Origin of the sequence: Streptomyces sp. NBC_00009 (assembly GCF_045040855.1) — a bacterium.
GTDB lineage: Bacteria > Actinomycetota > Actinomycetes > Streptomycetales > Streptomycetaceae > Streptomyces > Streptomyces aureus.
Genome location: NZ_CP108312.1, coordinates 629,322 through 686,992, shown reverse-complemented (window position 1 = coordinate 686,992; position 57,671 = coordinate 629,322). Strand labels below are relative to the sequence as shown.

Below are 57,671 nucleotides of genomic sequence, written 5' to 3'. Positions count from 1 at the left end.
TGGTGGACCGGGTCGACCGCGATCCGGGCATCCGTGCCGTCGTCTTGACCGGGGCACATCCCGAGCGGTTCGTCAGCCATGCCGCAGTGCAGTGGCTGCAGGAGGAGGGCGCCGCCAGCCCTACGGTGGGCCGGCGCGCCGCCTCCGCCGTGGTACGCGTGGCCAAGCGCGTAAACCAAGCCCGTGTTCTGGAGCCTGTGGTGAGCAGGACCCCGCTGCGGGGAGCTCTCCAACTCGAGCGTCTGCACGCCACGTTCCTGCGGATGAACGCCAGCGGAGTCATCTTCGTCGCCGCCCTCAACGGTTCCGCTCTCGGCCTCGGCGCGGAATTCGCCTGGGCTTGCGATCTGCGGGTTATGGCCGACGGGGACTTCTTCATCGGCCAGCCGGAGATCCTCCTGGGCATCATTCCGGGCGGTGGCGGTACCCAGCGGCTGACCCGCCTGATCGGCACCCATAGGTCCCTGGTCGCCATCCTTGAGGGCAAGCCATTCACACCCGAGGAGGCTCTCGCCAACGGTGCCGTCGACGAGGTCGTGCCCCAGGACGAGGTTGTCACAAGAGCGACCGCACTCGCGGAACACCTGGGCGCACGATCCAAGGGATCCGTCGCGGCTGCCAAGCGATCGGTGTACTTCGGTGGCTCGTTGTCACTCCAGGACGGGCTGCACATCGAGCGCACCGAGTTCTTCACCAGAGTCATGTCGAAGGAGGGGCAGGAACTCATGCTCGACTACATCGCGACGACCGAGGCCACCGGCGAGCTCCCGCTCTACAACCCGGACACGTACGCACAAGCGCTCGCCTCGGGCAGCGTGCCCAGGCACCGCTCGACGAAGACTGAGCGGCGGTGAGCCGACGATGACCACTTCTCAGCCTTTCACCCGTCACGACATCACGTTCCCCTCCGGCGACAGCACGTGTGCCGGGTGGCTCTACCTCCCCAAGGGCGTCGCCTCCCCGCCCGTCGTCATTCTGGGGCACGGCCTCGGAGCCACTCGCGAGATGCGCCTGGACGCCTTCGCAGAGCGCTTCGCCCAAGCCGGCATTGCTGCCCTGGCCTTCACCTACCGGCACTTCGGCGACAGCGGCGGCCACCCGCGCCAGCTCCTGTCGATCAAGCGTCAACTCGTCGACTGGGATTCCGCGATCGCCTACGTCAAAGCACGCGATGACGTCGACCGCACCCGCCTCGCGGTGTGGGGCAGCTCCTTCGGCGGTGGCCACGCCATCACCGTGGCCTCACGCCATCCCGAACTGCGCGCGGCCGTGGCCCAGTGTCCGTTCACGGACGGTCTCGCCTCCGCGCTCGCACTCGGCCCGGTGGCCTCACTCAGGATGACACCCGTGCTCGCCCGGGACCTGGCTGCCAGGGTGCGCGGCAGGGCGCCCGCGATGGTTCCCATCGCCGCCTCGCCAGGTTCGCCCGCCCTCATGAATGCTCCGGACGCACTGCCCGGATACGAGGCGCTGCAGCCGGCCGGGACGACGTTCCGGAACGAGGTGGCGGCACGGGTCATTCCGACCATCGCCGCCTACCGGCCCGGACGTGCGGCAAGGAAAGTTGCCATCCCCATCCTCTTCTGCGTCAGCAACACCGACACGGTCACGCCTCCCGCCGAGACCCTCCGGTACGCACAGACTGCACCCCAGGGAGAGATCAAGAGGTACGACGCCGGCCACTTCGACTTCTACACCGGCAACACCTTCGAGACCCTGGCGCGCGACCAGATCGAGTTCCTGACCCGACAGCTCGCTCCGGCACCCACCAATTCGACTCCTTGACCGGCTCGCACCAAACCGAGACAGGTACGCTCACCATGAATTTCGCTTCTCTGCCCGACCGCCGCGCCGAACTCGACCCCCTTGGGCCCGCGGTCTCGGACGGGTGCCAGTCCCTCACCAACGCCCAGTTGCTGAACCGCGTCCGAGCGGCATCGCACCACCTCCAGGACCTCGGGATCGGTCCCGGTGACGTCGTCGCCCTCAAACTGACGAACCGCGTCGAGTTCGTACTGCTGCTGTTCGCGGCCTGGCGGCTCGGCGCCACCATCACACCGGTCAACCCGAGCATGACCGACATCGAGGTCGCTCGACAGCTGGCCGACTCCGGCGCACGCCTGCTGGTGGTCGAGGACGGCGCGGCAGCCGCGGTCGGCCTCGCCACACTTGCCGTCAGTGATCTGCGCGAAGCGGCCCCGGGCTGGGACCAAGCACCGAATCCGGACCCGTCCGCGCTGGCCCTCCTCATCTACACCAGCGGTACGACCGGGGTGCCCAAGGGCGTGATGCTCGACCACGCCAACATCGACGCCATGGTGGAGATGGGACGCCTGGCCCTCGAGTTGGGGTCGAGTGACCGCTGCCTGCTGATCTTGCCGCTCTTCCATGTCAACGGCATCGTCGTCAGCATTCTGACGCCCCTTCTCGCCGGCGCCAGTGTCGTCATAGCCGGCCGCCGGTTCGATCCCCGCACTTTCTTCGACCTCGTCGAACAGGAGCGCCCCACCTTCTTCAGCGCCGTGCCGACGATCTACAGCATGCTCGCAGCGCTCCCGGACGACGTTCGGCCCGACACGTCGTCTCTGCGGTTCGGAGTCTGCGGCGCCGCACCTGCCTCCGTCGAGTTGCTGGCGCGGTTCGAGTCTCGGTACGGGTTTCCCCTCGTCGAGGGGTACGGGCTTTCCGAAGGGACCTGCGGCTCCACGATCAACCCCGTCGCGGGACCTCGACGTCCCGGAACCGTGGGACTTCCCTTTCCGGGACAGGAGATCCGGATCGTCGACGCGACCGGTACCGAGGTGGCGCCCGGCCTGGACGGCGAGGTCATCGTGCGCGGCCCCAATGTCATGCGGGGCTACCTCGGCCGTCCGGAGGAAACAGCCCGGGTCATCGTCGACGGCTGGCTGCACACGGGGGACGTCGGCCACCTCGACGCGGAAGGCTATCTGACCCTGGTCGGACGGTCGAAGGACATGATCATCCGGGGCGGGGAGAACATCTACCCCAAGGAGATCGAGGACGTGCTGGCGGGCGACCCGTCCGTCCTGGAGGCTGCCGTGATCGGCGTGCCGGACGAGAAGTGGGGCGAAGTGGTCGTCGCCTACGTCCAGCCACGACCGGGCGTCACGGTGGATCCGGCAACGCTCAAAGCACTCTGCACGCGCCGTCTCAGCGGCTTCAAGCGCCCCACCTCGTACGTCGTGGTGGAATCCATCGCCAAGAACGCTCTCGGCAAGATCGACAAGGCCTCGCTGCGAGCAACCACCGCTGCCTCTGCTGGGGCGTGACGACCCGGGAGCGGCGTGGACTGGCTGACCTCGGGTGGCGCCTGTGGGTGCCCGAAACTCGCCCGCCCTATGCGACCTGCGTGTATTCGTGGATCACCCCACCGAGTAGATCACGACGGATGACCTTGCCGTCCGGGTCTACTGGATCGGGGAGCGGTCGCAGCGGTGCTGCTTGGTGGAGGGCACGGTGCGGGCGATGGGTATTGAAGTGCTTCTCGTACGCGGCCAGAACGTGTCGCAGGTGTCGTTCGTTGATGATCAGCGTGCGGTCGAGGAGTTCCCGCCGGCATCCGCCGATCCAGCGCTCGATGACTGCATTCGCCCGTGGCGCCCGGACCGGAGTGAGCAGCACTTGGATGGCCTCGGACGTGAAGACGGCGTCGAAGGCATCAGTGAACTTCGCGTCCCTGTCCCGGATCAGGAACTTCACCTGGCCAACGCGGTCGTCCAACGCCATGAGGAGGTCGCGGGCCTGCTGGACCGCCCAGCTGCCGGTCGGGTGGGCGGTGACGCCAAGGAGGTGTACTCGGCGGGTGGAGATCTCGATCGCGACCATGCAGTACAGGCGTTTCAACAGCACGGTATCGACGTGGAAGAGGTCCACAGCGAGGATCCCGGAAGCTTGACTGTGGAGGAACTCTGCCCAGGTCGGGCCCGAGCGGCGTGGGGCCGGGTCGATCCCGGCCTTCTTCAGGATCGCCCATACCGTGGAGGCGCCGACCGGGCGGCCCAGGCTGGTCAGTTCACCGGCGATTCTGCGGTATCCCCAGTGCGGGTTCTCCGCGGCCATGTGCAGAACCAGCTTCCGTAGGCTGGGCCGGGTCGGCGGACGGCCTGGCCTTCGTTGCTTGTAGGTCCAGCGGCGCTTGACCAGGTCGGAGTGCCAGCGCAGCAGCGTGCCCGGGGTGACGAACACGTGCTCTCGCAGGGCCTTGGGCAGCAGTCGAGCCAGTCCCGCGATCACCGCCCGGTCCGCCCACGAGACCTTGGGCCGGGCGGCCTGACGGCGCAGCACTGCGAGTTGGTGTCGCAGCACGAGAATCTCCGCGTTCTTTGAAGCCTCCGATCGCGTCAGCAGCGCTATCCATCCCAGGGCCTTCAGGAAGGTCAGGTACAGCAGTCGCAGAGCCATGCGACAGGATCTCGCCCTGCCTGGCCTCGACCGCAAGGCCCAGGTCAGTAGCGGTGGCCGAGTTTCCGGCACCCACACGCAGGAGCGCGAAGGTGTTGGTCGCGGCGAGGTAGGCCAGGCGCAGAAGCATGGCAGATCATGATGCCGCCCATCTGCCATCGGCGTGAACAGCGCAGCGAGAGCTGCGTGGCCGCGGAGGCCTATGATCGACGATCAAGCCCGTGAGCTGGGCGGATGGCTTTTCGGCACCCGCAACGTTGTGAACCAATGGGCCCGCGGCCAGTTGCCGCCTTTACGAGTGGTGCGGCGTGCCCGCGCGGGAGTGCGGTCGTTCGTCTCCGGCAAGCACTTTCGCGATCAACACGGAGGCACTTATGCGTGCACCTATCCACGCCCTGACGCGCCTTGCTTTGGGTGCGGCAGGAGCGGTCGTCCTGGCTCTACCCGTCGGTGCTGCGGCACCGGCGATGGCCGACGACGGCCCGTCTGGGATTTCCATTGTCATCCCGCCGGCAGCGGAACGTAATCCGGACGAATGCGAGGACTACGAGACGAGCCTGTGCCGCTCGAAAATACGATTGAGGCTGTGACCTGTGCTGATCTCGTTGGGTCAGGCGGCCTGGTGGCGATCTTTTCGACGGGCGCGGTGTTCGGCTGACGCCAAGCTTGCTGGTTCCTTCGCCGTTTTCCTCGCCTGCACCGCGTCGCCTTGCCGGTCTAGGGGACGCACAGACCCTCACCTCCACACCCCCGTTCAGTCGGCTATGTCAACTCCGTATCCGCGTGCGAGGGTGTCGAGACCGTGGTCGTAGCCTTGGCCGACGCTGCGCAGACGCCAGACAGGCCCTCTGCGGTAGATCTCCGCCAGCAGCATGGTGCGTTCGGTTGTGGCGGCGTCCAGGGTCGCCCGGACGACGGGTGTTCCACTGTCACCAGGGGCCGCACCGATCTGGATCGCACCGACTGTCCCGAAGGTGGCGGCACCGTCGATGGCCGCGGCAACGACGACCTTGCGGGTCGAAGGCGGCAGGGACACGAGATCGACGGCAATGGTCTGTTCGGCAGGGCCGCCGGTGAGGAGCCGCACGGTGCCCGCGGGGCTCTCCGGGGCACCGTAGAAGATGAACTCCTCGTCAAAAGTGACCTGTTCATCCTCGTCAAGGAGGAACGCGACGACATCGATTTCGCAGCTGGCCTGCGGGGCCCAGCTGGCCGTAACGTACCAGTCAGGCGATGGTGCGCCCTGCGGCATGAGCAGGTCGATGACACCACCCCTGGGCATCACCTGTGGTTGTTGTGCGCGGACAGCCTCTGTGCTCTGGTTGGTGGCTGTCGGTGCGGTGAGCCAACGCTCGTCGTGCACGGGGAGTTCAAGGGCAGTGATGCGGTTCATGCGGCGGTCCTTCGAGCCGCCGGCGAGAAGGACAACGTCGGTGACGCTGGCCGACAGGTTGACGGCCGCGGAGCCACCCAGCTCGACGACGCGCGTACGGGCCGCTGAGGCAACGGCATGGGTTCCGCCGAGCACCAGTATCCGGTGGCCCATCAGTGGCTTGACCAAGGTGTTGGCCGAGCCGCCGGGTTGACGCGGAGCGGGGACGGATACGCTCGGGGAGGGCGGCGGCAAGACAGGCATGTCTGGGGCAGGTGGTGGGGTGGATTGGGACTCGGCGGCCTGGACTTGTGCCGTCGTCGGTGCCGACACTTGGGCGTTCACGTCGGAAGCGACCGTCGCCTCGTGCGTTGTTCCGGTGCGTACGTCGGCCAGCAGCCGCAGGAAGGCCTGCTCGTCGATGACGGGTACTCCTTCGGCGACTGCACGTCGGGCCTTCGCCGAATCGGACGCTGGCTCATTGGTGACCAGCACGCTCGTGTGCCGACTCACGGAGGTCATCATGTTCAGCCCGGCAGCAACCGCCCGCCCGACCAACTCCGCCCGAGCGTGTGCGGTCTCACCGGTTATCGCGACCTTCATCCCCTGCTGAAGCAGCCCGCCGGGAGCCAGCCGGCCCGGGTTCCGGTACGCGCAGGGAGTCTTGGGCGGCTGCGGTGTGAACTGGGACTCTGCCCGCGGCGGGCAAGCCACAAGAGGCAACGGCAGACCGAGGCGCGCCGCCTCGAGTAGCGACGCCCGTAGGATTCCCGCCAGCACCCGGGTGTCGTCCAGCGCATCATGCGCCTGCACCTGCGGTACGCCGTAATGAGCCGCGAGGGTGCCCAACTTCATGTTGTCCGTTGGCGGATCCACCTGACGATTTAGAGCCAGGGTGCACAACCGCTGCGACACTGGGAGCCACATCCGCGCGCGGGCAAACTCATGGGCCAGGAAGTCGTAATCGAACTGGGCGTTGTGGGCGACCAGGACCCGGTTCTGAAGCATCACCCCAATCCGACCGGCGACTTGGGCGAACGTTGGCGAACCCTGCAGCCGCTCGGTGGTCAGACCGTGCACCTCCACCGGCCCCGGATCGCAGCCTGGATTGAGGAGCGTCGAGAACTCCCCGGTCTGCTCGCCGTCCGGACCGATCGTCACCACCGCGACCGAAAGGACCCGGTCCCGCCGGGCTATGAGCCCTGAGGTTTCCACGTCGACCAAGGCCCAGTCGTGGGCGTAGTCGCCCGTAGCAGGCACGTTGAATGAGGCTGAGGCGAGACTCATGGTGCCAAGGATGATCGGCTATTCACCGCTCCTTCAACCCGTATGCCGCTTTGCCCCCATTTGGGGAGCTGTCGCCGGGCCGTCGAGTTGTGTTGTCGACCGAAAAGCGACCACGCCAAACTTCGGGATGTCTTCGGGAAGAACGTCCGCCAGAGCCTTGTGGAGCCGCCCTCGGAGCGTCCGTTCTTGGCCAAACTGTCCCATGTGGGGTTTTCGAGACAGCGGCACTGCCCACGCTTCTGTGCTCGCCAGCATGGTGCGGACACCGAGGTCGTAGAAGTGGCGTACCCGGTCCAGTTGGCCTTTGAGCGGCCCTGAATCCTTCAGATGGATCACGGCTGCCCGTGCCGTCGTCCTGCCTCACCTGCGCAGCTTCACCAACGGCCTGGAAAAGGAGGTCGGCGGCAGAAGGTAGCTCGCACAGCCATCGGTGGACTCATGGAGTGCAGTTGCCTGCCCCGATGAACTGACGTGTGTCGGTGTACGCGTCGTAGACGGCGACGGCCCAGCGGGTGTAATTCCAACTCTTGTTGCTGTTGAATTCGACCGTGAGCTTGCGGCAGACGGCCGCTTCAACAGCGCCTCTGAGGTTGGACTGGGATGCGCGGTTGGCGAATCGGCTGTTGGGGTCGTCGGTCCAAACGTAAGCGGCGTTTTCGACGGGATCGAAGCCGAGGCTGATGCCGTCGTTGAGAGTGAGGGCGTCCTCGTTCGTTTCGGTGGTGTTGGTGTTCCAGGTGGCAACGATGGTCTTGACCGTGGCGTCGGCGACGCGGATCTCCGTCTTGTTGCTGCTGGGTATCTCAGCCGTGGCCATGCCGGATTCGTCTCCGTGCCACTGGCCGGCTGTTTCTGAGAGGCAGCCGTCTGTCGCCTCTCCGTACCCGAGGGCCGCTGCATCGGGATCATCGTCGGACGTCTTCCAGTGGATGGAAAAGCGGCCGTAGGGCCAGGTGGTCGGGTCGTTCTTAAGACGGTGCGCGAGGGTGGAGCAGGCTGCCATCTCACCGGTCCTGCGGAACACCTCCTGGTAGTTCTCGGGCAACTGCGGAACTGGCCCACCGGTGACCATCACAGTCTGGGCCCGCTGGTTGAACGTGATCGTGGGTTTCATGAAGTCCATGTCCTTGGTGGCCAGCATGGACATCATCCGCTCACGGATCGCCTTCTCCGTGTCCCGTTCCTCGGGGCTGCTGGCGATGGTGCTCGATCTCCACTCGTCGGAATGTGGCTGAGTCTCTTCACCGGCACGGGTGTAGGCAGGGTTGGCCACCCCGGCGAGGGGATCCTTTGGGATCCTGATCGTGCGCGGATCGACTGCGGGAACGGTGGTGGGTTCGGCATGTGTTCCGGAAGCCGTGGTGGCGGAGGCGGTGATCGGGGCGGCTTCTCCGGTGGGGCGTGCCGAAGTGGCGGTGCGTTGGGACGTGAGGTTCACGTCCGCACGGTCGCCACTGCTGTAGAAGGTGAAGATGCCGCCCGAGATAGCAGCGCCGGCGATCGCCGTGACGACGGCCGTGATGACAGTGCGCTTACGCCTCGGGGAAGCGGGGAGGCTCCAAGCAGGGTCCTCCATGCTGGGCAGGTCCCACTCGGCGGTGAGGGAGTTGCTGCTGCCCGTCGGCGCCGGCCCGGCGTCGGCGCCAAGGACCTGCGTCGCCTGGCGGGCCAGGAGCTGCTCGCATTCCCGGGCTGCCGCGTCAGCGCTGATTCTCTCGGCAGGATTTTTCGCGAGTGCCTTCATCAACGGCTCGCGCAGTTCGTCGGGGAGGCCGACGAGATCGGGTTCCTCAGACATGACACGGTAGGCGACGACGTCCGGAGCTCCAGTCCCGAAGGGCAAGCGCCCTGTGGCGGCATAGGCGACAAGCGTTCCCCAGGCAAACATGTCGCCCTCGGGGCCCGCGGTACCGGTGCGGTAGTGCTCGGGGCTGATCCAACCGGGGGTGCCGGTCATGACACCGGTCCGGGTCACGGAGGTGCCGTCAGCGGCATGAGCGATACCGAAGTCCAGGACCCGGGGGCCGGCCTGGGTGAGGATGACATTCTGCGGCTTTACATCCCGATGGATGACGCCAGCGGCGTGGATGGCGGCGAGAGCCTGGGCGGTGCCGGTGGCGAAGGCGTACAGGGTGCCGCCGGTGAGCGCTCCGTGTGCGGTGAGATGTTGGTCGAGGGTGAGCCCGGGGGCGTAGGCGGTGGCCAGCCAGGGGTTTTCGGCATCCGGGTCTGCTGCGAGGAGGGGTATGAGGCACGGCCCTTGTACGCGGGAAGACAGCTGGACCTCTCGGCGAAAGCGGGCCAGGAAATCAGGGTCCTCGGCTTGCGCGGGGTGGATTACCTTCACCGCGACACGGAGACCGGTTGGACCGAGACCGGCGTGAACGGTACCCATGCCGCCCGAGCCGAGACGGCCGATGATCCGATAGGGACCGACCTGATTCGGGTCGCCAGAGCGGTGTCCTTGCCGAAAATGTCATCCGTGCACGTCATGCGGCATGTTCGTACTCGTGGAGGATGCCGCCGAGACGCTTGCGTCGTCGTATGTCGAGGCGGGTGATCTGCCCCGGATCGTTGATCGTTTGGGGGAGTGGGCGCATCGGGCGGGCATTGGCGATGCCCTGATGCGGCCTGTGCCCGTTGTAGAACTGTTCGAACTCCCGTAGGGCATAGGAGAGATGGCGTTGGTTCCAGATCAGCGTGCGGTCCAGCAGTTCGCGCCAGCAGGTCTGCACCCACCTCTCCATGATGGAGTTCATTCTCGGCATCTGAATGCCGCTGAGTACGACCTCGATGCCGGCGTCGTGGAGGATGGCGTCGAACAGGGCGGGGAACTTCCCGTCACGGTCCCGGAGTAGGAACCGAGCCCGGCAGCCGGCGTCTTCGAGGTCCATGACGAGATTCTTCGCCGTCTGTGTCACCCAGGATGCCGTCGGGTGGGCGGTGGCTCCCAGGATCCGGATACGCCGGTTGGCGTGCTCGATCACCGCGAACACGTACATCCGCGTCCCCGACAACGTGACGGTTTCCAAGAAGTCGCAGGCCAGCAGCGCGTCGGCCTGGGAGCGCAGGAAGTTCGGCCACGTGCTGGAGCCGCGCTCGGGTGCAGGGTCGATCCTGGCGTCCTTCAAGATCTCCCACACCGTGGACGCAGCTACCTTCACGCCCAGGACGAGCAGCTCGCCGTGAATCCTGCGATACCCCCAGCAGGGGTTCTCCCTCGCCAAGCGCACCACCAGCGCCCGAACGGAGTGGACCGTCCGTGGGCGCCCCGGGCGTTTCGGCCGGGAGGCGACAGCATGGCGGCGAGCGACCAGATCGCGGTGCCAGCGCAGCACCGTGTCCGGTCGCACCAGCAGCCGCAGACTGCGCAGCACGTCGAAGGGCAGACGGTGCAGCAGTGAAGCCAGGAACGCCCTGTCGCTCGCAGTGAACCGCGCTCTGTTGTTGCCGAGTTGACGTTCCAGCACAGTGATCTGATGGCGCAGGGCGAGGATCTCCGCGTCTTTGTCCCGATCGCTCATCGGCAGCAGGCGCAGTACCGCGAACGCGTTCGTCACACCCAGGTAAGCCAGTCGAAGCAGCACGGTTGATCATCATGCCGCGGCGACCTCCAACTGCGCGAGAGTGCCGACTCGAGCAACCGAGGTCGACATCGGCGAAACCGGGCACACTCGCTCTCACCAGGGCGGATGAGATATTCGGCAAGCGCAAGGTTCAAATCCTGTCGTCCCGACGGGAGCTTGCTCCATCGTCGCAGGTCAGGGCCTTGTTTCACGAGAGTGGAGCGGGGCCCTCGATCTTTTTCCGGGCTTGCCTCTCACAACTTCTCACAGTCGTGATGATCATGGTTGGCCGAGAAGTTCGCCGAGCTTCTGCGAGCCGGCTTTGAGGCTCTGTGGATCGGGGTGTACGTAGACCCGTTTGGTGAAGCTGAGGTCGGAATGGCCGGCCCAGGCGGAGACCACGGTGTCGGGGACCCCGTCGTTGGCCGTCCAGGAGAGTGCGCGGCGGTGTTCGTACAGCAGCCAGGCAACATGCTCGACGAGCTCGTGCGGGACATCGAGCATGGCAGGATACGGAACCGACAGGGCCCCTCTGGTCGCCGGTGTGCTGAGTGGAATCACCACGCCAACGACGAGGGGCCCTGTCTCGTCACCAGACCCGCTGACCAGCTCATTTCACCCGCCAGCACAGGATGAAAGAGGCTCACTGTCAGATATCTGATCAGGGACCGCGACAGCACGTACACCCGGGCGTTCGATGCCGTCTTCGAGGCCGAGGGCATCGAGGTCGTCACCACCCTGGCACCCGGCGCTGTAGTGCGCCCGGCCCCTGCCGAAAACCTCATCCACAAGCCTGTTGTACGGACCGCATCACCGAACGCTCAGGGGCGTGGCGTGGATGTTCTGCTGAATCGCGTTGTAGAGGAACACTGCGTCAAAGGTGACGGATCCGGTAGGAGGAGGAAACGACATCTTGCCGACAGCCGGAGCCCCCACGCCGAATCGGGTCGGTGCGCCACTACCGGAAGGCGGGATCCCACAGACGAAGTCCGCACCGCTGCCGCTCGCCCGGAGGTGATGGAGCGAAGTCCGTCCGTTGAAGGCGCAGTGCCGGATGATGTACGACCGGCCACCGAGCTCGAGGAGGGACAAGTGCGTGAGGTTGGTGACCCAGAAGTTGAGTTTCGAGGCGAACGTCATAGTGAACCCCGGTGGCGTGATGCGCCGGATCATCACCTCTCCGGTCGCGATGCGGTAGGTGAGCACGAAGGGCTCGCCATCGATCGGTACGGAGACCACGGATGTGTGTCCTCGTCCCCACTGCATGGTCGTGACGGGCGTCGGATCACTGCTGTCGCTATCTATGCGGAACAGTGACGCATCCCCGGTGAACCTGTTGTAGCCGATAAAGTGTGCGGCCCCGTCGATCGTGAGCGTCACGACATGGGTGTGAAAGACGTTTCCGGAAGGCGAAGCGAATGTCGGGATGAGTGTGTTGGCGAACTCGTTCGTCTTGAACATTCCCAAGCGACCCGAGTCGAATTGGTGCACCAAATGATGCAATGTCCCGTTCAGGGTGAACGGGACGAGCCAGGTCCAGCCCTGACCGATCGAACCCGTACCGAGATCTGGATTTGTCCGAGATAGAGGCGGTGTTCCGTCCGGTCGACGCTCAGACCCGAAGTAGCCATGTGTGTGGGAGATCGCGTACGCACCGGTATCAGAGTTGTAAGACAGCATGCGACTGTTGTCCTCCAAAAAACTCTGCACGTGTGTCCAAGCGCCGGCCGCCATCGCGCTTTCGTCCGACGGAGTGACCATATAGTGCCCAATATTAATTCGGCCAACTGCCTCGCACACCCGGCAGAAGTGTTTCCGGTCCTCTCGCATTTTGCAATTCAGTGCGGGCCGGTAGAGGCCACAGTCGAAGTGGGCGGCTCCCTCGTAGGCTCCGATTTCCTCTTCCCCTATCGGCTGAATCGAGGGCTTGACCGGGTGATTGCGGACGCAGGGAGATGTCTGCACCGTCGTGGGAACGAACGACGGATGCAGAGTGACGAGGCTTGCCCATTTGAGCTTGGCAAGGTCACCCGCCTTGGCGACGTTGGGGGCGGTGCTGTCCGAAGTGTCAGCAGGGAATGTCCGTATAGGATCGTTGTCGCTTTCCCCGGAATAGGGGTATTCATCGTCCAGGTTGAATGCATGATGCCCGATCTCATGGACGGCCGTATCCGTCCATGTGGTCGCGGGATTTTTGCTGGTCCAAGCGACGCTACCCCCCGATGCGCCATAAATCTTGGTGTTGTTGACGATGACCAGGAAGTAATTTACGGCAGCCAGACCGGGTTGTCGCCGCACGAATTCCTGCACCTTGCGGTTGTCGCCGTACAAGAGGCGTCTGATTTGCACGCCCTCGGGGGTCTTTTTGCGCCCGAACATCGCGCCGAACGCTGTATGGAATGGCGACTCCTCGGGTGGTGGATTGCGCAGTTCGATCTCATTGCCCGAATTCTGCGATTTCTCGGAAACTTTGATCACATTAATCAAAGGGAGAATGTCGGGGTGGTTGAACGGCGGGGTGGCGAGTAGCTTTGCGACAAAGAGGGACACATCTTTGGCGAACAGTCCTCTGTTCAGATCACGTTCTGTATACCCTTCCGAAACAACGGCCAGAGTCCAGCCCGTGGCGACTCTCGAGGGATCGCCGACGAGGAAGTCGACAACGTTCACAGCGGACCTCCGGAAAGCTGGCTGAGAGTGAAGGATGCGACGGGGGCGGCTGGCTCGCCTTGCCGTTCGGGATCCAACGGACTGCTGAACAGGACCAACCTCTGCGCACGCGCGAGGATCGGTACGAGGAGTTCGAACGTGCCTTTCGGAGAGTCGACCGGAAAGCTGCCCGGGCTCCCGTCCTGCTTGTCGGAAGGGACCTCCGCCGCGAGGGTGATCGGCATGTGCCGGCCACGCCGGTACAGTGCCTGCTCCTGTGCGTCCTGGACCTCGTACCAGAAGCCGGCCAGCCCCGTGGTGGGGGTCTCGAGGTCGTCGCAGAGCGGGGCGGTCATGGCGATGTCCTCCCGGGATACGAGCCGTACGGCCGGCCCGTTGGCTGCCCAGTCCTCGCTGTCGTAGGAGAAGGTCAGGCGCATCGTTTCGGAGGGGACATCCTGGGCCGGCAGCGCGGACAGAGCCGCCCAGGTCTCCGCCGTCGTCTTGCCCGTGGGAGCGATGCCGTGCCTCGTCTGGAAGGCGCGGAGCCCAGAGTCGGTGGCAGGACCGAACCGAGCGTCGACGTCGAGCTGGGGCACAGCGCCGGCCAGGTTGAGCAGGCGCTGGAGGGTTGCCACTGGCGGACCGGCCATCGGTGGAGTGCGGGGTCCGGGCTCCAGTACCGGGAAGGGGCGGGCGAACGCCAGGGTGAACCAGGTGTCGCTGTCGATCACGGCTGTAGCGGGGAGGTGCTGGCTCGTCTGGAAGTCTCGGACAGCCGTTTCAGTGAGCGGGCCGAAGTTGCCGTCAATGGTCAACCGAGGTCCGGCATCGGATGTGTTCAGCAGTGCCTGGGCCAGCTTGACGAATCCGTCTACCGCGTGCGGATCGTCCATCAGCTTCAACGGAGGCAGCTTGTCCCACGCATCCGTGTCCGAAAGGGCTGGGTCGGGGACAGGCTCTTCCCCCGGCCCCGCCTGGTTGCGCGTAACAGCGGCAGCCTGTTGCTCAAATTTTTGCAAGACCGGGGGCTCGAAGCGGCTTGGATCGACGTCAGCCAGGCCTTGGTAGACCTGCACTGCTTCCAGAGCGGGTTGCACGGCTTCGTCGCCGCGGCCGGCCTGGATCAAGCGGAGCGCCCACGTGAATGCCGCCAACGCCAACGACAACACGTAGTGGGCCAGGTCGTTGTCCTCTGGCTCCAAGCCGTGTAGGACAGCCACCCCTGCCTGTGCTGCAGTGACCGCGTTGGCGGCCAACCCGATCCCGGACACATCGCCGGACAAGGTAATCAGGCCATCGGCCACGTTTAGGGCCGAGGTGGCGGGAGAAACCTTGGCGGCCTCTTCGTAGATCGCTACCGCTTCCTCGGCGAAGGGCGCCACTTCATCGTCCCGTTTGGCGTTCAGCAGTCGTCTCACCATGTTGTGCAACGCGGACGCCAGCAAGTTCAGATACTCGGCTCTTCGCCCGGGCGGTGGATCGAAGGCATGCAGGACATCCACCGCTGACTGCGCCGGGGCCACCGCGGCGGCCAATTGCCCATCGCCGGCCAGCCGTTCGGACAGTGCCAGAAGATTCCGAGCTGTTGACAGGGCGTCACCCTTCTCCCCGGCGGGTTCGACGCGATGGCGCACGGAGACGGAGCTGGGCTCGAAGCTCTCGTTGCCCAGGTAGTTGACGGCGATTTCGTGCTCGCCGGCGGGCAGGGCCACGGTCCGCAGCGTCGCCCGGCCGCCGGGGTCGAGCGGCACGCTGCCCAGCAGCTCACCTTCCTGGGTGAACGTCACATTTCCCTGCGGCGTGCCCTGTCCCGGCGATTCGGCCCGTACGGAGAAGCGGAACGTCACTTCCTGCCCGGGCTGCGAGGAGGTGGGCGCCGAGGAGGCCGCCACCGCGTAGAAGCCGTGCGTGGCGGGATCGGTCCTGAAGGAGGGCGTCCCGTCCTTCTCCACGTTGAACGGCGTCCTGAGAGTGCCGTTCGCGGTCCGAGGGATGTAGTTCTCGGCGGGTATCACCAGAGCGAAGAGCTCGCGCGCCGTCTGCGCGGGGGCGCCGATGGTAACGATGTCCACCAGGTCGCTGTCCGCCTGGGTGGCGTCAACGACCAGCGGGCAGCCGCGCACGACCAGGGTGCGGGTGCCCCGACCGGCCAGGAAGCCGTCGCAGTCCTCCGGGAAGTCGACGCCGCCGTCCAGGCCGACGCCGTACTGCCAGTGCGCCACGGCTGTCCCGGCCTGGAAGGAGTAGTTCGGGGAGGGGATGAGGGTGAGCGGGTTGGTTCGGGTGCGGGGCAGCAGGATGTTCATGGGGATGGCCCGCAGGTCGCCGGACAGTGCAGTGCCGTCAATGGTGATCTCGTAGCCGTGGATGGTGAGGGTGCTGTCGCGGGCGGTGGCGAAGCCGTTCTGTTCGGGGTCGAGGACGGAATGACCTTGCAGGAGGCCGACCTTGCCGTCCAGGCCCACTTCGTACTGCCAGCTCGCCACCGCCGTCCCGAGCTGGAAGAAGTACCACTGTGCGGGCATCATCCTGAGCCGGTGCACCTCAGCGTGGGAAAGTACGACATTTTGTTGCGCGGCCAGCAGGTCGCCGGACAGTGCAGTGCCGTCGATGGTGATCTCGTAGCCGTGGATGGTGAGGGTGCTGTCGCGGGCGGTGGCGAAGCCGTTCTGTTCGGGGTCGAGGACGGAATGACCTTGCAGGAGGCCGACCTTGCCGTCCAGGCCCACTTCGTACTGCCAGCTCGCCACCGCCGTCCCGAGCTGGAAGAAGTACCACTGTGCGGGCATCATCCTGAGCCGGTGCACCTCAGCGTGGGAAAGTACGACATTTTGTTGCGCGGCCAGCAGGTCGCCGGACAGTGCAGTGCCGTCGATGGTGATCTCGTAGCCGTGGATGGTCAGCCTGCCGCCGTTAGCGGTTGCGAAACTCTCCAAACCCGGGTCGAGCAGGATCTCGCCGGCTGGTCCAACTCCGAAGGTCCACCGGGCCACCGCCGATCCCGCTTGGAAGGCGAAGTTCGTGCCCGGGATCACGGTGAGCTGGTGTTCCTCACCCCGGGACAGCTCGGCGCCGGAAGGGGCGAACAGCAGATCGTGCGCCAGCCCGGTGCCGTCGATGGTGATGTCGAAGCCGCGCACGGTCAGGGTGTGGCCTGTGGCTGTCACAAAGCCGGCGGCGACGGGATCGAGGCCGATGCCACCGTCCGGCGTGAGGTCGAATGTGAAGTGCCCGACCATCGATTGCCCGTCGACGCGGTACTGCGGTGAGGGCAGCAGGGACAGCTGGTGCGGCCGGTCGGGGGCCAACACCATGCCGGTGGGTTGCAGTTTGAGCGGGTGGTCGAGCGCGGTGGCGTCCAGTGTCACGGGCAGGCCGCGTACGGTCAGCCGCCGCTCGCCGCGCCCGCTCAGGAAGGCGTCGAGGCTCGGGTCGAAGTCAACGGTGCCGTCCGCCTTCACCGCGAACACGAAATCCGAGAGGGGTTGCGTCCCCTGTTCGAGGTGGTAGCTGTCCCCGACTGGCAATGAGACGGTCGGGGGCGGCGACACGGAGCCGTCCAGTACCCCGGTCCCGGCCTCAGGGACGGCGAAGCCGGGGAAGGTCAGCTGCGAGGTGTCGATCTCGATGTCGGGCATGGCTGCTCCCCGGTCAGAAGGGGGTCGTCCCGTGGATCTCGAGTCGGGGGGTGACGTCGACCGTCGTGCCGGCCCGCCCGACCTGGTGCTCGACCTGCCCCCGGCTCGGTCCGGCCGTGTTGTCGCCGCGGTACGAGCCGGTGATGCGGTGCGAGCCGACCGGCAGGTCAGAGAGTGACAGTGCGGCCACGCCGTCGACCACCGGTGCCTCTCCCAGTCGACGGGTGCCCTCGGTGAAGGTGACTCGGCCGGTGGGCTGCGCGGTGCCGGGTCCGGTGACGGTGGCGGTGACCGTCACACTCTGACCGAACACGGACGGGCTCGGTTTGGTGGTGAGCACGGTGTCCGAGCCCAACTTGGCAGTGCCGAACGAATCGAGCTCAACCGTATCGGCGTACAGCAGCCGAGGTGGCTGCTCGGGGTCGTCAGCCAGAAGTGTGTCCCACTCTTCGACCACGATGCGGAGCCCGGTAATGGGACGGTCCTCGGGTAGGTTGACATCACCGCGCCAAAGGACCGCGGCCGACACTTCCGCGGGGGACTCCTCGGGTTGTACCGTCACGTCCGTGGCCGGCACCCAGCCAAGTTCTCCCTCAAGTCCTGGCTCGCGCTCTTGGACGGACACTTCGATCTTGCTGGGGCCCATACTCTCCAGAGTCCGCTCGTAGCTGTCGCCGGACACCGCTACCTGAAGGTGCGCCGGGCGGTAGGGGTCATAGGTCACCAGCATCGTGCGGTTCTCGTGGAGTTGGGCGAAGTCGCAGTTCACCACGCGCGACAGCGTGACGTCGCGTAGCTTCTCCGGTTGGGCGGGGTCGAACTCGACGACCGAGTGCGGCTGGTAGCGGGCGAGGGCCAGGCGTATGAAGGGCTCGAATGCGGAGGGCCCGAAGACGCCGCTGGCGCGTTCGGTTTCGATGTCGCAATACCAAAGTCTTCGGTCGGCATCGAAGGCGACCTCGTGGCCGAACACGGCCACACGATTGTCGGGGGTGGGCTCCAGCTCGTCGAGGGTGAACCCGTGGCCTCGCGGGCCGGAGTCTCTCTTCCCGTGAGGGAAGCTCCAGGGGAGAGAACCGGCAGACCGGAGGGGGTCGGCCGCGGTCCGTGTGACGTATCGCGCCAGCTCTCCTTGAGGCTCCACGAACCGATCATTGGGTACGACGACCCCAAGTTCCTCGCCCTCGCCCGAGGAGAACCACGGCCCGTCAAGATAGACCCGAAGCCAGTTCCCATGGCGGTGGCTGGCCAGCAGATTGGTATGGGTCTGGCGGCGCCATTCGAAGAGGGGCACGACATAGAGCACCTGGGGTGCAGCGGGGCGAGCCGAGCTCGGGACATGGACGATGGCCTCGTCGCTCTCGCGGCTCACCGGTGGCAGGAACTGCACACGCACGGTTTCCCCGTCTTGGACGGCGCCGGTGGCGGAGCGGGAGATCGTACCGGTCTGGTGGTTCACCTCGTAGTCTCCGGTGTCTCCCTCGGCGAGGGTGAACGTCCGGGAGCCGTCGGTGCTTGTGACGGACTCGGAGTGCGGAGCGATGCCGGCAGGATCGAGGACTGCCGGTGCGGTTCCGCGGAGCGTCACCTCGACGTTGCGGAGGAAGTACTCCGAGAAACGGCTGGCCGCGACGGCGCGGTAGCGCACCACCCGGTGCTTGGTGTCCCCGAACTCGTGCCGGGGATGGATCGAGCGATTCATCAGGATGGTGGAGGTCGTGGGGTCGTACTCGGCGATGTCCTGACCGCCGAACGTGATGGTTCCCGGCTGCTTGTCGTGGTGCAGGTGCAACTCGGCGGCGGAATCCTCGACCGGCCGCAGAACAGTCGGCTCGGGCCCTGAACCCGGTATCTCGTCCCAGCGCGCCACCAGGTCGATCTTGCCCGTGCTCGAAGGGTGAACCCGGATGGTGCCCTGAAGACGCGCGTTTGTGGATCCGAAGTCGCGGTCGGCCAGCAGACCGTCAATGACCGGCGCACCCAGCGGCTGTTGCACCGCGTGCGCGAGTACCAACGTCCGGGCGGGTGTGAGGGCCCAGTGCCCCCCTTCCAAAGTTCGCTGGGTCAGAGGGAGGACGGCGTCGCCCAGACGTTCCAGAGCTGCGGGATCCTTGGCGCTGGCGTACCGGGCTTCGATCTCCCGGCGTATCCAGTCCCAGACTCCCAGGAGTTCGAGATCGGCTCGGTGGAAGTAGCAGCTGAGGTCCACCTCCGCCACCTCACCTTTGGGCAGAGCGATGGTGAGGACTCGCTTCCTCGCGTCCCAGGTGGGTCGGTCGGACCCTTCCTGCAGTACGAGGCGGAACGGTTGCATGGCGGGCCACTCCGAGGCGGGTCCGAAGCCGACTTGTGTGACTGAGCTGGGCTGAAGCAGCTCCATCGGCCGGTAGATGAGCTGACCCTCGTCGGTCACCGTCCCGATCGTCCCTTCCGGCACGCCGGGCAGTCCACGCAGGGCAGCCCCGCGAGCCAGGACGTCCGGGAGGTAGGGCACCATCAGCTGCTCGTCCGGCTCGGCGGGCACTTCGCCGTCTTGGTTGAGCTGGGCGGCGTCGCGTTCCCGGATCATCCGGTACGTCGCCGCGTCGCCCCGGACGTGCCCGGTCTCGTCGTCGAACCCTCCGTGGGCCTCGGCCAGCGCTGGGGTGGTCCGCGGTGGGGCGACGTGGCGATCGGCCGTGTCGACGCTTGGAACATCGTCTTGGCCTTTGTCTGCGTTGGCGGTGCGGATGACGACACGGTCGAGCGACTCGCCTGGAGCTGCATCTCGATCGAGGGGCTTCCGCAGCACGACGACGGGTGAGGGCACGGGCTCGTAGCGCAGGTACACATGCCCAGGCGCGGCCGGCGGCAGAGCGGGGGCATCGGCTGCCTCCCCCAGAGTCCGACTGTTGCCGGCCAGGTCGACCACGCGGGCTCGCAGCCGGTATCCCACCCCGAACCGGAGCGTGGGGAGCGACCCGCGAGCCGGATCGAACGTGGTCCGCAGGCCGAACGACGTGACACCAGCGTTGTCCGGCTGCTGTGGTGCCGCGTTGGGGTCGCCGTTCGACGAGATGGCAAGACCGGGCCTGGGCGCCACCAGACTCCAGCCGTTCCAGCGGAACATGGACTCGTGCAGGTAGAGCTCGGGTGCCGGAGATGGTTGGCCGGGCTCGGTGGGTACTCCCGCAGCTGCCAGCTGCACGAAACCCTCGTCGGCAATTGTGCGTTTCGTGCTGGTGCGCTCGAAGCGATATGTGCCGACCCGCTCGCACAGCGAGTGCCAGGTCTGCGTGTCAGAGTCCCAGATGTCCACCCGATAGCCGCGTACGAGCTGCTCGGCGTCGAAGACGGCGGTCTCCGGGCTGGGCCCCTCGATCACGGCATTCTGGGTGCTCATCCGTGCGAGGTGTCTGCTGAGTGCCTGCGCCCGGGCATCACGGATCAGCGAGAGTCCGGCAGAATGCAGGGCGGGGAGAGCCGCCGTTTGCGGGCGGTCGACGGCTCGGCGCGACGTGATGTCGCGCAGATTCATGGCGAGGTTGGCGACTTTGTGAACGGCACCGTCGATGTCGGTGTCGACCAGGTCGAAGACGCCTTCATCAAGGCTCAGGAGGCCCTGCTGGATGTCCGTTTCGGAAGAGACGGCAGCGAAGGTGGTCCCGTCCCAGAGAGCTCTGGTGGCGGGAGAGATGTCGGGGATCGGGCTGCCGGGATCGACGGGCAACCAGTGGGGCAGCACCTGCAGCGAGCGGGGGTCGGCAGCAGCGGGCACAGCGTCGGCCAGGACCTCGAGGTCGAAAACCAGCCCCAACGGACGCAACAACGCGGGGTAGTCGTTGAGACATGCCACGGCCTGGTGGAAGTCGAGCAGCCGGTCAAGCTGCTCCGCAGTCCGCGGCAGCGGGGCATTGGGCCGCGCCGGACGGTCGTGGAATCGCAGGAAGGCGGCAACAGCGTCGGTCTCCGGTCCAGAGGCCCCGGGTTGGAAGTCCTGCAGGGTGAAGAACAGGCCGCTGACCGGTTCGGTCTGAAAAATGACTGGAGGTTCGAGCACCGCGTCGGTGGCGACGCTCCCGTAGAGCCGCTGGATCTGGTCCCGTAGGTGCCGGACAGGGTACGAGTGCAGCTGATGCTGTGAGTAGTCGCGGAACGCATAGGAGCGCACCGGCGTCTGGTCGGTGAAGAGCGCGTCCCACAGCGCAGGTTCGAGTGCGTTTCGGGGCTGGAGTCCGTCAGCCACCGTCGCACCGCCGAACCCCACAGCGAACCGCGTCGCTGTCATGGTGGATGTCCAGTGGTGAAGATCGGGGAACGCGGAGAGAACGCCGTCGCCTCCGTCGGATGTCGTCAGTCGTGGGGAAACCATCACCGAGAGGCGGAGCCGGCGGTCGCCGCCCGAGCCCACGAGGCCGTTCGGCAGTGCGGTCCAGATCATCTGCTCGGGCATGTCTCACCTCTCAAGCGAAGGCGTCGGCGTACTTCGACCAGTCCTTTTCGGTCATGACGTCACCCAAGGTGGGGTCGCCGCCCCCCTTGTCGAAGGAACGCTTGACGGTGAGCTCGACCGACTCGCTGAACAAAGTGAGATCGATCTTGACCACGAGCGTTGCAACGCCCTCGAGCCGCTCAGGCCCTGTCTCGTAGGTGAGGCCCATGAAGAGTTCGACCGACACGCTGACAAGACCGAGGACCTCGACCACGCCGTTCAGTCGGACGTAGCCGGTGAGTGTGGTCTTTTCCTTCACCGGTACGGCGCCGGCGTCGAGCGTTTCGTGGCGGAAGTAGACGCCCGCCATGATCGATACCGAGCCGCTTGCCACACCGAAGTCCATCGACACGCTCGCCCCGAACTCGAGAGCCGCCTCGATCATCTCGATGCCGTCGAGTCCCAGGGCCATGGTGAAGAAGCCGCCCCCGCCGAGGCCCTGGACGGTGAGGAGGAACTCATCATGGCGCTCGGCGAAGTTGAAGCGCAGGCTCACCCGGCCGTCGGTAAACGGAATGTGCAGACTGGCTCCCAGCTTCACGTTCTGAAGCGCGAACACCCCCACCGCCACCGGTGGCAGGGCCAGCGAGTACCCAACCTTCATGCCGGAGGGACTGACGTCCAGCGCCAGTGGGCCACTGAATCCGTCGGCGGGAATGAAACTGCGCAGGGTGTTGAGGAACGACAGCGGCGGTTGGAAGACCACGCCCTCCGCTGCCAACTCGGCACTGATGTCGGGCTTGCCGCTGCCTTCCGACCGGAAGGACAGGGCATCGAAGTGGACGTCGAGCACGTGGGGGAACGAGAAGGTGAAGTTCCTCAGGCTCGTTGTGATCGACGAGCGGGTTGGGCTGCCGTCCAGCGGCCGTTCCATCCGGGCGTGAAGCGAGAAGGAGACGCCCGGATCGCGCGACCGAAGGGGCCGGATCGCCTCCGCATCATTCGTCACCTCCGGCTCCCAGTCCAAAGTGGTGACCACCGACGTGGCCGTCGTGCGGCTGAACATCTTTGGGAACTGCTCGGAGCCGAAGTCCGCGGACACGAGAACGCTCAGGGGGACGGCGCCCAACAACTTGGCGCTGTCGGCGAAGAAGGCCTTGGGGTCGAACACTCCCGCGGTGAGCTGGGCGAGGTCGCCACCCACCGGCCCGAGGGTCCGGGAAAGGCCCTGCACCGCCAGGTTCGGCTTGGCCAGCGCGCCGCCCCGCTCGGCAGGCAGGTCCACGTCGAGCGCCGACGCGGTAACTTCAGCGAACAGTTGGGCGCGGTTGCCAGGAGCGTCGACCCCTGCGTTGAGAAACACCTGCGACAGGGCGATCAGTACAGGCTCGGAGCCGCCGACGATCTGCTCCACTGCTGGAAGGCGGACTTGCGCCCCGTCGAGGGAAGGCTGGAACGGAAACCTGCCATCGGTGGCGCGCGGATCGCTGTCGATGTGCACGTCGAAGGTCAGCGCTTCGGTGATCAGCGTGGTCTCGCCCGGCGTGGCAGGATCGGTCGGCGGGGCGAACGCCACTCGCGCACCCGCGACCGGGATGCGGCGCCGCTGGCCCGAAGGACCGTCGTCGGGTCCCTGGTACGCCCTCCTGATCATGCTCAGGAAAATTTCCCGGATCTCAGGAGGGTGCTCGATGACGCTCCTGGGAACGAAGATCAGTGCTGCATGGAGGTCGGTGCCCTCGCCGACGACGTCTGTCCCGACGAGGTGGAACGGGACCGGGGCCGACTGCGACGGAGGCTCCTTCATGATCCAGAAGGCGCCGCGGCTGTCGAGGATCTCCTCCGGTGCTGTAGGGGTGGACAGGGTCGTGATGCGCAGGCTCCTCGAGAACGGCATCTCCCGTCCCTCATGTGGGAACCCCGCGGCCTCGTAGGTCTTCACGGGCTCGCGCACGACGACGAAGTGGCGCTTCCGCAACACCGCGACCCGTTTCCCAAAGCTCTCCTCAATCACCCGTTCGGTGACCGTGATGTGCGCGGCGCGGTGACCGAAGGGGAACAGGAACCCCTCATGGACGGTCCGCACGAACTGGTCCCGGCCCTGGGTGGCCACGTGATGCCACTGGCTCAGGTCGAAGGAGGGTGGCCCGTCCCACTCGCCACACGCCCGGAGCCAGCCTCCCCGGGAGGAAAGCATCAGCCGGTCGATCTCTACGGGGTCGGGGCGGTACGCCGTGCCGTCCTTCTTGCGGAGCGTGAAATCGGCCGAGAGGTGGACGATGTCGCTGCGATCCTTAGGATCGAGCGACGTGGTGATGCCGGGCGGGGAGGCCAGGTCTGGGGAGAAGACCGCTCGGACATGACGGCTCACCATCTCGTCCTCGCCGACGAAACTCGTGCCGTCCGCCCTGGTTTGCCGAACCCCGAGGCGTGTGTGCCACAGCTCCGTCCTGCCCTCGTGGGTGACCGGCTCTCCGGAATGTGCCCAGTCGCTGCCGGGATGCGGCGAGAGGACGAGGCGGTATGGAAGCTCGATGCTCGTCTCGGTGACCGTTGGGTCCCGGAGCTGCGGCGCCTGCGCGGGGTCTTCGAAGGCAGAACCCTTCGGTGATTGGGCGACAGGCACGAGGCTGGGGTCCAGGGACGACCAGTCGAGCAAGGCATCCAGCGTGAATGGGATCCGGTCCGTGCCCCGAGGAAGTTGGAAAGCGAGGCGGCTGGGACCGGCGACGCGCCCAAGCTGAGGGACAGTGGGAAAGTCATCTCCTGTGACCACGGACTCGCCAGCGTGCTGGGGCGGGAAGTGCACCACGATGAACGAGTCCTCCCCCGCTTGTTCCCGCACAAGCTGGCCGGCGGAAGGCCCCTCAGCCATCAGGATGAGGTTGAAGAACTCAAACCGGAGGGCCAGCAAGTCCAGAGGCCGCACCACGCTTCTGGAAAAGGACGCCATGTGCCTCAACCCCACAGGAATGTGAACGAAGGCAGGGTCAAGAGGCGCTCAAGGGCGGCCGATGGAGCCTGCCAACAAGGACACTGTTTCGGATGGCCTGGGATCCAGGTAGTCGCCTCCGCCCCCTCCCAGCATGCTCCCTCACCCGTTAGGCCGCATCTTTGAGTTGTCCCGGGTTTCGTGGAGTCCGATCTTGATTGATTCAGCCCGGATCCACCTGCGGTGAGCGTGGGGTTATGTGACGCCCGTCGGGCTGCTGGAGTGGCTGCGCGTGCTGTACTTCTCCATCCGCCTGGTGTGGGCGGACGGCAGCCATGCCGGGCGGCTGGTCCACTGGGCGGCCGAGAAGCTCCACCCTGCGGTGGAGATCGTCAGACTTGCCGATGGCACCACGGGGTTCGTGGTGCTACCGCGCAGATCGAGTGCGCCTGAGGTACCGGGCAATCGCGGTGGACGGTATGTGCCGCTGCGGCGCACGACGTCCCGACCGGCAGACAGGTGTTCGTGCTCTCCGTCGTCTGCCATGGCGACGGCCTCACCCTCCCCTAACGTGAGCGAGGATGGTGCTGAGGCTCATTGCCTCTCACGCGCTTCTCACGGACTGTGTGTCATGAGGCGGCATCAGGCGTCATGCGGGGCGGACATGCGAAGCCCTGACCTGCTGGATTCGGATCGGGGAACACCTGTCGGACCCCCGTTCGAACACTGGGGGTCAAGGGGTCGCAGGTTCAAATCCTGTCGTCCCGACGGTTCGAACGTATCGAACGTCGCAGGTGAAGGGCCGTTTTCATAACGGCCCTTTTTCTGTTTCCGGGCTCGCTCCCTGGGAGCGATGGGAGGGAGCGCGCTTCCTCGCAGTCCCCTTAACGGATTGCTCCCACTCGGGCCGATGGCCATATATTCGATTTCTTGCCCGCGCGTTCACATCCGTGTCCGTTTTGTGACTGCTGGCTCCCCTTCGTTCGGGGGTCTTATGGGTATGGGCTTGCGCTCTTCGCGCAGGTCACGCTCGCTCCCAGTGGGAGCGGGGCTGGGAGCGGCGTCCCCATAACGGGAACCGACGGTATGGGGCCGTGCGAATTCTTGGCCCCATGTCCGATTTTCAGGACCCCATATGCCCGATTCTTGTCCGGGCTGTTGTGTGCGGCATCGAGAAGTTGAACGCGGTTGGGAGACGCCACCAAGGTGGGAAGGGCGCGGCGCGGCAGCAAGTAGGCAGGGTTTCGGTGGCTTTCCGGGGACCAATTCCTCGATAGCGGTCGAACGCCGCCCCGACCCGTGGGCGGGGCGGCGTTCGACGCGGGCGGGACTCAGACGATCGGCAGGCTCCAACTCGGCCCGGAAGGCGTTGTGGGTGCCGAAAAGGTCATCCGAGCGGGTCAGGCTGCATGGTGGTATTCGTGGAGCATTCCGCTGAGGCGGTCGCGTCTGCGTATGTTCAGGTGGGCGATCTGGCCCGGATTGGTGACCGGCTCGGGGTGTGAGCGTAGAGGTGATGCTTGGCCGAGTGCACGATGCGGGCGGTGGTTGTTGTAGTGGTCTTCGAACTCTCGGAGGGCGCGGAGGAGATGGTGTGGGTTCCAGATCAGTGTGCGGTCGAGTAGTTCGCGGCGGCAGGTGCGTACCCAACGTTCCATGATCGCGTTCATCCGGGGCATGCGGATGCCGGTGAGCACCACTTTGATTCCGGTATCCGCGAGGATCGCGTCGAACAGTTGGGGATACTTGCCGTCCCGGTCCCGGATCAGGAATCGCGCATGATGACCGGCGTCCTCCAGGTCTATGACGAGGTTTCGTGCGGCTTGCGTGACCCAGGCGGCGGTCGGGTGCGCGGTGGCGCCCAGGATCCGGATCCGACGACTGGCGTGCTCGATCACCGCGAGCACATGCAGCCGGGTACCGGTAAGCGTGACGGTCTCGAAGAAGTCGCACGCGAGGAGAGCATCCGCCTGTGCGTGCAGGAAGTCAGCCCAGGTTGTGGTGGGGCGCTGCGGAGCCGGATCGATTCCGGCGGCGCGTAGGATCTCCCAGACGGTGGAAGCCGCGATCTTGATGCCGAGCATGGCGAGTTCGCCGTGGATCCGTCGGTAACCCCAGTTCGGGTTCTCTTTCGCGAAGCGCAATACCAGTTGCCGGATGGAGCGCACGGTCCTTGGCCGGCCGGTGCGCTTAGGGCGTGAGCGGGCTGCGTGCCGACACCTTGTCAGGTCGCGGTGCCAGCGCAGCACCGTGTCCGGCCGAACCAGCAGCCGCAGCCTGCTCAGGGCATGTCTGGGCAGACGATGGAGCAGGGCGGCGAGGAACGCACGGTCCTCGGGATCGAAGTTCGGTCGGGCTGTACCGAGCTGCCGTTCAAGGACTGCGAGCTGGTGCCGCAGAGCGAGGATCTCCACGTCCTTGTCTCGATCGCTCAACGGCAATAGCCGCAGCGCGGCGAAAGCGTTCGTGACGGCCAGATAGGCCAGGCGTAGTAACACGATCGAACATCATGCCGGAGCTGAGCTGGCGGGAGCGGTCGATCAGCCCTCCGGGACCCGATTGTCCAGCCAGGCCCTTTCGCCAGCGCGGATGGACTTGTCGGCACGCACAACGTCGACTCGTACTCCGTCATCGACCTGGAGTCGGAGAGGCCGACGATTGAGCAGCGCATACAGGGAGTCGACCTGAAGCCCCGGGAGGTCGTCTACCTCCAGCAGCCGGTCCCTGGCGCAAACGCTCAGCGGACGCAGCAGGAGTTGATCGGAGCCGCCGTCAGACAACTTGGTCTGCCCGAGCTGCCGATGAAGGTGTACATCGCGACCGAGGTGCAGGCGCATGAAGCCTATTTACGCCACTGCGTCGAGAACGGCATCGATTCGCTGGTGGAGAAGCCGGTCCTGGCTCCGCTGGTGGACGGCCGGTTCGCGCCGTCGCGTATCACCGAGGTCATGCAGGACCTCATCGCTCAGGCTGATCGCACCGGCGCTAAGCATTCCGTGATGACGCTGAGCCGGTATCACCGAATCTACAACGGGGAAGTGATCCGATCGCTCGAAGAGAGAGTGCGGGACTGGCAAGCCCCCGTCACGTCGCTCCACCTGCGAGCCGCCGGCGGTGTGTGGAACCTTCAGCGCGAGTACGAGTCGCGGGATGACCACCCCTACCGGCATGGCTACGGGATGATGATGCACGGCGCCTACCACTACGTTGATCTCGCTGTGCAGTGCCTGTCCCTCAATAAACTCGTGTTCCCTCATCGCCGCTTCAGGCTCGAAGTCAGCTCGTTCGGTGCCTTCCCGGCCGATCAGCACCTGCGAATACCAAATCCGACCGCCAGGCGGTTCAAGGACGGGCAACCGCGCTGGCCGCACGCCGAGAACCTGGCGCATTCCTTCGGCGAGACGGACATCACCGCTACGTTCCGTCTGGTCGACGTCGCTTCGGAGCGGACCCTGACCGTCGGGACGCTTTCCTTCGAGCAGACGACGCCCTCCATACGCAACTGGCAGGATCTCCCGGACGACGTATACAACAAGAACGGCCGCACTTCCAGTGTCGACCTCGAAGCACAGCTGTCCACGCTGTATTCGACACACGTCCATTGCTACGACGTGCCCCGCGGGCAGAACACGGACAGGATCGACGCCTTCGCTCGGCTGACCACGAGGGCGAACGCCGCTCTGCTCCGGCAAGAGACATACACGTCGGTCAAGACGTTCGACGGGCTGTTCCACAGCGACAGCAACCGGGAGCTCATGGAGAACTGGCTGCGGGGGACCGAGAGCAGGAGCACGCTGTCGGCCCACCTGCTGCCGATGAAGGTCACTGAAGCGCTGGCCTCCTCCCTGGGCACGCCCGGCCGGACCGTCGAGATCGCCGAGTTCTAGATGAACCCCCATCGCTCGTCCCTCTAGCCCCAGGTGGTTGCGCTTGCCGGAAACCTCATCCATCGAGGTCAGGCGGCGTGGTGGTACTCGTGGAGGATGCCGCCCAGGCGATCGCGTCTTCGTATGTCGAGGCGATTGAGCTCCTCCGGATCGGCGACCGTCACGGGCAGGGGACGTAGCGGGCGGGCGTTCGCAATGCCCTGATGAGGCCGATGGGAGTTGTAGAACTGTTCGAACTCGCGCAAGGCGTGGAGCAGATGCCGCTGATTCCAGATCAACGTGCGGTCCAGCAGCTCGCGCCGGCAGGTCTGCACCCATCTCTCCATGACCGAGTTCATCCGCGGCATCCGGACGCCGCTGAGGATGCTCTCGATCCCCGCATCTCGCAGGACGGCGTCGAACAGCTCGGGGAACTTGCCGTCCCGGTCTCGGATCAGGAACTTGGCCTTGGATCTGGCGTCTTCGAGGTCCATGACCAGGTTCTTTGCGGCCTGCGTCACCCAGAGAGGGGTCGGGTGTGCAGTCGCGCCCAGGATCCGGATCCGTCGGGTGCTGTGCTCGATCACCGCGAACACGTACATCCGCGCCCCGGACAGGGGGACCGTCTCGAAGAAGTCGCACGCCAGCACGGCCTCGGTCTGGGAGTGTAGGAAGTCTGCCCAGGTACTGGAGTTCTGTTCGGGCGCTGGGTTGATTCCGGCCTCCTTGAGGATCTCTCATACGGTGGAGGCAGCCACCTTCATGCCGAGGATGAGCAGTTCGCCGTGGAGGCGCCGGTAGCCCCGGTTGGGATTCTCCCGGGCCAGGCGCAGGACCAGAGCGCGGATGGAGTGCACGGTGCGAGGCCGGCCTGGTCGCTTCGGGCGCGACGCGGCAGCGAGGCGGCGTGTGGCCAGGTCGCGGTGCCAGCGCAGCAGCGTGTCCGGCCGGACCAGCAGTCGCAGCCTGTGTAGCACATCCCGCGGCAGCCTGTGCAGCAGTGCCGCCAGAAACGCCCGGTCACTCGGGCTGAATCGCACCCCTTCCTTGCCGAGTTGGCGCTTCAGCACCGTGATCTGATGGCGCAGGGCGAGGATCTCGACGACCTTGTCTCGGTCGCTCTTCGGCAACAGGCGCAGCATCGCGAACGCGCTAGTCACACCCAGATAGGCAAGTCGCAGCAGCACGGCGGACCATCATGCCGTGTTGATCACCAACTTCACCAGCACGTCATCCCGCCCGACCGCGATCAACTCGTGCACCCCCTCCCACCAGGGCGGATGAGTTTTCGGCACGGGCAGGGTTGTGAGGCGCTGGCTGTCCTGACAGCCGACGACACGGTGACCGCCGGCCTGCCGGCCGAGGTCGCGGAGGAGATCGGGGGCGACCTCCGCCCGCCCGGTGAACGAACCTGGCCTGAGGCTGAGTTCCCTGGATGAATAAGTCCGATGTCTGATCTGGTGGTTCTTGAACTTGCTGTGCGGCGGTCTGTGATCCTGGAGGGACTACGACGGAGGGAACTGCGCGTATGTCGTCCGGGTATGGCTTTCACCCGTTGTCTCTCGGTGTGAGGTTCGTATTGGAGCTGGTGGCTCTGGTGTGCTTCGGGCTCTGGGCATGGGCTGTGGTGCCTGGTTTCCTGCGGTATGTCTGCGTGGTTGCCGTTCCCCTGATCGTGGCCGTGCTGTGGGGAGTCTTCGCCACCCCAGACGATGCATCCCGGTCCGGGGGGACGGTGATTGCGACACCTGGTCCGCTGCGGTTCCTGCTGGAGCTGGCTGTGTTCTTCGGCGGTGCGGCGGCGTTGTACGCGGCGGGATCCCGCAGTCTCGCCGTGGTGCTCGCCGGCGTGCTGGTCGTGTACCACCTTCTGTCGTGGGACCGGGTCTTGTGGCTGGTCAGGCATTGAGTCCGCCCCAGCCCACCCTCGCGGTCGCGCAGGCGCTGCTCGGCGTGCATTCCGAGGCGCGCTGGTTGCGGTACGCGCACACGCACTTGGCCGCGATGTTCCCGTACCTGCCGCAGCAGTCCGGGTACAACAAGCGCCTCAAGGCGGCATTGCCGGGCACAACCCCCAGGGAGGACCTTGCTACCGGCCCTCGGCCGCCACGCGGAAGCCGATGTTAGCCGTCGAGCTGTCGGGGGTGTTACGGCTGCGGGCCGCGACGCGGTAGCGGTTGCAGTACGAGTCGTGGCACAGGTAGGAGCCGCCGCGCATGACGCGGGAGATGTCCGGGACGAACCAGTCGGCCGTCCACTCCCAGACGTTTCCCACGGTGTTGTAGAGGCCGTAGCCGTTGGGGCGGTAGGACTTCGCGGGTACGGTGCCTGGTCCGCCGGGACCCGTGTAACGGGCGGGGAAGTCGCCCTGCCAGATGTTGAGCATCATCCGCCCGCGCGGGGCCAGTTCGTCACCCCACGGGAAACGGCGCCGGTTGAGTCCGCCGCGGGCCGCGTACTCCCACTCGGCCTCGGTGGGCAGGCGTGTGCCGGACCACTCGCAGAAGGCCTGGGCGTCGTTCCAGGAGATGTGGACGACGGGGTGATTCTGGCGCGATTCGATGGATGACCCCGGGCCTTCGGGATGCCGCCAGGTCGCGCCGGCCACCGCCCGCCACCACGGCACTTCGGCAACGGGCTCCGCCGTGTCCGCGAGTTCCTCGGGGAGGAGGCCGTAGAAGACGAAGGAGGAGTTGAAGCTCTCGGCCTCAGTGACGTAGCCGGTCGCCTTGACGAAGCTCGCGAACTGGGCGTTGGTCACGGTCGTGGGGGCGATCCGGAAGGGGACGACCTCGACCTCGCGGACCGGGCCCTCGTGGTCGGCCGCGATGCCGTCGGGGTCGTCACCGCCCATGAGGAACCGACCGCCGGGCAGGCCGATCAGCTGCTTGGCGATCCGGAGTGCCGTCTCGGAGCGGGGCGGTGCGGTGGACGCGGCTGGCGCGATCGTGAGAGTGGCCCGGCCGGGTGTGCAGCAGGAGGAGGACATGACATCTCCGAGGTTCGATGATGAGGTCGGCCGGGTGCCCGTGAGAGACGGGCACCCGGCCGGATGGTGCGGACCGGCCGGCGCGGCCAGTACGGCTAGCTCACGCGGTCGGCGGCGAGCTGGTCCCTCAGGGCCGGGATGCCCAGAGCTTGCTCGTCCGCGGAGGTCGCCCCGTAGAGCTTGTTGGTGAGTTGGTACGGGTCGTTCGTGAGGTCGTAGTGCTCGCGGAACGCCACCTCACCGGTGCCGACCACATTGCCGTTGGTGTCGGTGTGGAGCTTGTAGTACTCCGTGTACTGCTTGTCCTTGGCGACGTACGAGGACCACGTGTGCGGGCTCCCCGTCTGGTGGACGCCCTGCTCCCACCACTCGACCAGCAGGTGGTCACGGCTGTAGGTGCCGAGCAGCGACTTGCCGTCCTGCGGGGTGTTCGCGGTGATCCCGGCCGCGTCGAGGATGGTGGGCGCGATGTCGATGTTGGCGACGATGCGGTTGTCCGTGGTCCCGGCGCCCAGGCCGCCAGCCGGCCAGGACAGGTAGAACGGCACCTCGTGAGACGGGGAGTAGGGCACCGACTTCTTGGACCATCCGTGGTCGGCCCAGGTGTAGCCGTTGTCGCTGATGTAGATGACGAGGGTGTTGTTGAGCTGGCCCAGGGACACCAGCTTGTCCTTGAACGCCTGCACCGCGTCGTCGACAGACAGCAGGGTGCGCAGCTGCCGCTGCCGCAGCGCCTGGCCGTCGGCGAGGGTCTGGTTGGCGTTCTGGATGTAGTCGGGCTTGTCGCTCTTGTCGGTCTCGAAGACGGACGGGCGGCCGTTCCAGTCCGGCACCACGGTGTTGGCGTACTGCGTCTCCGGGGTGTTGGGCTCGTGCGAGGCCTTGGGGGTGACGACCGCGAACCAGGGCCGGGTGTCGGTCGCGGCCTTGTCCAGGAAGGCCAGGGTCTTGTTCTTGATGATCGTGGTGCTGTAGCCGGCGATCGTGTGGACGGTCCCGTTGTCGTTGTACGTGCCGTCGTTGTAGACGACCGGGTCCTCAAGCACCCACTCCTCGAAGTGCGGTGGGTTGTCGCTGACGTTCCAGGCGTTGAGGTACTTGCCGAACAGGCCGGTGCGGTAGCCGGCCTGCTTCAGGTAGCGCTGCACCGTGGTGTCCTGGTCGAGCTTGTACGGGTGGCCGTTGTCGAGCACGCCGTGGTTGTGGGCGTAGCGGCCGGAGAAGACGGAGGAGCGGGAGGGGGCGCACAGCGGCGTGGCGACGTGGCCGTCGGTGAACTTCACGCCCTGACCGACGAGCCAGTTGATGGTCTTCGAGGTCGCCCAGTCGGTGTGCTTGGGCTGGTCGTCAGTGATGATCAGCAGGATGTTCGGGCGGGTGGCCGCCGCGGCCGGAGTGCCGGTGGCCAGCTGGGCGGCCGCGGGGACGGTGACCGCCGCGGCAACCGCGGCCGAGCTCGCGAGGAAGCCGCGTCTGCTTACCTTCGACTGCTCGTGCTCACTCATTTAGTTTTCCCTTTTCTTTTTTGAGCGGGGTGAATTCAACTCGCAAGTGAATGAAAAAGGCGCGCAGAATTCCCGGAGTCCTCGTTTGGGATGTACGGGGATTTGCGAATGAGGAACGGGAGGCGGGAAACTGTGGCCCAGTCGAGGCGCGATCGGCCGCGGCTGGTCGGAGCCCGATGTCCCGTTGAATGATGAGGCGTTGACCGGCTGCTCAGGGCCCGGACGAGCGGCGCCCGAGCCCGGCGGTCACGCCGCGGCGGCCTTACAGAGCGTACTCGCCAGCCGTCCGAAGTCGACGTGCCGACGAGCAGCGAGAATCACTGCTGCCATGGCTGTGAGAGTAAAGGGGCGAGTGAGGTCTGGGCAATGGGGTCAGGATGAATATTTTAGAACCCGGCCCTATTGTTGCGGGGATATTGCTGGTGCAGACCTGAGCGTTGTCCCCTAATCGCTGGTCATGCGTCGCCAAACATCCTCATGCCGGCTTGGAAGCATCAGGTCGTCACTGAGGTTTTCTCTATGAAGATCACTTCCAACGCTGGTTGAGGACGAGTGCGGCGCGGGTGATGTCGCCGATGCGGCAGGGGCTGAGTGTGACGCGCGTGAGCGCACGCCAGCGTTCCTTGAGCTCGGCGGCGGCACGTTCCCCCAGGGCTCGGACGTTGCGGGTGCCGAAAAATCATCCGGCCTGGTCAAGCGGCATGTCGGTACTCGCGGAGGGTTCCGCCGAGTCGGTCTCGTCGGCGGACCTTCAGGTCCCCGAGCTGCGGTGGGCCGTTGACCGGTTGGGGGAGCGGGCGGAGTGGTGCGGCTTGCTTGAGGGTCCGTGGGGTCGGTGCTCGTTGTAATGGGTCTCGAACTCACGTAATGCGTAGAGGAGGTGGCTCTGGTTCCAGATCAAGGTGCGGTCCAGGAGCTCGCGTCGGCAGGTCTGTATCCAGCGCTCCATGAGGGAGTTCATCCGGGGCATCTGGATGCCTGTGATGATCACCTTCTGGCCGGCGTCGGCCACAAGGGCGTCGAAGGCGGTCGTGGACTTCGAGTCGCGGTCGCGGATCAGGAATCTGGCCTTGCTGCTGGCGTCATCGAGGTCCATGAGGAGGTTACGCCCGAGCTGCACGATCCACTGCGCGGTCGGGTGCGCGGTGGCGCCCAGGACCCGGATGCGCCTTGTCGAGTGCTCGATGACGGCGAAGACGTACAGCCGCGCCCGAGCCAGGGTGCGGACCTCGAAGAGATCGCAGGCGAGCAGTGCGTCGGCCTGGCTGCGCATAAAGTCCGCCCAGGTCGCGCTCTGCCGTTCGGGCGCGGGCGGGATGCCGTGCTCCTAGAGGATCGGCGACCTTGATGCCCAGCGCCGCAAGCTGTTGTCATGTGCCAGGCGCGGCACCAGGGCGCGAATCGAGCGGACGGTCGGCGGGCGCCCGCGACGTTTCGGCGCGCAGGTCGCGGCATGGCTCCGCGTGAGCAGGTCGCGGTGCCAGCGCAAGATCGTCTCTGGGCGGACCAGCAGTAGGAGATGCCGCAGCTTCTCTCTTGGCAGGCGGCGGAGCAGACCGGCCAGGAACACTCGGTCGGTGTCGGTGAACGTCGGCTTGCCGACCTGGCGTTGCAGGACCAGCAGCTGGTGCCGCAGGGCGAGGGTCTCGATGTCCTTGTCCCGGTCGCTCATTGGCAGCAGACGTAGCAAGGCGAAGGCGTTGGTGGCGGCGAGGTAGGCCAGGCGCAGCAGCACGAGAGATCATGATGCCGTCCGCATTGGTCCGCGGGAAAACAATCAAAGGTCGGTGTGCGCGGCTCGCCGATAGGTACTCAAGGCCGTGACCTGCGCGGATGATTTATCGGCACCCGCAGTCTTGTGGGGGAGGTCCACCTGTCGGCGATCAGCTCGCGATGCCGGCGCAGCAGCGTCGCCGGGGTGACGAAGAAGCTGCTCCAGCGTTCCCTGGGCAGCAGCCGTGAGAGGGCAGCCAGCAGTACACGGTCTCCCGGCTCGGGCTTCGGTCGACCGACTTGGCGCTGCAGGACGGCGATCTGGTGCCGTAGCACCAGCAGTTCGACGTCCTTGGCCGTGTTGCCCAGCAGCCGCAGGCCTGCCAGCTCCAACGACCTCCGTGCCAGGAGATAGATCCACGACCACCGCATGGACTCCGATCATCCTCGTGTCGGCTCCACCCTCGCAGGGAAACGGCCCAGACCAGCCGACCGAACCGGGATTTTCACGCGGGACAGGCTCAGCGCCAGTCGACTCCGCCCGCGCCCATGCCCTGCGCCAGTCTTACCTCGATCTCCTCGCGCGCCTTCTGCATCACGGTCACAATCCGCCGTTCGCGCGCCTCGGTGAGCCGCGCCACTGGCACCGAGCAGCTGATGGCGTCCTGCGCCGGCGCTTCGCCGTTCACGCGCAGCGCGAAGCCGAACCCGACGATGCCGGTGACACCCTCCTCGCGGTCGATCGAGTAGCCGCGCGCCCGCACCTGCGCGAGGTCGGCAACGAGCGCGGCCCTGGTGGTGTGGGTGCGTGGGGTCAGTGCCTCGTACGGTGCGTCCGGCAGTTCCGCGTCCGGGTGTTCGGCCAGCAGCGCCTTGCCGAGTGCGCCCGCGTGGGCGGGCAGCCAGCGCCCCACCCGGCTGATGGTGCGCAGATACTCGTGCGACTCGCGGGTCGCGAGGTAGGCGATGTCCAGACCGTCGAGGCGGGCCAGATGGATGGTCTCGCCGAGTTGCTCCGAGGCATCGTCCAGGTACGGGCGCACCACGCGGACCACGGGGTCGGTGTCCAGATAGGTGGTGCCGGTGAGCAGCGTGCGCAGGCCGATTCCGTACAGCGAGGCGGTGGCGTCGGTGCGCACCCAGCCACGTGCGATCAGGGTCTGCAGCAGCGCGTACATGGAGCTGCGCGGCACGCCCAGCTCGTCGGCGAGTTCCTGCAGTCGGGCGGGCCGGTCGCCGCGGGCGGCGAGGAGTTCGAGCAGGTCGACCGTGCGAGCGGCCGACTTCACCTCGCGCACGCCGGACTCGGGCGGCCGCACGACAGGCTCAACAGATTCGGACATGAGTCGATCGTACGTACCGTCCCGACCTGCGTGTCCGCGCCTGCACTTGATGCCGAATCGCTTGCTCGAAACCCATTGACGGGGTGGATTCCCGAGCCTACTGTCCATCCCCATGTGCGAACGTCATCTACATACGGAGACAGCATGGTGACTCGGACCCCCCTGCCCGGCACTGCGGCGCGGCTGCGCGACGGCATGGCGCAGGGCGTGCTGTCGTTCCCGCTCACCAGCTTCTACGCCGACGGCTCGCTCGACCTCGACGGCTTCCGCAGCTATCTGGCCGGGCAGCTGGAGACGAACCCCGGTGCAGTCTTTCCGGCCTGCGGCACGGGGGAGTTCAGCGCCCTTGACGAGGACGAGTACGGTCAAGTCGTTGCCGCCGCCGTGGAGGTGACGGCGGGCCGCGTCCCGGTCGTGGCCGGTACCGGCTACGGCTACGCCCAGGCGCTGCGCTTCGCCCGTATCGCCGAAGAGGCTGGAGTCGACGCGCTCCTCGTCCTGCCGCACTACCTCAACAAGGCCCCGCAGGACGGCCTGGTCGAGCAGCTCCGCCGGATCGCCGACGGCACCCGGCTGCCGCTCATCGCCTATCAGCGCGACCACGTGACGTACGACGGGGAGACCGTTCGCCAGATCGCCGCGATCCCCGGCGTCATCGGCCTCAAGGACGGCCACAGCGACCTCGACCGGCTCCAGCGCAGCACCCTCGCCGCCCCCGACGGCTTCCTCTTCTTCAACGGCGCCCCGACAGCCGAGCTCCAGGCCCGCGCCTATGCGACGGTCGGCATCCCGGCCTACTCCTCGGCCGTCCACGCCTTCGCCCCGGAGATCGCCAACGCCTTCTTCCATGCCCTGTCAGCAGGCGACGACAGCCGCGTCGACAAGCTGCTCGCCGACTTCTACGTCCCCTTCGTCGAGCTGCGCGACCGACGCCCCGGCTATGCGGTGTCCCTGGTCAAGGCAGCGGCACGGCTGCGCGGCCGCCCCGTCGGACCGGTCCGCGCACCCCTCACCGACCCGACCCCCGCAGATCTCACAGACCTCGAAGCACTGCTCACCGCCGGTCTGAACCTCGTTGGAGCCACCCGATGAACGACCTGACGATCACCGACGTCCGGCTGACCCCGATCCTCGTCGCCGACCCGCCGCTGCTCAACGCCCAGGGGGTGCACCAGCCGTATACCCCCCGCCTGATCATCGAGGTCACCACCGCGGACGGGATCACCGGCCTCGGTGAGACCTACGGCGACACCAAGTACCTGGAGCTGGCCCGCCCGTACGCCGAGAAGCTGGTCGGGCGGTCCGTCGCCGACCTCAACGGCCTGTTCACCCTCGCGGACGAGGTCGCGGTAGCCGAGGAGCGGGTGACGAACCAGGTGGACGTGGGCGGCCTGCGAGGCGTTCAGACCGCCGACAAGCTGCGGCTGTCCGTCGTCTGCGGCTTCGAGGTCGCCTGCCTGGACGCGCTCGGCAAGGCACAGGGCCTGCCGGTCCACGCCCTGCTCGGCGGCAAGGTGCGCGACGCCGTCGAGTACAGCGGCTACCTCTTCTACAAGTGGGGCGAGCACCCGAAGGGCGTCGACTCCGAGGTGGACGACTGGGGCGAGGCCGTCGACCCGGCCGGCATCGTCGACCAGGCACGCAAGTTCACCGAGCGCTACGGCTTCCGCTCTTTCAAGCTCAAGGGGGGCGTCTTCGAGCCCGAGCAGGAGATCGCGGCGATACGCGCTCTCGCCGAGGCGTTCCCCGGAAGCCCGCTGCGACTCGATCCCAACGGCGCCTGGTCCGTCGAGACCTCCATCAAGGTCATCGAGGCACTTCAGGACGTCCTGGAGTACCTGGAGGACCCCACTCTCGGTACGCCCAACATGGCCGCCGTCGCCGCCCGTACCGACGTGCCGCTCGCCACCAACATGTGTGTGACGACCTTCGACGAGGTCAAGGAGGCGTTCATTCGCGACGCCGTCCAGGTCGTCCTGTCCGACCACCACTACTGGGGCGGCCTGCGCAACACCCGCGAACTCGCCGCCATATGCCGCACGTTCGGCGTCGGAGTGTCGATGCACTCCAACACCCACCTGGGCATCTCGCTCGCCGCGATGACACACGTGGCGTCCACAGTCCCGAACCTGCACCACGCCTGCGACTCGCACTACCCCTGGCAGTCCGAGGACGTGCTGAACGAGCGGATCGCCTTCACGGACGGCAAGGTGACCGTCTCCGACGCCCCGGGCCTCGGCGTCACCCTCGACCGTGACAGGCTCGCCGTCCTGCACCAGCGCTGGCTGGACGACGACGGGACGATGCGCGAGCGCGACGACGCGGCCGCGATGCGCGTCGCCGACCCGGCCTGGGAAAGCCCGGACTTCCCCCGCTGGTGACACCAACTGTCTGACGGGAGCCGGGAGTTCGTACGTCCCGGCTCCCGGCTCTGGTTGCGCGAGTTCTCCGCCGGGAGTCCCCTTCCCGGCCCCGGCGACTCCCGCCCCTGCCGTACCCCGCATTCACGATCGGAGCCGCTCGTGTCCGCAGTACCCCAGAGCGCCGTCAACGGCGCCGTGCAGCACCCCCCGGCCGTCGAGTCCGCCATCAAGAAGATCTTCAAGCGCGTCATACCGCTGTTCTTCATCATGTTCGTCGTGAACTACATGGACCGGGTCAACATCGGCTTCGCCAAGGGCGAACTGAGCGCCGACACCGGGCTGTCGGCCGCCGCGTTCGGTGTCGGTGCGGGCATCTTCTTCATCGCTTACGCGATCTTCGAAGTGCCCTCCAACATCCTCATGGAGCGATTCGGCGCACGGATCTGGCTCACCCGGATCATGATCAGCTGGGGGGTCGTGGCCACTGCCATGGCCTTCGTGAACAGCGCCGAGATGTTCTACGTGCTGCGCTTCCTCCTCGGCGTCGCGGAAGCGGGCTTCTTCCCCGCGGTCATCTACTACTTCTCGCGCTGGCTCCCCGACTCCCACCGCGGACGCGCCACCTCCATCTTCCTGATGGGCTCCGGCACGGCGACCGTCATCGTCGGCCCGATCTCCGGCGCGCTCATGGAGATGCACGGCCTCCTCGGTCACGCCGGCTGGCAGTGGATGTTCTTCATCGAGGGCCTCTTCTCGGTCGTCCTCGGCTTCGTCGTCTACCGCTTCCTGGACAACAGCATCGACAGCGCCGACTGGCTCACCGACGAGGAGAAGCAGGGCCTCGTAGCCACGATCGACGCCGAACAGGCCGCCCGAGAAAGCAAGCGCGGCACCGCGAAGGTCTCCCGCTGGAAGCTGCTCGCCGACCCCCAGATGCTGCTCTTCCTCTGGATCTACTTCGCGATCAACGTCGCCCTGTACGCGGTGACGTTCTGGCTCCCCTCGATCGTCGACGACATGGGCGACCTCTCGGAATTCCAGGTCGGTCTCCTCACCTCCATCCCCTGGCTGTTCGCAATCGCCGCCGTCTGGGTCTCCGGCCGGATCTCCGACCGCATGGGCAAGCGCCGCCCCCTGCTGGTGACGCTGCTGCTCATCGGCAGCCTCGGCACACTCCTCGCCGTCTACGTCTCGCCGTGGCTCGGCCTCGGCGCCCTGTGCATCGCCGCGGTCGGCTTCAAGCCGGCTTCCCCCATTTTCTGGACCATTCCGCAGAACTACCTGGACGCGCGCGCCGCCGCCCCCGGCATCGCACTCATCAACTCCATCGGCAACCTGGGCGGCTTCGTCGCCCCGACCGCCTTCGGCATCCTGGAGACCACGACCGGTTCTACCAAGGGTGGTCTGGTCGGCCTGACAGTGATCGGCATTCTGGCCGCACTCAGCGTCCTTCTCGTACGGGGAGGCGGCCGGAACGACAGCGTGGGAGGTGCGACCGAAGCCCCAGCAGCGGCCGATGCCAGACCCGCTACCGCCTGACAGCGACGATTGCCTACGGACCACGGCATCGCCCGGAAGCCCGACTCTCACCCTGACCGACGCTTCGGCTGTCCTCGGTGGGAAGGGCGATGCCGCCTGGGGCGTTGTGGGTGCCTGAAAGTAGGTCCATGCAGGTCATGCAGCATGTCGGTGCTCGTGGAGGACGCTGCCGAGGCGGTTGTGTCGGTGTATGTGGAGGCTGGTGATTCGCTCGGGTTCGAGGGGTTGGGGGAGAGGGTGGAGTGGAGCGGTGGTCTGGAGCGATGGGTGGGTGCGGTGCTCGTTTGTGATGGAGCTCGTAGGCGCGTAGGGCGTGGCGTAGGTGCTGCTCGTTCCAGATGAGGGTGCGGTCGAGGAGTTCGCGGCGGAGGGTGCGTACCCAGCGTTCCGTGATCGAGTTCATGCGGGGCATGCGTGCGCCGGTGAGGGTTGCGGATGTCGGTGTCGGCGAGGGTCTCGTCGGTGAGGGTGGGGTACTTGGCATCGTGGTCGTGGATGAGGAACTTCGCGCGGATGCCTATGTTCTGGACTTCCATCAGGAGGTTCCTGATCGTCTGGGTGGCTCAGTCGGTTGTGGGGTGCGTCGTGGTGCCGAGGGTCCGGATCCGGCGCGTGGTGTGTTCGATGGTGGCGAGGGTGTGCTGCCGCTGGCCGGTCAGCGTGATGGTCTCGATGAAGTCCATGGCGAGGAGTGCGTCGGTCCGGGAGCGGAGGAAGGCGGCCCGGTTGACGGTGGTCCGCTGTGGTGCCGGGTCGGTGCCCTCGTGGTGGAGGATCTCCCGGACGGTGGAGGCGGCGGTCTTGATGCCGAGGGTGGCGAGTTCGCCGTGGATGCGCCGGTTGCCCCGGGTGCTGTTCTCGAGGGCCAGGCGCAGGACGAGGGCTCGGATGGAGCGGACGGTGCGGGGGCGGCCGGGCTGCTTGTTGTAGGAGGCTCTCGCGTGGCGCCGCCGGAGCAGGTTGCGATGCCGTCGCAAAGTGGTGTCCGGACGGACGAGCAGCCGCAGCCGGCGCAGCAGCGCACGGGGCAGCGGGGCCAGGAGCGCGGCGAGGACGACCCGGTCTGCGGGGCTGAACTTCACTTTCGACGAGCCGAGTTGGCGCCCGAGAACAGCGAGCGGGTGGCGTAGGGCGAGGATTTCGGCGACCTTGGCGTGGTCACTCGTGCGCAGCAGGCGCAGGGCGGTGAAGAGGTGAGCGCGGTCAGATAGGTGAGACGGAGCAGCACGAGTGACCATCCTGCCGCGCCGTGCGATCGACGCCATGACTGCGGTGACCTGCTCGGACGTAATTATCGGCACACACAGTGACGGACGTGCAGGCGGAGCCTGGTGAGGATGCGCCAGTTCTTCAGGTGCGCGAAGGCGTGCTCGCAAACCGCGCGGACAGACGCGATCAGCTTATTGACCTGCTTCTTCGCAGGGGTGAGTGGCTTGGTGCGGGCGGCTTTGTAGCCGGTGATGACCACGGGGTTGTCCGGGTCGTCGTCCAGGCCGACGAAGCCGAGGTCACCGATTGCACCCAGCTCGACGGTCCGCAGGCGCTCGACGAGCTTGTTGTAACGGGCGGTGGTGATCTCCGAGGAGCTTCCCGGGCGGGCCGCGGACAGCCACAGCAGCCGGCCCTTGTCGTCGGTGAGGGCGAGGAAGAGCAGGCCGTGGGCCTTGTGTTTCCCGCTGTAGTTGCGGCGGTTGTCCGCTCCTGTGCGGCGCCGGGTGCGGATCAGAGTGCCGTCGATCAGGACGACGCGGCCACCCGTTCGGATGACTTTCTTCAGCGCGCGCTCCAGGCGCTGGGCCCGCGCGGCAAGCAGCTCGATCACCTCCAGGACCCAACGACGCACCGTCGTGGCGGAAATGTGGTTGCCGCCCGCCATGTCGGCAAGCCGCTGGTCATGGCGGAGAACTGCGAGGACGATCGTGGCGATCTTACCGGCCGGCAGCTTCCGCCACCGGGAGCGGATCTTCTTCAGACGGCCGCGCAGCAGGTCGCGGAGGAAGGTCAGGGTGGTCGTGGACAGCTGCAGACTGGACTGGTAGACAACCGTCTCAGTGCCCCCGGCGGGGCTGGTTTTCTTTGACATGATCTATCAACTGCCGCCGGGGGCATGGGCGTTACGGCCCGGGCTGCATGCCGTTGCTGGACCACACTCACAGCGTGGTGGTGAACTTCCCGTCGGCCAGCTTGCGCAGCCAGCCCCGCTCGGCCAGCCGGTTCAGCTTCGAGCGCATCGCCTCCGAGCGGGCCGGCTCTTTGGACATCCCCAGCTCACCGCAGACCTCCTTGACCATGACCGGCGTATCCGCCCGTCGCACCACGTCCATGATCCGCTGGTAGTCCACAGGCAGTACGGTCTCGTCGGTGCCGCGCTCGCGCTGCGGCACCAGCAGCACCGCGCGGCCCGCGACCTGGCCGGCACCTCCAGGCGTCGTCCTCGTTTCGGCATGCAGCTGCTCGGCCAGTCGACGCGCGACCCGCTCGGCGACGGTGAGTTCCTCGAGCTCGTCGCGCACCTCTTGAAGCTGCTGGCTCAACTTCTCTGCCTGCAGCTCCAGTTCGGCCCTGCGTGCCGTGATCAGTCCATGAAGGTCCGGTTCCGCATCCCTGGTCACCTGACGCACCTTCCGCCCGGATCGTACGGACAGGTACCTCGCTCACGCCGGGAGATCCGCGGATCCCTGATCACCGAAACGGCAGACGACGCGGGAGCTCTGCGCGGCGTCCGCCGGACTTGATCAGCGGTTGGAAGACTGGGCGTACCGGAGGGCCAGAGGTTCCTGATCAGCCCGGACGGCGAGTACGACGTCCTGTTGAGACGTGGGCGGGCCGGCCCGGAGCATCTGCTCCGGGCCGGCCGCCCACGCAATATCAGCTGGCGGCGGGAGCCGGGGCGCGGGTTGGTTCGGGCATCGCCTCGGGCGCGGGCGTCTGCTTCGGATCGGGCTCGGCTGTCACCGCGGAGGGAGCGGGGGTGGGGGCGTAGGGGATCTCTCCGCGCAGGACGGCCTTGGCGCGGTCCTCGTCCAGCTCGCCCTCCCACCGGGCGACGGCCAGGGTGGCGACGCCGTTGCCGACCAGGCTGGTCAGGGCGCGGGCTTCGGACATGAACCGGTCGATGCCGAAGATCAGCGCGAGGGCGGCGACGGGGACGTGCGGGACGGCGCTGAGGGTGGCGGCCAGGGCGATGAAGCCGGAGCCGGTGACGCCTGCGGCGCCCTTGGAGGTGAGCAGCATGACGGCGAGCATGGCCAGCTGCTGGGTGAGGCTGAGGTCGATGCCGAGGGCCTGGGCGAGGAAGACCGAGCCCATGGTCAGGTAGATGGCGGTGCCGTCGAGGTTGAAGGAGTACCCGGCGGGCAGCGTGATGCCGACGACCGGTTTCGAGGCGCCCACGTGCTGAAGCTTGGCCATCATGCGCGGTAGGACGGGCTCGGTGGAGGAGGTGCCCAGGACGATCAGCAGCTCTTCCTTGATGTAGCGCAAGAAGGGCAGCAGCCGCAGTCCGTTCAGGCGCATCACGGTCCCGAGGACGACCAGGACGAAGAAGAGCGCCGTCAGCCAGAACGAGCCGACCAGCAGGGCCAGGTGGCGCAGGGTGCCCAGACCGTAGTTGCCGATGGTGAAGGCCATCGAGCCGAACGCGCCGATGGGAGCCAGCCGCATGATCCAGCGGATGAGCGTGAACAGAACCGTGGAGAACTTCTCGACGCCCCGGGCGATGCTCAGGCCAGCCTCTCCGCTGGCGTGCAGGCCGAAGCCGAACAGCACCGACACCAGCAGCACCGGCAGGATCTCGTTGCCGGTCAGGGCGCTGACCAGGGTGGCCGGGATGGTGGCGAGGAGGAACTCGGCGAAGCCCTCGTGGGCCGTGGTCGCCTCCGGCGGCAGGCCCTTGGTGGACAGGGTCGAGAGGTCGATGTGCAGACCGCTGCCCGGCTTGACGACGTTGACGACGACCAGGCCGATCACCATGGCCACGGTGGTCAGCACCTCGAAGTAGACCAGAGCCTTCAGGCTCACGCGGCCGACCGCGCGGGCATTGCCCATGGAGGCGATGCCGTGGACGACCGTGCAGAAGATGATCGGCGCGATGAACATCTTCACCAGCGCGATGAAGCCGTCGCCGAGCGGCTTGAGATCAGCGCCGACGGACGGCCACAGCCCGCCCACGGCGGCGCCGAGCAGGACGCCGATCAGGCACTGGATGTAGAGGTGGGACAGCATCCGGCGGATGCGGCCGGGCGGTGCGGTGGCGGTACCCGGGGCGGCGTCGTTGCGGCTCATGCGGGGCGTCCTTCCAGGACGGGAACGAGGAGTTCGGCTCGGGCGATACGCCGGGCGGCGCGGTGCAGGAGCACCGTGGGGGACGCGCCGTCCGGTGCGGGAACGGCTTGGGTGACGATCACGCCGGCGGGGGTGCCCAGGCGCAGCGTGCCGTCGGCGCTCTGCCGGGCGACGCGGTGGGCGAGGGTGCCGGGGATGGCGGCGGCCGCGGTCAGGGCCACGGCAGAGGTCAGGCCGATCGCCGGGTGCGGGGCGTGCATGGAGACCATGCGCACGGCCAGGTCGTACTCGTCCTGGTCGACGAGTATGCCCTGTGTGGTGCGATAGGGGGCAGGCCGGGCGACGATGCCCACCTTCGGTACCGCGTGGCTGACCGGACCGCCCTCGCGGGCCAGGCCCATGGCTAGCGCTGCCTGGCGGCGCAGCAGGGTCAGCGCGGGCACTGCGGTGGCGAACGCGGTGAGGGATTCCGTGCCGTCGAGACCGAACGCCTTGGCCTCGAAGAGCGCGGCCGGCGCGCCGGCGTCCACCAGGGATGCCTCGACGGGACCGTCCGGGCCGGTCAGCTCGTCCAGCGTCCGGCCGGTCGGCAGAGCGCGGCCGGTCGTCGAGCCCGCCGGGTCCTGAAACCCGAGCAGGACCGGCACTCCCGGCGTCGAGGTACCCGGCACCACGGCCATGCCCTCCTCCGGGGCCACGCCCTCAGGCGTGGGGATCGTGCCAGTGAGGCGGGCCCCGGTGTTCACGTTGAGCATGCGGACGGTGGTGGTTTCCGATGTGATCGGCACGAGCTTGTGGTGGACGGCGTACAGGGCCACGGCGGTGGCGCAGTTGCCGCAGTTGCTGGCCCACTCCACGCGCTCGTCGCCGATACCGACCTGTGCGAAGGCGTACTCGACATCCACGCCGTGTTCGGCCGACGCCTGTACGACGGCGGCCTTGGAGGTGGTGGAGGAAGCGCCGCCCACGCCGTCGATCTGACGGGGGTCGGCGGCGTTGAAGGCGGCGAGCAGCAGGGCATCGACATCCACGCCCGTGGCGACCACGTCGCGGTGGTCGAAGATCCAGCACTTGCTGGTTCCTCCGCGGATCATCTCGCCCTGCAGACGCAGCACAACTGACTCCTCACAAACATGGAAGGGGAAGCCCAACGACGGTCTCGCCGTGCGTGGTGTCCTCCACGGTGGGTGACAGCAGCGTGAAGTACAATCTCGGAAATCTGCATGGCTATTAAGGTGAAGTGAACGCTGGAGGTGGCGGCATGCTCGACGTCCGGCGCATCCTGTTGTTCACCGAGGTCGCCCGGCGCGGCTCGGTGACTGCGACAGCCCGCGCCCTCAACTACACCCCGTCAGCGGTATCGCAGCAGATCAGCCGCCTGGAAGCGGAGGCAGGCCAGCCCTTGCTGGAACGCCACGCCCGGGGCGTGACCCTCACCGACGCCGGACGGGCGCTGGCCGAACGAGGGCAACGGATCGAACGCGAACTGCAGGCCGCGGAAAACGAACTCGCCGACTACGCCGGCCTGCGCGCGGGCACACTGCGCATCGGCACCTTCCCCACGGTCGGCGCCTCGCTCCTCCCGCAGGCGGTGATCGCCTTCCGAGACGCCCACCCCGACGTACGGCTGACCGTCCGCAGCGCCCGCATCGCCGGACTCTGGACGATGCTGGAGAACCGGGAGATCGAAATGTCGCTGATGTGGGACTACGACTGGAGCCGAATCGACCGGGAGGACATTGTCATCACCCCACTCCTCGATGACCCGCCGGCCCTTCTCGTCAGCGACCACCATCCACTCGCCGACCGTAACGCCGCCTCACTCGCCGACTTCGCACACGACCCCTGGATCACCCGCGCCGAACATCACCCGGTGGCCGAAGCCCTCGTCCGCGGCTGCCGCGCCGTCGGCTTCGAGCCCCACATCGCCTACGAGGCCCACGACTACCAGGAAGCCCAGGCCATGGTCGCCGCCGGTATCGGCGTCGCCCTCGCCCCGACCCTGGCCCTGGAGGGCATCCGACCCGGCGTCAACGTCCTGCCTCTCCAGTCGCCGGCCCCCATCCGCCGCATCCTCCTGGTTCGCATGGCCGACCACTCACTCACCCCCGCCGCCCTGACCTTCGCCGGACTCCTCCGCGACGCCGCCGCGGCCCGAACACACTGACGCTGACACCGAACCACACCGGACCGGGCTGCCGGTCTACTTCGCCGACCCGCGCAGCCCATGGCAGCGCGGTACCAACGAGAACACCTATTGGTGCAGCCTTGCCGGGCCGGGCTTCTTCGACGGGAGAGGCTCGGCGGGGCCGCCGGGTGACTCGGAGAACACGTGCCGAAAGGCTTTCCGTTGAGATGTCTACGGCGGTCCACAGGGCGAGAGCCCTGGCCGGGAGTGACTTGATAGAAGCCTGCTGAGCCGTCAACTCGCAATAGGTCTGTCCCCTGGCCAGGGCCCTCGCATCTGTCCCGTCATCCGCGACAGCAGACAAGAGGACAACTCGATGGTGACAGTGGGGATCGACCCGCACAAGCACGTACACGTCGCAGTGGCCGTCGACGCTGACGGCAAGCGGCTGACCAGGCCGTTGACCGTCAAGAACGACGCGAACCTGATCGGCGTCCTGCTCAAGTGGATCCGCACGATCGCCGACGGCACCCCCATCACCTGGGCAATCGAGGACGGTCGCGGCTTCGCCCGCCGTCTGGCTGACGGCCTGCTGCTGACCGGCCACGAGGTGGTCTGGGTCCCCACCCGGCTGATGGCCGCCCACCGCAAACTGCACGCCGCCACTGGCTCGAAGTCCGACCCCGTCGACGCTGCCGCGGTCGCCCACGCCGCGATCGCCACCCCCGGCCTGGACCGTCACCGCATCGACGACCGCGTGCGCGAGCTGCGCGTTCTGGTCGACTCACGGGCCGACCTCGTCCGACGCCGCACCATGGTGATCAACCAGATCAAGGCATACACGCACCTCTGGCTCGACCACACCCCCGGCGACCTCACCCGCCGGCCCGGCATGACCTCGCTGACGGTGCTGGTGGACACCACGGACATGAGCGATCACGTCCGCCGGGTGCTGATCGAGATGATCACGGAGATAGACGGGCTGAACAAACGTGTCCGCGGACTCGAAACCACGATCCGGGAGCTGGTCACCCCGCTGGCACCCGCGCTCCTGGAGATCACAGGGATCAGCCACGTCTCCGCGGCGGTCCTCCTCGCCGAGATCGGTGACATCACCCGTTTCGCCAGCTCAGCAAAGCTCGCCCGCTACACCGGGACCGCACCGATCCCGGTCTACTCCTCCGACAAGGAACGCTACCGACTGCACCGAGGCGGCAACCGGCGGCTCAACAGCGTGCTCTACACGACGTCCATCGTCCAGCAACGATTCCATGCGGGCGCGCGAGCACTCCTGGCCCGCCACGAGCCGACCAAGGGAGCCCGCGGAGCCCGACGCATCCTCAAACGCCACCTGATCGACGTCATCCACCGCGCCATGACCCAAGACCGAGCTACCTGGCAGCACCACATCACTCAACATCAGCTCGCCGCTTGACATAGAAGCGTCAACGGCCTGCTGCGGCAGTACTTCCGACTTGTATCGGGGTAGCGGTGTTCGTGATCGGGTTGGCCGCCCGTAACGTGCCGCAGGACGCCGGGCAGGCTGACTCGAGTACTTCCTGCCGCTCGCGAGGGCTGGCTCTCTTTGGGTGTGTCGACCTGCCCGGTGTCCGTTCGCGGCTTGACTCAACAGAGGCATGAGCATCGGCCACCCCACGTTTCTCGAAGTCGGGATGTCAGCTGCGGATTCCACTGACCCGACGTCCGAGAAAGAGGAACGCCATGATGCTGATCGGCATCGATCCGCACAAGTCGACCCACACGGCCACGGCCGTCGATCCCGAGACCAACCGTGATCTCGCATCGATCCGCATCGACGTGACGCTCCAGGAGTACCAGCGCATGCTGGACTGGGCCTGCCAGTGGCCTGAACTCCAGGCCTCGAAAGACACTCGACTGGAAGACACCCGCCGAAGCGTTCAACGAGCACCTACAGTTGCTCCAACAAGACGGTGTTGCATCGACCAGTTGAATCTGAGCAGTACACATCGTTCGCACTCGCCGAGCACCTCGACCGAGCAGGCATCGCCGCGTCGATCGGCTCAGTCGGCGACGCCTACGACAACTCCCTGATGGTGTCCACGATCGGCCTGTTCAAAACCGAGCTGATCAAGCCCCGCCGCCCCTGGAAGACACTCTCCGAGGTCGAGCTGGCCACCGCCGAGTGGGTCGACTGGTACTGCCACCGCCGACTCCACGGTGAAATCGGGCACATCCCACCCGTCGAATACGAGAACAACTACTACCGAGCAACCACGAAACCCCAGGTCACAGTCAAGATCTACAGTCTCGATCGAACCCGGAACGGTTCAAGACGCACGCCCCCTACGACACACCAGTGGGGCCAAGAGAACTTGGAACCCTGGTCCCCAAACAAGTGCGTATAGAAAATCACTCGCATCCTCATGCCGCTGTGGTGGTCGCGCCGGATGATGGTGTCCCACGAAGTGGTGTAGTCACGGGCTGAGTCGATCCGGTTCTGCATGCCCGGGGATTTGCTGCTGGCGATCGGGCTGTTCCTTCTTGAAGAGCTCGGTCACGGACTCTTCGGAGAGGTAACGGCGGCGAAGACCTGCCACTCGTCAGCAGTTGTTGATCTGCCGGTGCCGGGATGTTCGCGAGTTGTGGCCGCACCGGGCGTGTCGATGGGCCTCGCGACCACCGTTCAGCGTGTCGAGCTATGCGTCTGGTCGAGAGGGAACTTGCTGGGCAGGACTGGACGAGTTTCGCCGGCCCACCGTGAACCCTGCACCAACTACCGATGAACGCCGTACAACCAGCCGCGCCTTTCGGCGGTCACACCAGATGTCCCGTACCCCTGTCGACCGAGTGGGAGCTTCCGTGCCACACAGCCGCCGCATCCTGACGTACGCCATCGCAGCCGCCGCTGCGGCGACCGCCGGGTTCGTGTTCCCGCCCGGGGCCACCGCTGCCGCACCCCGTACCGCCACGAGCGACTTCAACGGCGACGGCTACGCGGACCTCGCCGTCGGCGTCCCGGACGGGACCGTGGCCGGCGAGGCCAAGGCCGGGTACGTGAACGTGGTCTGGGGCGGCCCGAGGGGCATCGGCGCCCACGGAAGCATCCGTGTCACCCAGGCCACTCCCGAGGTTCCCGGCACCCCGGAGGCGGGCGACCGCTTCGGCGCGTCCGTGGCCCTGGCGGACCTCAACGGCGACGGCATCGCGGAACTGCTCGCCGGTGTCCCCGGCGAGGACGTCACCGACCGCGGTACGGACGCGGGCATGGTCATTGGCGTGGGCGGCGCGAAGAGTGGTACGCGCCCAGGGTCCAGCGTTCTCACCGGCCCGGCGCCATCCGCGGGATACGGCAAATCGATCGTCGCGGCCGACCTGACCGGCGGCGAGAACAAGGTGATCGTGATCGGCGGTACCGACAAGGTCGTCGCTCGTGTCATCCAGGGCGAGGACAGCATGATCACCACCGTCGTCGCCGCTCCCATGGGTGGCCGCGCCCCCGTCCTGACCACCGGCGACTTCGACAGCGACGGCCGCGACGACCTGGCCGTGGCGTACTGGACCGCGGGCGACCCCAACACGCAGTCCCACGTACGTCTGTGGAAGTGGGACGCCGACCGGTCCGAGATGGCCAACTTCTGGAACACGGACAACGCCGGCGTGAGTGCCCTGGCCGCCGGCGACTTCGACGGCGACGGCCACGACGACCTGGCGCTCGGCGAATGCCGCGAGATCGCCGACGAGAACATCGACGACCCGTGCGGCCCCGAGCGACTCGCCAAGGGGGGCGGCATTCACATCCACTACGGAAGTGCCGCGGGTGGCTCGTTCGGCAGCCGTGCCCAGACCCTCAACCAGGACACGGCGGGCGTCCCGGGTGTGGCCGAGGACGGTGACCGCTTCGGTGCCTCCCTCGCCGTCGCCGACGTCAACCGCGACGGCCGCGACGACCTGATCGCGGGCGCTCCCGGCGAGGCCATCGGAAGCAGAACGGGTGCGGGAGCCGCCTGGCTGCTCTACGGAGGCGCTCAGGGCCTGTTCGGCGCTGGCGGCGCTGCCAGGGCAGTCTCCTGGAACCAGGACACGCCCGGTGTCCCGGGCGTCGCCGAGGCGGGCGACACCTTCGGCGCGGCGGTCGCCTCGGGTGACCACAACGCCGACGGTGTAGCGGATGTCTCGGTCGGATCCCCTGGCGAGAACGCATCCCTGGGCGCTGTATGGCTCCTCCCTGGCGGCTCGGCCGGCGGCTCGGCGGCCTTCTCGCCCCGCACGCTCGGCCTCCCGTATCTGTCCACGGCTCAGAAGTACGGCAAGCCGCTGAGCAGCCGCTGAGTGCGCCCTACGGACGTGTGCGCCCGCCCCCGCAGCGTCGGCCCGCCCGCCGGCCGACAAGCCGACGCCTCTCTGCCCGGAGCACTTGATGTATGCCTCGGCAGCTGTGCAACGCAGCGGCGGTGGCGGGCCAGACTCCGCAGCGCCCGCGACGTCCTCGTTGAAGGCCGGGTCACGTCCCATGAAGTGGTGTAGTCACTTGCCGAGCTGATTCGGTTCTGGCGGGGGAAGTTGGCGGTCGTCCTTGGTGGGTTTGGGGTTGAGGAGTTCGGACATGGAGCCTTCGGAGAGGTAGCGGCGGTCGAAGACCTGCCATTCGTCATGGAGTTCGGCCAGGACCGCAGCGGCGAGGCGGTCGAGGGCGCCGGGGTTGGGAAAGACCTGGACGACGTCGGCCCGCCGTTTGATCTCCCGCTTCAGCCGTTCCAGCGGGTTGGTGCTCCAGATCCTCTTCCAGTGGGCCGGCGGGAAGTCCGCGAACGCGGTGATGTCTGTCGCGGCGTCCAGCAGCATGGTCTTGACCTGGGGGAACTGCCGTCCGAGCATGTCAGCCACCACGTTCAGCTGGGCGCGGACGGCCTCGCCGGTGGTCTGCGCGAAGATGGTGCGGATCGTTGCCGCCACCATCTCGCCTGAGCCCTTTTCGATCACGCTGAAGACGTCTCGGACGAAGTGAAGCCGTCAAGGAACAACCCGTTGCTTTCATAGGACAAGCCCGTTGCTCTGGTATGAGCTTCGCCGACGACGTTCTGGACCAGCTCGCGCTGCGGTTCCAGGTCGTGTTGCCGCATCTGAACGAGCGCCAGCGGCGTCTGATGCTGGGGCAGGAGGCGCGACTGCTCGGACATGGTGGGGTACGGGCCGTGGCACGGGTGGCCGGCGTGAGCGAGACCACGGTCCGCAAACGGTGTGTTCGAGCTGGAGGCCGGTGAGGATCCGTTGCGGGACGGGGGCGTCCGGCGTCCCGGGGGTGGCGGCCGCAAGCCCGCCGAGGAACAAGATCCGTCCCTGGTTCCGGCGTTGCTGCAGCTGGTGGAGCCGGACGAGCGGGGCGATCCGATGTCTCCGCTGCGTTGGACGACCAAGTCCCTGCGCAACCTCGCCGAGGAGCTGACCCGGCAAGGGCACCCGGTCTCCGCTCCGACGGTCGGTCGGCTGCTGAAGGGGCAGGGCTTCAGTCTGCAGGCCAGTGCCAAAACGTTGGAGGGTAAACAACACCCCGATCGGGACGCGCAGTTCTGCCACATCAACGAACAGGTCAAGGAGCATCAGTCCGGCGGTCAGCCGGTGATCAGCATTGATGCCAAGAAGAAGGAGCAGCTGGGGCAGCTGCCGAACCCGGGACGGCAATGGCGCCCCGCAGGCGATCCGGTGCAGGTGGAGGACCACAGCTTCTACTTCATCGGCCCCGACATCGAGGTGGCGATACCCTTCGGCATCTACGATCTGGCCCACGACAGCGGCTGGGTGAACGTCGGTACCGATCACGACACCTCTGTGTTCGCCGTCGAGTCGATCCGCCGCTGGTGGCGCGCCCGTGGCCGGGTGGACTACCCGGATGCGGACCGGTTGCTGATCACCGCGGACTGCGGAGGGTCCAACAGCTACCACTACCGGTTATGGAAGGCCGAACTCGCCGCGTTCGCCGCCCAGATGGGCCTCACGGTGACTGTCTGCCACTTTCCGCCTGGCACCTCGAAATGGAACAAGATCGAGCACCGGCTGTTCTCCCACATCACCATGAACTGGCGTGGCAGGCCGCTGACCAGCCGCGAAGTCTTGGTCAACAGCATCGCCGCGACCCGCACCCGCACCGGCCTGCACGTTCACGCCGAGTTGGACACCGGGACCTACCCGGTGGGAATCGCCGTCAGCCGCGAGCACCTACGCTCACTCCCGGTCACACCCCATGACCAGACCTCGCGAGCCTCCCCGATGCTCAACGCGCAGCGCCACCGCCAACCATGCACGAGCTCGTTAGTCGCGGACGGGGCCGGTCGGTCCGTCGGCGCGGACTGTGCGAGCAGGAGCCAAAATGCGCCATCTAGGGCGGCTAGCAACCAACGGTGACTGAATCTTGCTCTAACTTTCGGCAAATTGATCGATATCTTGCTGCGGTCTGATCGATGCCCGCAGAGGGCAACCAAGTGGGGGTGGCGTGTGTCTGGACGTGTTCGAAGACTCATAGGTAGAACCGCGATCGCGTTTGCGATGGCGGTGTCGGTGGTGAGCGTGGCGACTAGCGCACAGGCAGGCCCAGATGTATGCCCGCCTGATGAAGGGGAATTGACGGTCAACCAGATACCGGCGGGCATGCATGTGCAGGCCTGCGATCTCGTTGGCCGTGTCGTCACCTACGACGGCACTGGCGTAACGATTCCTGAGGCTGAGACTGCTGTATCCATCGACATGCTCGCTCTGGACGGGACATCGCACGGGTTTCAGCTAGCGGTCGCTGCGGACGGCCTCATCTCCTACGACCTGTCTGAGAGCAATTTCGAATCGCCGAGTGCTGGATCGGACCGCGCTGACGTAGTCCGTCCGAGCACAACAACAGCCGACCTCACGGACGAGTCGGACGGTACCGACCCCGATCCGGTGGATCCTGAGGGAGTCGCGGTGGCTGATGCGGACGCCACTAGCTCCCCTGGCGCGTGCAGTGACGGCGCCTACGCAACGGCGGACCGGAAGGAGTATGGCACCTACAACTGGTATGTGGGTGACGGAGGAATGCCTGGCGGTATGACGCGGGGCGACGCAATCTGGTACTTCACCAACGCGATCTATGGCATCGAAGGCAGCGTCAACAACTGTGGCTACACCGATCAGGTTCCCGCGACGGCCCACTACGCGGGAACTACCACGTACGAGGCGGACATCAGCGATCACGGCACATGCACGGCCCGCGACGGAAAGAGCACTTGGGATGCGGGAAACCTTGAAGGTGCCCTCGCTTCGACGTGTGCGTGGACCTGGCCCACACCGGGAGCAAAGAACGACCTTCGGGAAGCGGATGTCCGCTTCAACACACATGACGTTGACTTCACGAAGCAGCCAACCACCAGCTGCATCGGGAAGTATGACATTTTGTCAGTCGGCACACATGAAGCTGGGCATGTGTTCGGTCTGAGTCATGTTGGTTCAGGGCATGAAAACCTCACCATGTATACGGCCGCCGGCCCTTGCTCTACGAAGATGAGGACGCTCGGCAAAGGCGACGTTAACGGTCTCAGGAGCATCTACTAGGAGGCACGATGGGACGCGCTCGACGTTGCGCAGGTACCGCGCTGATGGCACTCGTGATGCTGTCCGCAGCAGCAGCCTGCGGCTCTGATGGTACTGAGGCAAAGAGTGAAGGCGTCTGCCCTCGTGCCTTTACCTATGATGACCGCACTTACACGAGCGTCGCGAATGTGGAGTTCCGAGTCGGCTCGAAGCTCGGTACGGCAACGCCACCGCCCTGTAATGACACCGGCGGCCAGGAGGATGGAACGCAATTGGCTGCTGAGAACGCCTATGCCGTGAAGGGCATCTCGCCAAAGGTAGCCATCGCGGTCGGGGAGACACCGGAAGAAGCTGTGCTCACGGCAGTATTTTCCGGCAAGGAGGTTCCCCCTGAGGTGAAGAAGCTGATCAACCGGTCATAAAGCGGTAGTCAGGGCGCGGCTGGCGCTTTGCCGCCGTGCCCTGGCTACGCCCAAGAAACCAATCGCTCATCAAGTTTGAAAGTACCCCGCGTTGAGACCCTGGGTCGAGGAGCCCCGGCCCCCGGAAAACAGCGCCCGCTCCCGCGACTTGAGGCGTCGGCCCTTCTCAGCCGCCGACTGGCCGCCGACCGTGCGGGCCGCGCCGGGCGTGAAGACCTCCTGCTCGGCCTCCCGCTGGCTCCAGGTGGTCCCGTAGCGGCCCGCGATGCCCAGCATCGACTCGAAGCCCTCGGCGATCTGTGCGTACGCCTGCTCGGCCTGGTCGGCCGTGATGCCCAGCGTCGCGTAGCCCTCGAAGTCGAGCGTATTGACGCCGAAGCCGCGGCGAATGGCCGCGGCGCCGATGGCGCCCGCGGCGGCCTGCTTCTTGAGGATCGGCTCGCCTCGCTTCCTGTCGAGGAAGTACGCCGTCAGATCGGCCTCGTTGATCCCCGTACATCTGGAACAGAGCCTGCTTGTACTGCGGGTTGGCCTGGCTCGTGGCGGCCACGGCCCAGGTCCGCGCGGGACTTGATCTCGGTGGGGGAAACGTCGTCGGCGATCCACTTCGTGAAGTCGGCCGGGTTGTCGTAGAAGCCCTTGGGTAGGCCGGCCGCGCTCAGCGTCTGCCGGTAGGCGGCCTCGGCGCTGAGGTACTCGGCCGGTTCAGCACCGGCAGACCCGCCTTGGAGCGCAGCTCGTTGCCCGCGAAGCGCTGCTTGCGTGGTGACGGCGGACGGTGCGGGGACCGACTCTTCAAATAGGGATCCACTCTCCCTGGGCGGCGGCCGGGCTCAGCCGGAGGGCGATCGGCCGTCAACCCCGCATGACCTCCCGCACCGTCAAGCTCTTTGCCGACCGCCAAGGTGTCCCGGTTCGGGTCCGCCACCGTATGCCGTCGATCAGTCGTCGCCGGGTCCATATAGCTGGCCGGCCCGGCTTCTTACCCTTCGGTAACAGCGGCTCAAGCACCGCCCACTGCGCATCCGTCAGATCTCCTCGCCCCACGAATCAAGCGCGCACGGGGCGGGCGCGCGCCTGTGCCGTTCGGAAACTAGTCGCTGCTGGTCAGGCTGCGTATCCGTACTCGTTGATGACGCCGCCGAGCGCTCGGGTGCGGAGGAGTCGACGCGCGGCCAGGTCGGTCGGGGGCGCTGGGTGCTTGTGGGCGAGGGGTGGAAGCTGTCCCCGGGCCTGGTGCGGGCGATGACGGTTGTAGTGCCGGGCGTAGGCCTCCAGGGCCCGTCGGGCGTGGGCCTCGCTGCATATCAGCAGGTGGTCGAGGACCTCGCGCCGCAGGGTGCCGATGACCCGTTCGCAGTGCGCGTTCATCCGAGGAGCTCGCGGCGCGGTCCTCACGACCTCGATGTCGTCGGCCGCGAAGACTGCATCGAAGGACTCCGTGTACTTCGCGTCCCGGTCGCGGAGCAGGAAACGCAGCGAGTCTGCCCGCACACCCAACTCGATGGCCAGGTTTCTTGCCTGCTGCACCGTCCAGGGCCCGGTGGGATGGGCAGTCACGCCGGCGATGTGCAGGCGGCGCGTGCCGTGCTCGAGGAAGACCAATGCGTACACCCGGCGCAGATCGACGAGATCGATGTGCACGAAGTCGCAGGCGATGATGCCCTCGGCCTGCGCGGTCAGGAACTCATGCCACGTCGGCCCGCCGCGGCGCGGGGCGGGATCGATTCCGGCCGCCGTCAGGATCTCCCAGACCGTCGTGGCGCCGATCGAATGCCCCAGACGAACGAGTTCACCTTGGATCCGACGGCAGCCCCACCGCGGATTCTCCCGGGCCAGCCGCATCACCAACGCCTTCACCACGCTCGCGGTTGGCGGCCTGCCCGGCCTGCCCGGCCTGCTCCGGCGCTTGCTGTAGTCCCACTTGCGCGCGATAAGTCTGCGGTGCCACGCCAGCACAGTTGCAGGCGTCACCGGGAAAACGCGCGCCCACCGACGCCGCGGGATCAGCGCAGACAACGCCGCGAACCACAGCTGGTCCGCCGGCGCATACCGCACCAGTCCCTTGAGCTGCCTGCGCAGCACCGCGTTCTCATGCCGCAGCACCAGCAACTCAGCATCCTTTGCCGCGCGTCGGCGTAGCAGCACCGCCGGGACCGACAGCAGCTTCCGCGCCACGTGATACACCAGTGAGACGAGCATCCGGACAGGGTTCCAGGAGCTCACAGTGGCGCGCCAGACCCTCTCCGAGCAGCAGCGATGAGTTTCCGAACGGCACAGGATCACCTCGGCATGCGGGTGCTCGCGAAACCGGGCCTCGATCAAGGCGTCGAGCTCGGCGATCTCCTCATCGAGGGCCATCACCCCCTTCGCGAGGCGGGCCGCCATCGCGGCGGCCAGCTTCTCGCCAGGCAGGGCCGTGTGCTGGGCCTCGGCGGCCTCCACGGCGGTCCTGGCGAGCGCTTTCGAGCTGCGGACCTTGCGATTGTGCAGCCACGTCTCGATGCGTTTGACGCCGCTGCGGCGGATCGCTGCCGGAGTCTGGTAGCCCGTCAGCAGCATGACCGGACCTTTGTTAGTCAGGTCCAGAGACCTCTCCAACGCCGGGAATATCTCCAGCAGTTGAGCCCGCAGCCGGTTGATCTGGCGAGTGCGGTCGGCCACCAAGTCTGCGCGGCGCGTGGTCAGAGTACGCAGGTCAACCGCGATTTCGTCCCCGGGGCGCAGCGGCCCCAGGTCGCGGCGCATACGGGCCTGGTCGGCGATGACGAAGGCGTCCTTGGCGTCCGTCTTGCCCTCTCCCCGGTAGGAGGCCGAGGCGCGGTGCACGGTCAGGCCGGTGATGTAGACCATCGGCTGAGCCTGGCCGAGCAGCAGCCCGATCAGCAGGGCGGCCCCGCCGTGGTAGAGGTCGACTGCCCACAGCGCGTCTTCGTCGAGGGCCAGGACGTCCCTGATCAGTTCCAGCAGAGCTGTCTCGTCGTTCAGGACCCGGCGGGACAGCAGCCGTTCGCCGTCAGTGTTGATCACCACGCAGTGGTGATGTTCCTTGCCGATGTCCACTCCGGCCCAGATCCGGGGCACGGTCACCTCCGCCAGATCGTCGCGCGTTCAAAGCCCAGCAGACGACCTCGCCGACGTTGCCCTACACAGCGATCGAGTCGCATCTCCCAATTGGCGGTCGAGTCGTCGCGGGGCTCCGGGCGGCCAAGCTCCTTCAGCCATCTGAGGGCGCGCACATGACAGCCATACCCGGAACCCCTGGGGCCACCGATCTACGAATGATCAGTTCAAACCCACGACCAAGAAAGTAGGGCCGCACATGAAGACCCACCATGAATCAGGCCCGCCGCCACTCGTCAGTGGGCCCGACCAGCTACCTGGGCGCGCGCAGCGCAAACTGCTCGCCGCCGGTCTGCTCGGCAGCTCGATCGAGTGGTACGACTTCTTTCTGTACGGCACCGCCGCCGCCCTCGTGTTTCCTCATGTGTTCTTCCCGCACTCCTCCGCGCTGACGGGGACGCTGCTCTCGTTCAGCACGTTCTGGGCGGGCTTCCTGGCCAGGCCGATCGGCGGAGCCATCGCCGGCCACCTCGGGGACCGGCACGGGCGCAAGCCCGTTGTCGTGGTCGCCCTGCTGGGCATGGGTCTTGCCACCTTCCTGATCGGCTGCCTGCCCGGTGCCGGCACCATCGGTGTGGCC

38 protein-coding genes and 6 pseudogenes (2 of these 44 cut by a window edge) are annotated in these 57,671 nt (G+C 66.6%); 17 read left to right on the top strand and 27 right to left on the bottom strand.

The features are described 5' to 3' along the window. The 3 genes in view from OHA58_RS03135 to OHA58_RS03125 are tightly spaced (at most 35 nt apart) and all read left to right on the top strand, a layout consistent with a single transcriptional unit that may run on beyond the window. Positions 1–854 carry the 3' portion of an enoyl-CoA hydratase/isomerase family protein gene (locus OHA58_RS03135; protein ID WP_405476133.1) on the top strand. Its footprint begins 121 nt before the window's first position, so only the last 854 of its 975 coding nucleotides appear in the window; its start codon lies off the left edge, out of view; the stop codon is at positions 852–854. 7 nt (positions 855–861) lie between these two features. Continuing rightward, the gene (locus OHA58_RS03130; RefSeq protein WP_405476130.1) at positions 862–1,785 is read left to right on the top strand and encodes an alpha/beta hydrolase; all 924 of its coding nucleotides are present in this window, start codon (positions 862–864) and stop codon (positions 1,783–1,785) included. A 35-nt stretch (positions 1,786–1,820) separates the two neighbouring features. Continuing rightward, positions 1,821–3,290, top strand: coding sequence for a class I adenylate-forming enzyme family protein (locus OHA58_RS03125; RefSeq protein WP_405476128.1), 1,470 nt, complete (start codon positions 1,821–1,823; stop codon positions 3,288–3,290). 67 nt (positions 3,291–3,357) lie between these two features. On the opposite strand, the gene OHA58_RS03120 is transcribed toward OHA58_RS03125, so the two are convergent. From OHA58_RS03120 to OHA58_RS03075, 10 genes and pseudogenes are all read right to left on the bottom strand, one after another. After that, positions 3,358–4,422 (bottom strand): integrase core domain-containing protein, encoded by a 1,065-nt coding sequence (locus OHA58_RS03120; protein WP_405476126.1) that lies wholly within the window; start codon positions 4,420–4,422, stop codon positions 3,358–3,360. A 754-nt stretch (positions 4,423–5,176) separates the two neighbouring features. Next, positions 5,177–7,081 (bottom strand): TerD family protein, encoded by a 1,905-nt coding sequence (locus OHA58_RS03115; RefSeq protein WP_405476123.1) that lies wholly within the window; start codon positions 7,079–7,081, stop codon positions 5,177–5,179. Between the two features lie 436 nt (positions 7,082–7,517). Then, a complete protein-coding gene (locus tag OHA58_RS03110; RefSeq protein WP_405484730.1) occupies positions 7,518–9,500 on the bottom strand; it encodes a serine/threonine protein kinase in 1,983 nt (660 codons plus the stop codon). Positions 9,501–9,570: 70 nt separating this feature from the next. Then, a complete protein-coding gene (locus OHA58_RS03105; protein WP_405476120.1) occupies positions 9,571–10,668 on the bottom strand; it encodes a helix-turn-helix domain-containing protein in 1,098 nt (365 codons plus the stop codon). Positions 10,669–11,088: 420 nt separating this feature from the next. Then, a pseudogene (locus OHA58_RS03100) lies at positions 11,089–11,211 on the bottom strand (IS5/IS1182 family transposase); the annotation flags it as partial. A 246-nt stretch (positions 11,212–11,457) separates the two neighbouring features. Next, positions 11,458–13,317: a M64 family metallopeptidase gene (locus OHA58_RS03095; RefSeq protein ID WP_405476118.1), complete on the bottom strand. Its 1,860-nt coding sequence runs from the start codon at positions 13,315–13,317 to the stop codon at positions 11,458–11,460. After that, positions 13,314–16,937, bottom strand: a complete 3,624-nt coding sequence (locus tag OHA58_RS03090) for a peptidoglycan-binding protein (RefSeq protein ID WP_405476116.1) — start codon at positions 16,935–16,937, stop codon at positions 13,314–13,316. Before OHA58_RS03090 ends, OHA58_RS03095 begins: the two co-directional genes overlap by 4 nt. Positions 16,938–16,950: 13 nt before the next feature. Further along, the gene (locus OHA58_RS03085) at positions 16,951–21,369 is read right to left on the bottom strand and encodes an Ig-like domain repeat protein (RefSeq protein ID WP_405476114.1); all 4,419 of its coding nucleotides are present in this window, start codon (positions 21,367–21,369) and stop codon (positions 16,951–16,953) included. 10 nt (positions 21,370–21,379) lie between these two features. Beyond that, the gene (locus OHA58_RS03080) at positions 21,380–24,301 is read right to left on the bottom strand and encodes a hypothetical protein (protein ID WP_405476111.1); all 2,922 of its coding nucleotides are present in this window, start codon (positions 24,299–24,301) and stop codon (positions 21,380–21,382) included. Between the two features lie 1,379 nt (positions 24,302–25,680). Next, complete coding sequence (locus OHA58_RS03075) at positions 25,681–26,778, bottom strand: integrase core domain-containing protein (protein WP_405476109.1); 1,098 nt, start codon at positions 26,776–26,778, stop codon at positions 25,681–25,683. Positions 26,779–27,036: 258 nt separating this feature from the next. Here OHA58_RS03075 and OHA58_RS03070 point away from each other — a divergent pair, with 258 nt between their 5' ends. After that, complete coding sequence (locus OHA58_RS03070) at positions 27,037–28,167, top strand: hypothetical protein (protein WP_405476106.1); 1,131 nt, start codon at positions 27,037–27,039, stop codon at positions 28,165–28,167. 68 nt (positions 28,168–28,235) lie between these two features. On the opposite strand, the pseudogene OHA58_RS03065 reads toward OHA58_RS03070, so the two are convergent. Then, positions 28,236–29,333 (bottom strand): annotated as a pseudogene (locus OHA58_RS03065) (integrase core domain-containing protein). A gap of 341 nt (positions 29,334–29,674) precedes the next feature. On the opposite strand from OHA58_RS03065, the gene OHA58_RS03060 reads away from it, so the two are divergent. Further along, complete coding sequence (locus tag OHA58_RS03060; protein ID WP_405476104.1) at positions 29,675–30,055, top strand: YrdB family protein; 381 nt, start codon at positions 29,675–29,677, stop codon at positions 30,053–30,055. After that, positions 30,022–30,210, top strand: a pseudogene (locus tag OHA58_RS03055) (hypothetical protein); the annotation flags it as partial. The gene OHA58_RS03060 and the pseudogene OHA58_RS03055, both read left to right, overlap by 34 nt. A 25-nt stretch (positions 30,211–30,235) precedes the next feature. Here OHA58_RS03055 and OHA58_RS03050 read toward each other — a convergent pair. The 6 genes from OHA58_RS03050 to OHA58_RS03025 all read right to left on the bottom strand — a co-directional run bounded on the left by OHA58_RS03050 (position 30,236) and on the right by OHA58_RS03025 (position 35,696). After that, positions 30,236–31,135: a formylglycine-generating enzyme family protein gene (locus OHA58_RS03050; RefSeq protein WP_405476101.1), complete on the bottom strand. Its 900-nt coding sequence runs from the start codon at positions 31,133–31,135 to the stop codon at positions 30,236–30,238. Positions 31,136–31,230: 95 nt separating this feature from the next. Continuing rightward, positions 31,231–32,640 (bottom strand): sulfatase, encoded by a 1,410-nt coding sequence (locus OHA58_RS03045; RefSeq protein ID WP_405476098.1) that lies wholly within the window; start codon positions 32,638–32,640, stop codon positions 31,231–31,233. 751 nt (positions 32,641–33,391) lie between these two features. Beyond that, positions 33,392–33,913, bottom strand: coding sequence for an integrase core domain-containing protein (locus OHA58_RS03040; protein WP_405476095.1), 522 nt, complete (start codon positions 33,911–33,913; stop codon positions 33,392–33,394). Between the two features lie 54 nt (positions 33,914–33,967). Next, positions 33,968–34,375 (bottom strand): hypothetical protein, encoded by a 408-nt coding sequence (locus tag OHA58_RS03035; RefSeq protein WP_405476092.1) that lies wholly within the window; start codon positions 34,373–34,375, stop codon positions 33,968–33,970. Positions 34,376–34,452: 77 nt separating this feature from the next. Beyond that, positions 34,453–34,785 carry an integrase gene (locus tag OHA58_RS03030; RefSeq protein WP_405476090.1) on the bottom strand — a complete coding sequence of 111 codons (333 nt, stop codon included), beginning with the start codon at positions 34,783–34,785 and terminating at the stop codon, positions 34,453–34,455. 89 nt (positions 34,786–34,874) lie between these two features. Beyond that, positions 34,875–35,696, bottom strand: coding sequence for an IclR family transcriptional regulator (locus OHA58_RS03025; RefSeq protein WP_405476088.1), 822 nt, complete (start codon positions 35,694–35,696; stop codon positions 34,875–34,877). A gap of 144 nt (positions 35,697–35,840) precedes the next feature. Here OHA58_RS03025 and OHA58_RS03020 point away from each other — a divergent pair, with 144 nt between their 5' ends. From OHA58_RS03020 to OHA58_RS03010, 3 genes are all read left to right on the top strand, one after another. Continuing rightward, entirely contained in the window at positions 35,841–36,788 is a 948-nt protein-coding gene (locus tag OHA58_RS03020; RefSeq protein WP_405476085.1) for a 5-dehydro-4-deoxyglucarate dehydratase, read from the top strand. After that, complete coding sequence (locus tag OHA58_RS03015) at positions 36,785–38,077, top strand: glucarate dehydratase family protein (RefSeq protein WP_405476082.1); 1,293 nt, start codon at positions 36,785–36,787, stop codon at positions 38,075–38,077. Before OHA58_RS03020 ends, OHA58_RS03015 begins: the two co-directional genes overlap by 4 nt. Positions 38,078–38,218: 141 nt before the next feature. Next, complete coding sequence (locus OHA58_RS03010; RefSeq protein ID WP_405476081.1) at positions 38,219–39,598, top strand: MFS transporter; 1,380 nt, start codon at positions 38,219–38,221, stop codon at positions 39,596–39,598. A 563-nt stretch (positions 39,599–40,161) separates the two neighbouring features. On the opposite strand, the gene OHA58_RS03005 is transcribed toward OHA58_RS03010, so the two are convergent. The 5 genes from OHA58_RS03005 to OHA58_RS02985 all read right to left on the bottom strand — a co-directional run bounded on the left by OHA58_RS03005 (position 40,162) and on the right by OHA58_RS02985 (position 44,997). Beyond that, positions 40,162–40,863: a helix-turn-helix domain-containing protein gene (locus OHA58_RS03005; protein ID WP_405476079.1), complete on the bottom strand. Its 702-nt coding sequence runs from the start codon at positions 40,861–40,863 to the stop codon at positions 40,162–40,164. A gap of 26 nt (positions 40,864–40,889) precedes the next feature. Continuing rightward, positions 40,890–41,681 (bottom strand): transposase family protein, encoded by a 792-nt coding sequence (locus OHA58_RS03000; RefSeq protein WP_405476077.1) that lies wholly within the window; start codon positions 41,679–41,681, stop codon positions 40,890–40,892. Between the two features lie 67 nt (positions 41,682–41,748). Next, positions 41,749–42,210 carry a hypothetical protein gene (locus OHA58_RS02995; RefSeq protein ID WP_405476075.1) on the bottom strand — a complete coding sequence of 154 codons (462 nt, stop codon included), beginning with the start codon at positions 42,208–42,210 and terminating at the stop codon, positions 41,749–41,751. 256 nt (positions 42,211–42,466) lie between these two features. Next, the gene (gene dctA / locus OHA58_RS02990) at positions 42,467–43,882 is read right to left on the bottom strand and encodes a C4-dicarboxylate transporter DctA (protein WP_405476073.1); all 1,416 of its coding nucleotides are present in this window, start codon (positions 43,880–43,882) and stop codon (positions 42,467–42,469) included. Beyond that, positions 43,879–44,997 carry a PrpF domain-containing protein gene (locus tag OHA58_RS02985; protein ID WP_405476071.1) on the bottom strand — a complete coding sequence of 373 codons (1,119 nt, stop codon included), beginning with the start codon at positions 44,995–44,997 and terminating at the stop codon, positions 43,879–43,881. Before OHA58_RS02985 ends, dctA begins: the two co-directional genes overlap by 4 nt. Positions 44,998–45,143: 146 nt before the next feature. On the opposite strand from OHA58_RS02985, the gene OHA58_RS02980 reads away from it, so the two are divergent. From OHA58_RS02980 to OHA58_RS02965, 4 genes are all read left to right on the top strand, one after another. Continuing rightward, positions 45,144–46,049, top strand: coding sequence for a LysR family transcriptional regulator (locus OHA58_RS02980; protein WP_405484728.1), 906 nt, complete (start codon positions 45,144–45,146; stop codon positions 46,047–46,049). Positions 46,050–46,386: 337 nt separating this feature from the next. Next, a complete protein-coding gene (locus tag OHA58_RS02975) occupies positions 46,387–47,445 on the top strand; it encodes an IS110 family transposase (RefSeq protein ID WP_405475127.1) in 1,059 nt (352 codons plus the stop codon). Between the two features lie 520 nt (positions 47,446–47,965). Further along, entirely contained in the window at positions 47,966–48,397 is a 432-nt protein-coding gene (locus tag OHA58_RS02970; RefSeq protein WP_405476068.1) for an integrase core domain-containing protein, read from the top strand. A 454-nt stretch (positions 48,398–48,851) separates the two neighbouring features. After that, on the top strand, positions 48,852–50,321 hold the full coding sequence (locus OHA58_RS02965; RefSeq protein WP_405476066.1) for an FG-GAP-like repeat-containing protein: 1,470 nt from the start codon (positions 48,852–48,854) through the stop codon (positions 50,319–50,321). Positions 50,322–50,516: 195 nt separating this feature from the next. On the opposite strand, the pseudogene OHA58_RS02960 reads toward OHA58_RS02965, so the two are convergent. Continuing rightward, positions 50,517–51,002, bottom strand: a pseudogene (locus OHA58_RS02960) (transposase); the annotation flags it as partial. A 47-nt stretch (positions 51,003–51,049) separates the two neighbouring features. On the opposite strand from OHA58_RS02960, the pseudogene OHA58_RS02955 reads away from it, so the two are divergent. The 3 genes and pseudogenes from OHA58_RS02955 to OHA58_RS02945 form a co-directional block, all read left to right on the top strand. Next, a pseudogene (locus OHA58_RS02955) lies at positions 51,050–52,235 on the top strand (ISAzo13 family transposase); the annotation flags it as partial. A 372-nt stretch (positions 52,236–52,607) separates the two neighbouring features. Further along, a complete protein-coding gene (locus OHA58_RS02950) occupies positions 52,608–53,567 on the top strand; it encodes a matrixin family metalloprotease (protein ID WP_405476063.1) in 960 nt (319 codons plus the stop codon). A gap of 44 nt (positions 53,568–53,611) precedes the next feature. After that, positions 53,612–53,968, top strand: coding sequence for a DUF6281 family protein (locus OHA58_RS02945; RefSeq protein ID WP_405476060.1), 357 nt, complete (start codon positions 53,612–53,614; stop codon positions 53,966–53,968). Between the two features lie 69 nt (positions 53,969–54,037). On the opposite strand, the gene OHA58_RS02940 is transcribed toward OHA58_RS02945, so the two are convergent. From OHA58_RS02940 to OHA58_RS02925, 4 genes and pseudogenes are all read right to left on the bottom strand, one after another. After that, positions 54,038–54,574 (bottom strand): hypothetical protein, encoded by a 537-nt coding sequence (locus OHA58_RS02940; RefSeq protein WP_405476057.1) that lies wholly within the window; start codon positions 54,572–54,574, stop codon positions 54,038–54,040. A gap of 249 nt (positions 54,575–54,823) precedes the next feature. After that, on the bottom strand, positions 54,824–55,015 hold the full coding sequence (locus tag OHA58_RS02935; RefSeq protein WP_405476054.1) for a transposase: 192 nt from the start codon (positions 55,013–55,015) through the stop codon (positions 54,824–54,826). A 60-nt stretch (positions 55,016–55,075) separates the two neighbouring features. Further along, positions 55,076–56,170: an integrase core domain-containing protein gene (locus OHA58_RS02930; protein ID WP_405484726.1), complete on the bottom strand. Its 1,095-nt coding sequence runs from the start codon at positions 56,168–56,170 to the stop codon at positions 55,076–55,078. A 78-nt stretch (positions 56,171–56,248) separates the two neighbouring features. Continuing rightward, positions 56,249–57,052: pseudogene (locus OHA58_RS02925) on the bottom strand (IS110 family transposase); the annotation flags it as partial. 238 nt (positions 57,053–57,290) lie between these two features. Between OHA58_RS02925 and OHA58_RS02920 the strand changes: the two are divergent. Further along, on the top strand, positions 57,291–57,671 hold the start of the coding sequence (locus OHA58_RS02920; protein ID WP_405476051.1) for an MFS transporter. It continues 2,340 nt past the right edge of the window; only the first 381 of its 2,721 coding nucleotides appear in the window; the start codon lies at positions 57,291–57,293; the stop codon falls past the right edge of the window.

Excerpts from the sequence above, each read along its gene's own strand:
- OHA58_RS02980 (WP_405484728.1), top strand. The coding sequence starts at position 45,144 with ATGCTCGACGTCCGGCGCATCCTGTTGTTCACCGAGGTCGCCCGGCGC.
- OHA58_RS03025 (WP_405476088.1), bottom strand. The coding sequence starts at position 35,696 with ATGTCCGAATCTGTTGAGCCTGTCGTGCGGCCGCCCGAGTCCGGCGTG.
- dctA (WP_405476073.1), bottom strand. The coding sequence starts at position 43,882 with ATGAGCCGCAACGACGCCGCCCCGGGTACCGCCACCGCACCGCCCGGC.
- OHA58_RS03120 (WP_405476126.1), bottom strand. The coding sequence starts at position 4,422 with ATGGCTCTGCGACTGCTGTACCTGACCTTCCTGAAGGCCCTGGGATGG.
- OHA58_RS03080 (WP_405476111.1), bottom strand. The coding sequence starts at position 24,301 with ATGGCGTCCTTTTCCAGAAGCGTGGTGCGGCCTCTGGACTTGCTGGCC.
- OHA58_RS03125 (WP_405476128.1), top strand. The coding sequence starts at position 1,821 with ATGAATTTCGCTTCTCTGCCCGACCGCCGCGCCGAACTCGACCCCCTT.
- OHA58_RS03005 (WP_405476079.1), bottom strand. The coding sequence starts at position 40,863 with ATGGCGTCGATCGCACGGCGCGGCAGGATGGTCACTCGTGCTGCTCCG.
- OHA58_RS03060 (WP_405476104.1), top strand. The coding sequence starts at position 29,675 with ATGTCGTCCGGGTATGGCTTTCACCCGTTGTCTCTCGGTGTGAGGTTC.
- OHA58_RS03050 (WP_405476101.1), bottom strand. The coding sequence starts at position 31,135 with ATGTCCTCCTCCTGCTGCACACCCGGCCGGGCCACTCTCACGATCGCG.
- OHA58_RS03045 (WP_405476098.1), bottom strand. The coding sequence starts at position 32,640 with ATGAGTGAGCACGAGCAGTCGAAGGTAAGCAGACGCGGCTTCCTCGCG.
- OHA58_RS03040 (WP_405476095.1), bottom strand. The coding sequence starts at position 33,913 with ATGCGCAGCCAGGCCGACGCACTGCTCGCCTGCGATCTCTTCGAGGTC.
- OHA58_RS03030 (WP_405476090.1), bottom strand. The coding sequence starts at position 34,785 with ATGCGGTGGTCGTGGATCTATCTCCTGGCACGGAGGTCGTTGGAGCTG.
- OHA58_RS02945 (WP_405476060.1), top strand. The coding sequence starts at position 53,612 with ATGGCACTCGTGATGCTGTCCGCAGCAGCAGCCTGCGGCTCTGATGGT.
- OHA58_RS03130 (WP_405476130.1), top strand. The coding sequence starts at position 862 with ATGACCACTTCTCAGCCTTTCACCCGTCACGACATCACGTTCCCCTCC.
- OHA58_RS02975 (WP_405475127.1), top strand. The coding sequence starts at position 46,387 with ATGGTGACAGTGGGGATCGACCCGCACAAGCACGTACACGTCGCAGTG.
- OHA58_RS03090 (WP_405476116.1), bottom strand. The coding sequence starts at position 16,937 with ATGCCCGACATCGAGATCGACACCTCGCAGCTGACCTTCCCCGGCTTC.
- OHA58_RS03115 (WP_405476123.1), bottom strand. The coding sequence starts at position 7,081 with ATGAGTCTCGCCTCAGCCTCATTCAACGTGCCTGCTACGGGCGACTAC.
- OHA58_RS03020 (WP_405476085.1), top strand. The coding sequence starts at position 35,841 with ATGGTGACTCGGACCCCCCTGCCCGGCACTGCGGCGCGGCTGCGCGAC.
- OHA58_RS03085 (WP_405476114.1), bottom strand. The coding sequence starts at position 21,369 with ATGCCCGAGCAGATGATCTGGACCGCACTGCCGAACGGCCTCGTGGGC.
- OHA58_RS02930 (WP_405484726.1), bottom strand. The coding sequence starts at position 56,170 with ATGCTCGTCTCACTGGTGTATCACGTGGCGCGGAAGCTGCTGTCGGTC.
- OHA58_RS03000 (WP_405476077.1), bottom strand. The coding sequence starts at position 41,681 with ATGTCAAAGAAAACCAGCCCCGCCGGGGGCACTGAGACGGTTGTCTAC.
- OHA58_RS03015 (WP_405476082.1), top strand. The coding sequence starts at position 36,785 with ATGAACGACCTGACGATCACCGACGTCCGGCTGACCCCGATCCTCGTC.